The sequence below is a fragment of the Nocardia sp. NPDC046763 genome (assembly GCF_040645495.1).
GTDB lineage: Bacteria > Actinomycetota > Actinomycetes > Mycobacteriales > Mycobacteriaceae > Nocardia.
Map to the genome: position 1 here is coordinate 1 of NZ_JBEYYI010000013.1, position 56860 is coordinate 56860.

The 56860-nt window shown below is 67.2% G+C and carries 55 protein-coding genes and 1 pseudogene (1 of these 56 cut by a window edge); 28 read left to right on the top strand and 28 right to left on the bottom strand.

The genetic code is table 11. From position 1 onward, the window contains the following. Window positions 1-285: 285 nt before the first annotated feature. From ABZ909_RS21525 to ABZ909_RS21535, 3 genes are all read right to left on the bottom strand, one after another. The gene (locus tag ABZ909_RS21525; RefSeq protein WP_357002329.1) at window positions 286-1173 is read right to left on the bottom strand and encodes an alpha/beta hydrolase; all 888 of its coding nucleotides are present in this window, start codon (window positions 1171-1173) and stop codon (window positions 286-288) included. An 886-nt stretch (window positions 1174-2059) separates the two neighbouring features. Then, window positions 2060-2296, bottom strand: coding sequence for a hypothetical protein (locus ABZ909_RS21530; protein WP_357002331.1), 237 nt, complete (start codon window positions 2294-2296; stop codon window positions 2060-2062). A 196-nt stretch (window positions 2297-2492) separates the two neighbouring features. Then, a complete protein-coding gene (locus tag ABZ909_RS21535; RefSeq protein WP_357002333.1) occupies window positions 2493-2993 on the bottom strand; it encodes a MarR family transcriptional regulator in 501 nt (166 codons plus the stop codon). A gap of 71 nt (window positions 2994-3064) precedes the next feature. On the opposite strand from ABZ909_RS21535, the gene ABZ909_RS21540 reads away from it, so the two are divergent. Beyond that, window positions 3065-3562 carry a cupin domain-containing protein gene (locus ABZ909_RS21540; protein WP_357002335.1) on the top strand — a complete coding sequence of 166 codons (498 nt, stop codon included), beginning with the start codon at window positions 3065-3067 and terminating at the stop codon, window positions 3560-3562. A 1463-nt stretch (window positions 3563-5025) separates the two neighbouring features. On the opposite strand, the gene ABZ909_RS21545 is transcribed toward ABZ909_RS21540, so the two are convergent. The 4 genes from ABZ909_RS21545 to ABZ909_RS21560 all read right to left on the bottom strand — a co-directional run bounded on the left by ABZ909_RS21545 (window position 5026) and on the right by ABZ909_RS21560 (window position 8734). Continuing rightward, window positions 5026-5394 carry a YrdB family protein gene (locus tag ABZ909_RS21545; RefSeq protein WP_357002337.1) on the bottom strand — a complete coding sequence of 123 codons (369 nt, stop codon included), beginning with the start codon at window positions 5392-5394 and terminating at the stop codon, window positions 5026-5028. A 373-nt stretch (window positions 5395-5767) separates the two neighbouring features. Continuing rightward, entirely contained in the window at window positions 5768-6952 is a 1185-nt protein-coding gene (locus ABZ909_RS21550) for a lipase family protein (RefSeq protein ID WP_357002339.1), read from the bottom strand. A 595-nt stretch (window positions 6953-7547) separates the two neighbouring features. Next, window positions 7548-7823: a hypothetical protein gene (locus ABZ909_RS21555; RefSeq protein ID WP_357002341.1), complete on the bottom strand. Its 276-nt coding sequence runs from the start codon at window positions 7821-7823 to the stop codon at window positions 7548-7550. A gap of 47 nt (window positions 7824-7870) precedes the next feature. Continuing rightward, the gene (locus ABZ909_RS21560; protein WP_357002343.1) at window positions 7871-8734 is read right to left on the bottom strand and encodes a hypothetical protein; all 864 of its coding nucleotides are present in this window, start codon (window positions 8732-8734) and stop codon (window positions 7871-7873) included. A 281-nt stretch (window positions 8735-9015) separates the two neighbouring features. Here ABZ909_RS21560 and ABZ909_RS21565 point away from each other — a divergent pair, with 281 nt between their 5' ends. Next, entirely contained in the window at window positions 9016-9798 is a 783-nt protein-coding gene (locus tag ABZ909_RS21565; protein ID WP_357002721.1) for an alpha/beta hydrolase, read from the top strand. 445 nt (window positions 9799-10243) lie between these two features. Here the strand turns inward: ABZ909_RS21565 and ABZ909_RS21570 are convergent, their stop codons facing one another. Next, the gene (locus ABZ909_RS21570; RefSeq protein WP_357002345.1) at window positions 10244-11209 is read right to left on the bottom strand and encodes a DMT family transporter; all 966 of its coding nucleotides are present in this window, start codon (window positions 11207-11209) and stop codon (window positions 10244-10246) included. A gap of 136 nt (window positions 11210-11345) precedes the next feature. On the opposite strand from ABZ909_RS21570, the gene ABZ909_RS21575 reads away from it, so the two are divergent. From ABZ909_RS21575 to ABZ909_RS21585, 3 genes are all read left to right on the top strand, one after another. Continuing rightward, window positions 11346-12164, top strand: a complete 819-nt coding sequence (locus ABZ909_RS21575; RefSeq protein WP_357002347.1) for an AraC family transcriptional regulator ligand-binding domain-containing protein — start codon at window positions 11346-11348, stop codon at window positions 12162-12164. After that, window positions 12161-12508, top strand: a complete 348-nt coding sequence (locus ABZ909_RS21580; protein ID WP_357002349.1) for a helix-turn-helix domain-containing protein — start codon at window positions 12161-12163, stop codon at window positions 12506-12508. The genes ABZ909_RS21575 and ABZ909_RS21580 overlap by 4 nt, the downstream gene beginning before the upstream one ends. Window positions 12509-13160: 652 nt before the next feature. Beyond that, window positions 13161-13604, top strand: a complete 444-nt coding sequence (locus ABZ909_RS21585) for a DUF2871 domain-containing protein (protein ID WP_357002351.1) — start codon at window positions 13161-13163, stop codon at window positions 13602-13604. A gap of 161 nt (window positions 13605-13765) precedes the next feature. On the opposite strand, the gene ABZ909_RS21590 is transcribed toward ABZ909_RS21585, so the two are convergent. Next, window positions 13766-14842: an AraC family transcriptional regulator ligand-binding domain-containing protein gene (locus ABZ909_RS21590; RefSeq protein WP_357002352.1), complete on the bottom strand. Its 1077-nt coding sequence runs from the start codon at window positions 14840-14842 to the stop codon at window positions 13766-13768. Window positions 14843-15371: 529 nt separating this feature from the next. Here ABZ909_RS21590 and ABZ909_RS21595 point away from each other — a divergent pair. Together ABZ909_RS21595 and ABZ909_RS21600 are read left to right on the top strand one after the other, a co-directional pair. Beyond that, on the top strand, window positions 15372-16145 hold the full coding sequence (locus ABZ909_RS21595; protein WP_357002354.1) for a phytanoyl-CoA dioxygenase family protein: 774 nt from the start codon (window positions 15372-15374) through the stop codon (window positions 16143-16145). A 212-nt stretch (window positions 16146-16357) separates the two neighbouring features. After that, window positions 16358-16852: a MarR family winged helix-turn-helix transcriptional regulator gene (locus ABZ909_RS21600; protein ID WP_357002356.1), complete on the top strand. Its 495-nt coding sequence runs from the start codon at window positions 16358-16360 to the stop codon at window positions 16850-16852. A gap of 236 nt (window positions 16853-17088) precedes the next feature. On the opposite strand, the gene ABZ909_RS21605 is transcribed toward ABZ909_RS21600, so the two are convergent. Next, the gene (locus tag ABZ909_RS21605) at window positions 17089-17637 is read right to left on the bottom strand and encodes a threonyl-tRNA synthetase editing domain-containing protein (protein WP_357002358.1); all 549 of its coding nucleotides are present in this window, start codon (window positions 17635-17637) and stop codon (window positions 17089-17091) included. Window positions 17638-18452: 815 nt separating this feature from the next. On the opposite strand from ABZ909_RS21605, the gene ABZ909_RS21610 reads away from it, so the two are divergent. The 3 genes from ABZ909_RS21610 (at window position 18453) to ABZ909_RS21620 (ending at window position 20435) form a co-directional block, all read left to right on the top strand. Further along, window positions 18453-18776 (top strand): NIPSNAP family protein, encoded by a 324-nt coding sequence (locus ABZ909_RS21610; RefSeq protein ID WP_357002360.1) that lies wholly within the window; start codon window positions 18453-18455, stop codon window positions 18774-18776. Window positions 18777-18790: 14 nt separating this feature from the next. Beyond that, entirely contained in the window at window positions 18791-19159 is a 369-nt protein-coding gene (locus ABZ909_RS21615; protein ID WP_357002362.1) for a DUF4267 domain-containing protein, read from the top strand. 109 nt (window positions 19160-19268) lie between these two features. Then, window positions 19269-20435, top strand: a complete 1167-nt coding sequence (locus tag ABZ909_RS21620; RefSeq protein ID WP_357002364.1) for an AraC family transcriptional regulator ligand-binding domain-containing protein — start codon at window positions 19269-19271, stop codon at window positions 20433-20435. A 265-nt stretch (window positions 20436-20700) separates the two neighbouring features. On the opposite strand, the gene ABZ909_RS21625 is transcribed toward ABZ909_RS21620, so the two are convergent. Both ABZ909_RS21625 and ABZ909_RS21630 read right to left on the bottom strand, forming a co-directional pair. Continuing rightward, window positions 20701-21222 carry a hypothetical protein gene (locus ABZ909_RS21625; RefSeq protein ID WP_357002366.1) on the bottom strand — a complete coding sequence of 174 codons (522 nt, stop codon included), beginning with the start codon at window positions 21220-21222 and terminating at the stop codon, window positions 20701-20703. A 292-nt stretch (window positions 21223-21514) separates the two neighbouring features. Further along, window positions 21515-22000 (bottom strand): protein kinase, encoded by a 486-nt coding sequence (locus ABZ909_RS21630; RefSeq protein WP_357002367.1) that lies wholly within the window; start codon window positions 21998-22000, stop codon window positions 21515-21517. 135 nt (window positions 22001-22135) lie between these two features. Here ABZ909_RS21630 and ABZ909_RS21635 point away from each other — a divergent pair, with 135 nt between their 5' ends. The 3 genes from ABZ909_RS21635 to ABZ909_RS21645 all read left to right on the top strand — a co-directional run bounded on the left by ABZ909_RS21635 (window position 22136) and on the right by ABZ909_RS21645 (window position 23902). Further along, window positions 22136-22630, top strand: a complete 495-nt coding sequence (locus ABZ909_RS21635) for a hypothetical protein (protein ID WP_357002369.1) — start codon at window positions 22136-22138, stop codon at window positions 22628-22630. 408 nt (window positions 22631-23038) lie between these two features. Continuing rightward, the gene (locus ABZ909_RS21640; RefSeq protein ID WP_357002370.1) at window positions 23039-23758 is read left to right on the top strand and encodes a hypothetical protein; all 720 of its coding nucleotides are present in this window, start codon (window positions 23039-23041) and stop codon (window positions 23756-23758) included. A 15-nt stretch (window positions 23759-23773) separates the two neighbouring features. After that, window positions 23774-23902: a hypothetical protein gene (locus ABZ909_RS21645; RefSeq protein ID WP_357002372.1), complete on the top strand. Its 129-nt coding sequence runs from the start codon at window positions 23774-23776 to the stop codon at window positions 23900-23902. 4 nt (window positions 23903-23906) lie between these two features. Here ABZ909_RS21645 and ABZ909_RS21650 read toward each other — a convergent pair whose 3' ends face one another. Next, window positions 23907-24506 carry a TetR/AcrR family transcriptional regulator gene (locus ABZ909_RS21650; RefSeq protein ID WP_357002373.1) on the bottom strand — a complete coding sequence of 200 codons (600 nt, stop codon included), beginning with the start codon at window positions 24504-24506 and terminating at the stop codon, window positions 23907-23909. 151 nt (window positions 24507-24657) lie between these two features. On the opposite strand from ABZ909_RS21650, the gene ABZ909_RS21655 reads away from it, so the two are divergent. The 5 genes from ABZ909_RS21655 to ABZ909_RS21675 all read left to right on the top strand — a co-directional run bounded on the left by ABZ909_RS21655 (window position 24658) and on the right by ABZ909_RS21675 (window position 30898). Further along, window positions 24658-25503, top strand: a complete 846-nt coding sequence (locus ABZ909_RS21655) for an alpha/beta hydrolase (RefSeq protein ID WP_357002375.1) — start codon at window positions 24658-24660, stop codon at window positions 25501-25503. Next, window positions 25500-27875: a glycoside hydrolase family 3 C-terminal domain-containing protein gene (locus ABZ909_RS21660; protein WP_357002377.1), complete on the top strand. Its 2376-nt coding sequence runs from the start codon at window positions 25500-25502 to the stop codon at window positions 27873-27875. Before ABZ909_RS21655 ends, ABZ909_RS21660 begins: the two co-directional genes overlap by 4 nt. Window positions 27876-27947: 72 nt before the next feature. After that, a complete protein-coding gene (locus ABZ909_RS21665; RefSeq protein WP_357002379.1) occupies window positions 27948-29186 on the top strand; it encodes an MFS transporter in 1239 nt (412 codons plus the stop codon). 348 nt (window positions 29187-29534) lie between these two features. Further along, window positions 29535-30401, top strand: coding sequence for a hypothetical protein (locus ABZ909_RS21670; RefSeq protein WP_357002381.1), 867 nt, complete (start codon window positions 29535-29537; stop codon window positions 30399-30401). A gap of 257 nt (window positions 30402-30658) precedes the next feature. Further along, window positions 30659-30898 (top strand): hypothetical protein, encoded by a 240-nt coding sequence (locus tag ABZ909_RS21675; RefSeq protein ID WP_357002383.1) that lies wholly within the window; start codon window positions 30659-30661, stop codon window positions 30896-30898. Here the strand turns inward: ABZ909_RS21675 and ABZ909_RS21680 are convergent. The 9 genes from ABZ909_RS21680 to ABZ909_RS21720 all read right to left on the bottom strand — a co-directional run bounded on the left by ABZ909_RS21680 (window position 30881) and on the right by ABZ909_RS21720 (window position 41425). Beyond that, on the bottom strand, window positions 30881-31378 hold the full coding sequence (locus ABZ909_RS21680) for a hypothetical protein (RefSeq protein ID WP_357002384.1): 498 nt from the start codon (window positions 31376-31378) through the stop codon (window positions 30881-30883). The genes ABZ909_RS21675 and ABZ909_RS21680 overlap by 18 nt on opposite strands. A 130-nt stretch (window positions 31379-31508) precedes the next feature. Beyond that, window positions 31509-32507, bottom strand: a complete 999-nt coding sequence (locus ABZ909_RS21685) for a phosphatidylinositol-specific phospholipase C (RefSeq protein ID WP_357002386.1) — start codon at window positions 32505-32507, stop codon at window positions 31509-31511. A gap of 60 nt (window positions 32508-32567) precedes the next feature. Beyond that, entirely contained in the window at window positions 32568-33239 is a 672-nt protein-coding gene (locus tag ABZ909_RS21690) for an FHA domain-containing protein (RefSeq protein ID WP_357002388.1), read from the bottom strand. Continuing rightward, on the bottom strand, window positions 33236-34525 hold the full coding sequence (locus ABZ909_RS21695) for a VWA domain-containing protein (RefSeq protein WP_357002390.1): 1290 nt from the start codon (window positions 34523-34525) through the stop codon (window positions 33236-33238). Before ABZ909_RS21695 ends, ABZ909_RS21690 begins: the two co-directional genes overlap by 4 nt. Then, window positions 34522-35628 (bottom strand): protein phosphatase 2C domain-containing protein, encoded by a 1107-nt coding sequence (locus ABZ909_RS21700; RefSeq protein WP_357002392.1) that lies wholly within the window; start codon window positions 35626-35628, stop codon window positions 34522-34524. The genes ABZ909_RS21695 and ABZ909_RS21700 overlap by 4 nt, the downstream gene beginning before the upstream one ends. Beyond that, window positions 35625-38048 carry a tetratricopeptide repeat protein gene (locus ABZ909_RS21705; RefSeq protein WP_357002394.1) on the bottom strand — a complete coding sequence of 808 codons (2424 nt, stop codon included), beginning with the start codon at window positions 38046-38048 and terminating at the stop codon, window positions 35625-35627. Before ABZ909_RS21705 ends, ABZ909_RS21700 begins: the two co-directional genes overlap by 4 nt. Further along, a complete protein-coding gene (locus ABZ909_RS21710; protein ID WP_357002396.1) occupies window positions 38045-39226 on the bottom strand; it encodes a hypothetical protein in 1182 nt (393 codons plus the stop codon). Before ABZ909_RS21710 ends, ABZ909_RS21705 begins: the two co-directional genes overlap by 4 nt. 7 nt (window positions 39227-39233) lie before the next feature. Continuing rightward, window positions 39234-40202, bottom strand: coding sequence for a glutamate ABC transporter substrate-binding protein (locus ABZ909_RS21715; RefSeq protein WP_357002398.1), 969 nt, complete (start codon window positions 40200-40202; stop codon window positions 39234-39236). Continuing rightward, a complete protein-coding gene (locus tag ABZ909_RS21720) occupies window positions 40199-41425 on the bottom strand; it encodes a hypothetical protein (RefSeq protein ID WP_357002400.1) in 1227 nt (408 codons plus the stop codon). The genes ABZ909_RS21715 and ABZ909_RS21720 overlap by 4 nt, the downstream gene beginning before the upstream one ends. A gap of 384 nt (window positions 41426-41809) precedes the next feature. Between ABZ909_RS21720 and ABZ909_RS21725 the strand changes: the two genes are divergently transcribed. The 3 genes from ABZ909_RS21725 (at window position 41810) to ABZ909_RS21735 (ending at window position 46541) form a co-directional block, all read left to right on the top strand. Then, window positions 41810-43231, top strand: a complete 1422-nt coding sequence (locus ABZ909_RS21725) for an ammonium transporter (protein ID WP_357002402.1) — start codon at window positions 41810-41812, stop codon at window positions 43229-43231. Further along, window positions 43231-43599: a P-II family nitrogen regulator gene (locus ABZ909_RS21730; RefSeq protein WP_357002404.1), complete on the top strand. Its 369-nt coding sequence runs from the start codon at window positions 43231-43233 to the stop codon at window positions 43597-43599. Before ABZ909_RS21725 ends, ABZ909_RS21730 begins: the two co-directional genes overlap by 1 nt. Window positions 43600-43709: 110 nt before the next feature. Next, window positions 43710-46541: a hypothetical protein gene (locus ABZ909_RS21735; RefSeq protein WP_357002406.1), complete on the top strand. Its 2832-nt coding sequence runs from the start codon at window positions 43710-43712 to the stop codon at window positions 46539-46541. 33 nt (window positions 46542-46574) lie between these two features. Here the strand turns inward: ABZ909_RS21735 and ABZ909_RS21740 are convergent, their stop codons facing one another. The 6 genes from ABZ909_RS21740 to ABZ909_RS21765 all read right to left on the bottom strand — a co-directional run bounded on the left by ABZ909_RS21740 (window position 46575) and on the right by ABZ909_RS21765 (window position 51229). Beyond that, window positions 46575-46922, bottom strand: a complete 348-nt coding sequence (locus ABZ909_RS21740) for a hypothetical protein (RefSeq protein WP_357002407.1) — start codon at window positions 46920-46922, stop codon at window positions 46575-46577. Further along, window positions 46919-48037, bottom strand: coding sequence for a hypothetical protein (locus ABZ909_RS21745; protein WP_357002409.1), 1119 nt, complete (start codon window positions 48035-48037; stop codon window positions 46919-46921). Before ABZ909_RS21745 ends, ABZ909_RS21740 begins: the two co-directional genes overlap by 4 nt. A gap of 241 nt (window positions 48038-48278) precedes the next feature. Next, window positions 48279-48857 (bottom strand): hydrolase, encoded by a 579-nt coding sequence (locus ABZ909_RS21750; RefSeq protein ID WP_357002411.1) that lies wholly within the window; start codon window positions 48855-48857, stop codon window positions 48279-48281. Between the two features lie 33 nt (window positions 48858-48890). Beyond that, a complete protein-coding gene (locus ABZ909_RS21755; protein ID WP_357002413.1) occupies window positions 48891-49343 on the bottom strand; it encodes a MarR family transcriptional regulator in 453 nt (150 codons plus the stop codon). A gap of 81 nt (window positions 49344-49424) precedes the next feature. Beyond that, the gene (locus ABZ909_RS21760) at window positions 49425-50174 is read right to left on the bottom strand and encodes a class I SAM-dependent methyltransferase (RefSeq protein ID WP_357002723.1); all 750 of its coding nucleotides are present in this window, start codon (window positions 50172-50174) and stop codon (window positions 49425-49427) included. A gap of 17 nt (window positions 50175-50191) precedes the next feature. Continuing rightward, entirely contained in the window at window positions 50192-51229 is a 1038-nt protein-coding gene (locus ABZ909_RS21765; RefSeq protein WP_357002415.1) for an alpha/beta hydrolase, read from the bottom strand. A gap of 323 nt (window positions 51230-51552) precedes the next feature. Between ABZ909_RS21765 and ABZ909_RS21770 the strand changes: the two genes are divergently transcribed. The 7 genes and pseudogenes from ABZ909_RS21770 to ABZ909_RS21800 form a co-directional block, all read left to right on the top strand. Beyond that, a complete protein-coding gene (locus ABZ909_RS21770) occupies window positions 51553-52038 on the top strand; it encodes a methylated-DNA--[protein]-cysteine S-methyltransferase (protein WP_354846282.1) in 486 nt (161 codons plus the stop codon). Next, on the top strand, window positions 52035-52760 hold the full coding sequence (locus ABZ909_RS21775) for a 2OG-Fe(II) oxygenase (protein WP_357002417.1): 726 nt from the start codon (window positions 52035-52037) through the stop codon (window positions 52758-52760). Before ABZ909_RS21770 ends, ABZ909_RS21775 begins: the two co-directional genes overlap by 4 nt. An 11-nt stretch (window positions 52761-52771) precedes the next feature. Further along, window positions 52772-53029: an Ada metal-binding domain-containing protein gene (locus ABZ909_RS21780; RefSeq protein ID WP_357002419.1), complete on the top strand. Its 258-nt coding sequence runs from the start codon at window positions 52772-52774 to the stop codon at window positions 53027-53029. 99 nt (window positions 53030-53128) lie between these two features. Further along, window positions 53129-53203 (top strand): annotated as a pseudogene (locus ABZ909_RS21785) (AAA family ATPase); the annotation flags it as partial. A 169-nt stretch (window positions 53204-53372) separates the two neighbouring features. Next, window positions 53373-54302, top strand: a complete 930-nt coding sequence (locus ABZ909_RS21790) for a TetR family transcriptional regulator (RefSeq protein WP_357002421.1) — start codon at window positions 53373-53375, stop codon at window positions 54300-54302. A 150-nt stretch (window positions 54303-54452) separates the two neighbouring features. Continuing rightward, on the top strand, window positions 54453-55514 hold the full coding sequence (locus tag ABZ909_RS21795) for an alpha/beta fold hydrolase (protein ID WP_357002423.1): 1062 nt from the start codon (window positions 54453-54455) through the stop codon (window positions 55512-55514). A 92-nt stretch (window positions 55515-55606) separates the two neighbouring features. Beyond that, a protein-coding gene (locus ABZ909_RS21800) for a lipase family protein (RefSeq protein WP_357002425.1) crosses the window boundary here: on the top strand, window positions 55607-56860 show its 5' portion. It continues 72 nt past the right edge of the window; only the first 1254 of its 1326 coding nucleotides appear in the window; it begins with the start codon at window positions 55607-55609; its stop codon lies off the right edge, out of view.

A 56860-nucleotide genomic window follows, 5' to 3' on the forward strand; every position in this document is an offset into this window, starting at 1 on the left:
GTCCGAGTGGGATCGAACTTGCCGGCGCTGTCGCCGTAGATCTTGGGGTCCCGGTTGGCGCCGGCGGGGCACGAGAGTATTGGATCGCCTTCGGTAATCGTCACGTCGCCGAGGACGAAATCCTTCACCGCATAGCGCAGCGGGGCATGCGCGATCGGCAGGTTGATCGCCCAAGAGCCCTCGAGGCCCGGCCAGTGACCGACATCATCGTCTGCTGGTCGCGACGCGCCGCTGAACGCGCTTCGCGACCAGGGTGTAGACGCCGCGCTCCGGGCGAGCTGCCGGTCAGTCTGCTGGGAGGCGGTCGAGAAAGTCGGCGATGAGCGGGGCGATTTCGCGAAGGTGAGTCTCCAGCGCGAAGTGGCCGGAATCGAACAGATGCAGTTCGGCATCGGGCAGATCAGCCAGGTAGGCGTGCGCGCCGGGCGCCGGGAAGAATGGGTCGTCGACACCCCAGGCAATCAAAGTCGGGGGAGTGGCTTTGCGCAGCCAGGACTGCCACTCGGGGTAGCTGTTCACGTTCGAGTGGTAGTCGAAGGCGAGCGCCACTTGGGCTTCCTTGCGTCCGGGAAGCTCGAGGTAATGCTGATCGAGCGTCCAGCTGTCGGGGGACAACAGGGAGAGGTCAGGTACGCCGTGTTCGTACTGTCCGCGGGTGCCTTCGAGGGTGAACAGCATCCGGACGGTGTCCTCGGCTCCCTTCTGGTCGGGGCGCAGTGCGATGAAATCCCTTGCACCATCGGATAGCCCAGCTTCATAGGCATTGCCGTTCTGAACGATGAGTCCGGTGATCCATTCCGGATGCCGGAGCGCGAGGCGGAAGCCCACCGGTGCGCCGAAGTCGAAGATGTACATGGCGAAGCGGGCCAGTCCCAGCTGCTGGACGAATCCCTCGGTGATATCGGCGAGCCGGTCGAAGCTGTATTCGAAATCGGTCGGGGCCGTGGTATTTCCAAACCCCGGGTAGTCGGGGGCGATGAGCCGGTACCGGTCGCCGAGCGCGTCGATGAGGCGGCGGAACTGATGCGAGGCGGTCGGGAAGCCGTGCAGCAGGAGCAGTGTCGGCGCGTCCGGCTGGGTGGGCACGGACTCGCGGTAGAACACCTCGACGCCGTCGATTTCGAGGTGGCGGTGGACCACCATGGGCATCTCCCGCATTTCCGGACTGGGCATCAAGATTTCCCTCTGTTGGTTGGGTATTCATCAGCGCGGACCCACCCCTCGTCGGCCCGGCTGAGCAAACATACGTGCGGTATCGCGGACCCCGGCTGTCCAGAACGCGCCAATGCCTGGACTCTTCGCGACAGTCAGCCGACATTCGGCGCGCTGGTTGCCCAGGAATGAAGGATTCCTGACATGTCCGAACGGCTTGCACAACAGCCCCCATCGGGTGCCGTGTTCGCTGTGGTCAGGGCCTTGTCAGGTGGGGGACGGGGCAGGTCGTTCCGTGATGTCCCGCCGCACGGCGGGCTCGGTCCGGCTCACGGTCGGGTTCGGCTGTGGCGTCGGGCTGTACGGCCGCGGTCTTGCGGGCGGCAACCACGAGGCCGATCACTCCGATGGTTGGGGACGGCGAAGAAGAGCTTGCCGACCCGGGCCGGGTGGTGTCCCAGCGCCGCAGCATCGCGGATCCGAATCTCGCTCACGCCAAGGCCGACACACTGTGCCGATGGGGTGGGCCCGGACGCACCCCTCGTCCCTCCAGACCCCTCCCATGGATCCCATCGACACACGTGCTTTCAAATGCGGAACCCGATGGCAATCGCGAGGATGTTGCAGCAGTTCCGGCGAGTCAATCTATGTGCCGCACGAGGGGCATCCGAAGGCAGAACTCGCCTTGTTTGGAACATATGACGCCATGGTCGCCAGTTGAGACGGATAAGCCGACCAGAGGCACGACCCGCAGGGTGTGGATCGCGCGAAATGCACACGCCTGCAATGGATTCCCGGTGCGGACCCCCCGGGCGAACGCAACCCCCGGCCATTCCGAGGGAGGTTTCTCACAATTGGCCGACGGAACCGGTGCTGTGCCCTGAGCGTCCCATGCCTGTGGAGAGCGTCAGCAGAAGGGCACTGCGGCGGATCCGTTGAGGCTGGTGTGGAACAGCGCGCACATCAGCTGGTTTCCCATCGAGTACGAACCGCTCGAGGAGCCGCTGGCGGGTCCGCTGACGTCGACGGGGTGCGTCTGGGTCAGTGGAAGCGGTTCCGCCTGAGCGGGCGCGGCCAGGAAGCCCGCGGGGACGAGCAGGGCCGACGACACGGCGACCGCGCCGACGATCTTCTTCGAATTCATTGATAACCCTTATCTCTTGATCTTGGCGGGAGCCAGTATGGGAGCCGGGTGACAGCAGCCGACAGACCCGACAACTGGGGCTACTGATGTTCGGGCCACCGGCATGAAACACGTTGTCGCTTTCGCGTAGTGGCGCGTCTCACGACGGTTGCCGGCGCAGGCGTAGTCATCATCGACCCGCCGCCAAGCGAGTCCATCAGCGTTCCAGGTCGGCCACCAGGAGGCGGGTGATTCGGTCGAGATCCTTACGGTCCTTCGCGGAAAGAACCGAGAGGATACGGGTTTCGTTCTCGAAGTGCTCGGTGACGACCACGTCGATGAGTTGCAAGCCGCGATCGGTCAGGCCCACCTTCACCGCACGACGATCGCCCGCATCGGCGATACGGCGCACCAGGCCCGCGGATTCCAGGCGATCGAGGCGGCCGGTCATGCCCGCGCGGGACATCATGAGGGTGTCGGCGAGGATCGACGGGTTGAGCTCGTAAGGTTCACCCGAACGACGCAGGGCCGCAAGCACATCGAACTCCCCGCGCTGTAGTCCGTGTGCGAAGAACACCTCTTCGATCCGCTTACCGGCGATCACGGACAACCTTCCCAGCCGTCCGATGATGGCCATGGCTTCCAAGTTCAGGTCCGGCCGTTCCCGGTGCCACTGTGCCGTGATGACGTCGACCGTGTCGAGTTTCGAATCACCCATGGACCTAATTCTATTCGCTCTGATATAGTTCGACAACGAATTATCAACTACCGAACAATCCGGAGTTAGTCATGAACACCACTTCCCGCGCCGCCGCCATCCGCCAGCCTCGGGACGCCGAGACCCTCGGCACGGAGACGGCTTCCATCCGTCTGCTCATCGACTCGAACGAGGCCGGTGGGTCCGTGAGCACCGTCGAGGTCACCATGGCCCGCGGCGCGGACGGCGCACTGCCGCACTACCACACGCTCTCCGACGAGCTGTTCTACGTCGCCGACGGCGAACTCCAGGTCCTGGCCGGAGACCGCATCGTCACCGTCGGCGCCGGCGGCGCGATCGTCGTCCCGAAGCTCATGCCGCATGCCTTCGGCGCGGCACCTGACAGCACGGCTCGCATCCTCATCGCCCTCATGCCCGGGGTCGAGCGGCACGAGTACTTCCGATTCCTGGAGCGGCTCTCGACGGGTGAGGCCTCGCCCCTCGATTTCGCTGCGGCGCAGCAGGATTACGACAACCACTTCATCGACGCGCCGCAGTGGTGGGCCGAGCGCAATGCTCATCGGCAATGAACGCGCAGACGGGGTTGCGGCGACGATGACGATGGGGACCGCGAGCGGTCCCTCGACGCCACCCGCGTGAGGCGCCCACGCGTGGACCGAAACCGTATGGGGTGCTATCGCTTTCGAGCCCGTCGATGGTATTCGACCAATGCCTCGAGATCGACACGACGAACCGATGACCCGTCTATTCCCAGCGATGCGAAATGGCATGGTGGGCAATGAGCCTTCTCCTTCTGGAAGCCGGACCAGCTGCCGCCGTGAAGTGAAACCACGGCTACAGACCGCCAGATCGAGGAGCAACCCGTGACCACAACGCATCAGGCGTTGGACACACCGCCGCTATGACCAGCGATGGCACTATCGTCACCACCGTCCCAGCAGTGTTCACCGGCGACGCAATCGCGACCTTCGCCTGAGAACGCGGGTACTCCCTCGGCCATCGCTCCGCCGTCGAAAATGCTGCAGCAAGCCGCTTCCCGGGCTCTCCCAGGCTGGGAAGCGGCATGCTCGGCACCAGTCCCAAGGCTGCAATGCCATCCATTCGGATTCTTCTTGAAGCTCGGCTACTACATTCAGGATCGCCGCGGCAAACTGGGTGGCCGGGTCGGAAACATGCACGGTCCGAACATGGCGATCCGGCGCGACGCCCGGCTGACGGTCCGCACCGACACCACGATGCGGGCAGACGTGGCCGAGGACCTGGATCTCGCTCTGTGCCTTACGAAGCGCGATCTGCGAATAGATCAGTTGAAAGAGATGCGGGCTGCGACGTCGGCACGTCGGCGCCGGACAAACCCGCGGGACTGGTGGCGATTTCAGCTGTGCGGCCTGGCTACCATAACCATCCCCGCCGGCCGCTGGGAACCGAAAACGCTACGCGTGCATCTTTTTGGATCCCTGCCCGGATCGCCCGCCACGCCCGACGCACCCGGCTACTGCTATCCCGCACAGCCCCCGCCACCAGTCTCGCGCTCACCGCGCTCGACCGACTGCACGCCACCTGACCAGGCGAAAATCGCCCCGACAACCAACGGAAGGACCACCACTCGGGCCCGTGGAACCCGGCAGCCAGCCCGCTACACGGGCCGACCCTCCACATCGTTGTGCAGTCCACACGACCGCAGACGGGCCACCGAACCCGGTCAGGCCGACCCATCAGACACATGAAAATCGACGGTAATCTTCGTGGACTGATCGGCGCAGATACTCGTATCGCTGCGAGTCCGGGGGGAGTATGCCAAGTGCTCTGTGTGCGCCTTCGAGCGGCGGATTCAGCGAACTCTGGCCACTGCGGCAGCGCCGATCGGTGTCGACGGCACCAGCTCGGCCGGGACCGGATCCGCCGGCCCCGGATCGATCCTCTGCTGGCTACTGCATCCCGGCACCACCTGCCAGCTCTGAACCTGTCAGCTCTGAATTCGGCGGTCTGAGAACGGGATCCCGCTGGTGCCATCCAGCGGGATCCCGTTCGTTCAATGGGCGAGCAGCCAGCTCACCCGGTCGTAGGCGAGGGCGTGATACGTCACGAGTACAGCCGTTGACAGCAACGCCGTCATCGGAAGCCCGGCAGCCCACAATGCGGCCGCACCACCGCCCAGGACAGCGATCTCGATCAGGAGCCGTACCATGCCCGCAACCGGAACTGTCGCCGCTCCGTTCCGGCTCGGATCCCCAGGTACCGCGAATATCCCCCACACGGCCGCAACCACAATCGGCAGCGTCAAGACCAGCAGATAACGCCACGGCGCATCGAAATCCCGCCAGCCGAGAATCCCGAAGGAGGCGACCGCGGTCAACTCGAGCAGAAACCGTACGCCCAACATGACTGGATTCAAAGACATCGGCCGACCCTATCGGCATCGAATGCAGCCAGCGACCAGCATATTTCAAGGCTCAGCTCGAACCGACCGTCAAACGCACTGCATAGAGCGGTCATACGCTGGGTCGGCGCTCCGCAACATTCGGTCCAACCTATTCCCAATTCTGGGGATGCCGCTCGAGAAACGCGTCGTGATCGATGTGCGCCAGTCGCAGAGTGCGGCGAGACGACACTGCCTGTGCCCGTGCTTGTCTCGTTGCCTCGGCTCCGCACCGACTCTGCTAAACCACCGGCCAGTGCGAAGTCGACTGCTGTGGACGTCGCTCCGCTACTGGCCGGTGGCAAACAAATTGGTGCGCAACTGAAGCCGGGCGAATCAGTTTGGCAGTGAGCTCCTACTCGGGGGTGACTGGTTTCTCGAGGAGCTGTGTGAGGAAGCCGTCGATGGCGGTCCACATCTGCGGATTGATTTGGGTGTGCGTGCCGGCTCCAGTGATGGTCTGGACGTCGGCGCCGCCGGCAATGAGTTCCGCGGCGATGGCAGCGTGCAGTGGAGAAGGCACGACCATGTCGGTTGCGTTGACCAGCAACAGGATTGGCGTATGGTAGCCGTTCGTCGGCACCGCCAGATAGTCGTTGAGGACGGTCCTGATGTTGTCATCGGACAGCGGACGGGACAACAGGTCACCGACCTTCAACCCGGCGACTCGGGCGCGGATGGCGTCATCGCACAGGGTCGCGATGCTGTCGACCACGTCTCGCCCCGTGGGACTGAGGTAGCTGTCGATGTTGGCCTCGGGGTGGGTTGCGCGGATCCCGGCGAAGATCATGGCGGCGAACCCGGTGGCTCCAGGGAGATCGAACCCGGGACCTGCCACCGACAGGACCTTCTCGGTGTCGGAGGCCGGGTCGAGCGCGATGGTGCCGCGGTAGTCGAGATCGGGCGCCAGGGTCTGCTGGCGATATGCCGTACCCAGGGCCGCCTGTCCGCCCTGGGAGCCGCCGACGGCCGCCCAGGTCCGCGACAGCTGCGGATAGGTGGCCCGCGCCGCGCGGACCAGATCAATCGTGGCCGTGGCTTCTGAGTTCAGCTCGAGGAAGGGGTGCGGACCGGTGACGAAGCGGCCGAGTCCGACATAGTCGGGGGCGACCACAGCGAAACCGCGGGACACGAAGTGCTGCATGAGGTGGTCCTCGTTCTGGCGATAGTCCGGGGACATCCATGGCAGCGGATCGGCCTGGCTGCCGCAGCCTGCGCCGAGGCCGGTGGTGCCGTGGTCGAGAGCCATGATCGGCCAGCCACCAGCAGGAGCGGGACCGGGCGGGATCAGCACGGCCCCGCTGGCCGGCAGTGCGGAGCCGTCCGAACCGGTTGTCCAGTACTCGAGGACCGAACCGCCGCTCAGTCCATGAAAACCATTCGCCTGCGCGGTGACCGAGATGGTCTCCCCGGGCGTCGACGCCGACGCGGATCCTGCCGACACGCCCAGCGCCACCGCGGCCGCCACCGCACCCGTAGCGATCGCCCGCTTCCGACCACTGCGCGAACGCTCTCGGCTGCTTGTCTTTCCTGCCGACATCACAACTTCCTTCACTGTCCGAATCAGATCCTCATATAGTTCGGTAGCGAACTATATGTGTGCGAACTATCTCCTGTCGAATGTGTTGTTGTCAAGCGCCTCTCAACTCCCACCGATGGGAAGTTCCCCCGCCGCCTGCTACCGTCCAAGCAGCCAATCGAGAGGGTCTGGTGCATCCGGCTGTGGCGCATGGGAGTTCGCTGAATGCCAGCCTCCGCCGGTCGTACCCCTACCCCTAGACGGACGAACACCGAACACACCATGGCGCTGGTGCTGAATCGCCTGTCGCCGAGACGATTCCGCCATCACCACCGCTCGCCGCGCAGCTTCAATAGCCCGACCGGGCGTGCCGTCATGCCTTGATGAATTCGAGCAGGTCGGCGTTCAGCTGGTCGGCATGGGTGACGTAGAGGCCGTGGCCGGTCGCGGGGTATCAGCGCCGATGTGCCGCGGCCGGTGATGTCGATCGGCGCGGAGAAGTCGGCGTCGCCGTGCACGACCAGTGTGCGAACGGTGTTGCCGCGCAAGGCATCCCGGCCATCGCAATGTCCGCCCAGGGTGACCCCTGTCAGCTCCAGGTGCTCGAGCAGAGCCGTCAGATCATCGGCGGTGGTGTCGAGGTCGTAGCCGCCGCGCGGCCGCTCCGAGCGGCGTTGATCAACATGACCGCGGCGGTGGGGTGTCCCGAGCCGAAGCCCTGTGCGCGTCGCCGACATGGCATGAACGCCGACCCGCCCAACGCAGTCTTCGGCGCTGCCGCGCTGGCCATCTCGATAGCGGCGTGGATGGTGGCGGCGTCTACCTCGATTTCGGTGCTCGGCTCCAGGACCTGTCCGCAGTCCTCGAGCAGCTCGGCGAGGCGGTCCGACATGAGCCGGTCCGCAAGGCCTGTGTTGTATTGAGGTGCCTCCGGGTAGGTCAGTCGAAACTCTGACCGTCCAGCACCCAGGTAAGTCCCTGCAGGGGATCCTCGAGGGCGAGGTGTAGATACCAGATTTCGTCGCATGGATCTTGCCACGCCACGCAACGGGTCCTATCGACGAGATCATTGATCTCCGCCACACTCGTCGAACCGATCATCACGCTCAGTAGGCGCCAAACCCGCAACCGACCCAGCGATTCTGACACCGTTCCGTACGCGCCGGCGCCACCGAAAACTCTGACCAGTGACGGGTAGGCATTCGCGAACTCGACGACAGCGGCAGGGACCGTGGATTTCGAGTGACCGCAACCGCCGACCTCGAGGTGGTGGGCGATGGCCTGTTCCGCGGTGCCCAGCACGATCGGCACCGACCGAATCCAGCCGGATAACTCGTAGTCGCCGAGGCTTTCGACGGTTCCGACTAAGCCATCGAAGACATTGGCGGACAGAGGGATCGGGAGTGGATGGTCGTTGAGCGGAAAGCAGCTCGAGGGACCTTGGCTTCCCCAATCGTGGTGGCGAGTAAGCCAGACTGCATCCCAGTGCCGAGATTCCCAAGGCTGCAGCTGCAATGGGACCGACCAATGCCCAGCTTCTTCCGGTTCACGATCCGATGGCTCCTCGGACCGCAGATCTACTCGTGTGAGGTCTTCTCCGCGTAGCGCCCTCGCGTGCGCTACGCGGAGGCGCAGCCGGGGGTCGATCAGGTATGAGCGTGCATCGGCCCAGGAGTGGTTCTGAGCAAAAATGTCGCAGAGTGGCTGCCGGTAGGTCCAGGCCCGACCGTGCAGGGTCGCTCGGTCCAACGCTTCTGCGGCGAGTTCAGTTTGACCATCGAGGATCGAGCTCTGGTCGACCAATTATCACCGACTTTCTACAGTGCCGCAGCAATGAGCGCGGCCACCGCTGCCCCTGATCCCGAAGGGAGGTGTCCGTCGTCGAGGGACCGATCAGTTCTACACCCGTTCGCTGTTCGCGCGGAGTTGGGGACGTGGTGGCTGGCGCGAAGTGTGTTCTGGCTGGCATGAACAGCTACCGCCATAGCTGTGCGAAGACTCGTAGCGTCTGACTCGTGACGGAGTACTTACACATCGACGGCGGGTCCATCGCCTATGACGTCGCAGGTTCTGGCCCGCTCGTCGTGTTGGCGCACGGCATCGGTGATCACCGGAAGGTCTACCGATTGGTGGCGCCGCGACTGGTCGAGGCCGGGTACCGGGTGGCCACGATGGATATTCGTGGGCACGGCGAATCCAGTATGAACTGGACGTCTTACGATGGCGGCGAGGCGATTTCGCGTACCGACGTGGCGGGCGACATCCTCGATGTGATCCGGGATCTGGGCGGTCCGGCGGTGATCGTTGGACACTCCATCTCCGGTGGCGCGGCCACGATTGCCGCCGCGCGGTCGCCAAAGTTGGTGCGTGGCATCGTCGAGTTGAACCCGTTCACGCGGGTCCAATCCTTTTCGATGGGAGCATTGTTCACCCTCGGCCGGTACCGCAGCGGGCAACTGTCGTTGATCGGGGCGGCGATCTTCCGAAGCCTTCGGCTGTGGATGCGTTACCTGGATGTCGCCCATCCGATCAAGCCCGCCGACTACACCGTGTACATGGCCGAGCTGGCGGCGAAGTTGCGTGAGCCAGGGCGGTTCGCGGAATTCTTGAAAACCACGAAATCCACGCCTGCTGATGCGGAGGCGCAGCTTCCGAACATCCGGTGTCCCGCCCTGGTGGTTATGGGCACCGAGGATCCGGATTTCGTGGATCCGGAGGCCGAAGGCAACGCGATCGTCGCGCTGATGCCTCCGGGCCTCGGATCGGTCGCGCTGGCACCGGGCACCGGCCACTACCCACACGCCGAGACGCCGGACCGCGTTGTAGAGCTGATCTTGAAGTTCCTGGCGGAGAACTCTTCCGAATAGCCGCTGCGCAATCCAGACGCTGGCCGTGCTCGAGGTCTTGCTGGACCTGCCGACCACCGTGGTGATCGACCTCGACCACACTGCGGCCTGGACACAGGTCGGTGCGCTACTCGCCGCGGCTCCACAGATGCCCGACGGGCTTTCGGCCGCCCACATTGTCCGTCGCGGGCGTGGGTCGTGGCCATCCCGTGGTCACGAACCGCGGACCCGTGCTGCAGAGCCTCGACCCCCGCGTCACCATCGACGAACTGACCTGACCAGCAGAGTGACCGGCGCGCAACCCTGACAGAGTGGTCGCGGGATCGGTGACGTCGGCGAGCCGGACGACACCGTCACCACGACGGTCCAGACCCGGGCACGCATGCAGCCGCGGGCAAGCCCGACCCCGGTCTCGTGGGTCGGTAAGGGGCGGCATCGCGGTCTCGGGTGTCGCACCCGGTTGAGATCAGGCTCGTGTCAGATCGGGCGACGTGGCGGCTGCGGGAAGTGCGGGCTGGGCCGTGAGGTCCTGCGGCACGGCGGGTGTCGGCTCCACCCCCGGTGCGGGTCTAGCGGCCGAGGTCTTGCGGGAGGCGAGCACCATGCCGATCATGCCGATGGCGAGTCCCGCGATGGTCAAGGCGTGCAGTGGCTGTGCGATGAACAGCCAAGCCAGGATGGCGGTGGTGACAGGGATGGCGAAGAAAAGCTTGCCGACCCGGGTAGCGTCCCAGCGCCGCAGCATGGCGTTGAACAGCAGGAACACGCCGATGGAGTTGACGATGATCATCCAGCTCAGCGATATCGCGAATCGTCCGTAGTCGCTGATGTGGAAGTTACCGCTGATCAGTACCAACAGTGCGGCGACGGGCGCGCTGACCAACTGGTGCACTGCGGTGGCAGCGCGGCTGTCCACGGCGGGGCTGAACTTCTTCTGATAGACGGTGCCCAGGCTCAGACCGAGCAGGCCGACGACACACAACAGCAGTCCCAGCCAGGAAAATCGCGACTGATCGGCGACAGCGAGGGCGATACCGATGCCGCCGATGCCGAATCCGACCCACTGTCGCCGGCTGATGTGCTCGCCCAGCACGCCCGAGAAGAGGGCGATGACAACGGGATTCAGGCCCTGAACCAGAGAGATCACCGCGGCCGAGACATGCTCGCCCATGGCGGAGTAAAAGGCCGCGAACTGCACGATCTGTACCAGCAGTCCGGCGATCATCACGTGCCGCAACTGGCGGCCGCGCGGCCAGACTGCGTGCACCGCAAGTCCGTACAGCAGCAGCAATGGTCCGGCGATGGCGTACCGGCCCAGCAGCACCACCATCGGTGGGGCCGCACCCACGCCGATGATGCCGACAATGAACGCGCTGCTCCACATGAGGACGAAGGCGGGCTGCGCGATCCCGTCCATGAGCCGGTTCTTCATAGTGCTCTCTCGGGTGCCCGCCTGGAGCGGAAGGTCTTCTGTTGGAACGACCGCGTCGACCCGGTCACTCCGTGGTCTCGGCGGCACGCTGGCTGCTGAATCATCTACTGCCCTTTCGGACTCGGCCCTACGGCACATGTTCGAAGTAACCGTATGTGCGGCGGCGGGGACTTCCGGGGGCAGATCGTGCCGGTATCGGGACTTGACACGCCAAACCGAACACTTGGGTCTGTTTATGGACAGACAACCTGCTGGCTATGCTCTGCCGATGTTCGAAGGCACCGTCCCGGCGCGTACCGCCGCGCCGATTTACGCCAGTGCGTTGCGGGCAGGGGTTCCCTTTGCTCTGCTCGGGGATATCCCCGGACTGAATGTGGCCTTGTTCGGTGAGGAGCTCATCCGGATACCCTCCGACTCGGTGTGGCTGGCATGGCAGTTGATCGACGCGATCGGGGGGACAGGGGTCGGGCTGGCGATATCGGCCGCTGCCGAGCGCGGATGCTTCAGTGTGTGGGACTACTTGTTCTCGAATGCGCCGACCCTCGCCGAAAGCCTGCGCACCGTGCACGAGTTCCGGCCCGTGGTATCCAGTCCGACCGTGGGCGGCGCGATCATCGAGGACGGCGGGCTGCTCACGATTCGTGAGACCGCAGCTCTGCTGCCGGAGACCATCATTCCGGCTCACGAAGAGTTCGCACTCGCACTCATGCTGCGCAGGGTCCGGGAGGCTACCGGTCAGCATCTGGTGCCCATTCGCGTCAGGCTCACTCAGCGCGCGCCGCACAAACACGGACATCTGGTCGACGAATTCGGCACCGGAAGAATCGAGTTCGGCGCGCCCTACTCCGAGATCACCTTTCTCGATGCCAGCGATCTTCCGACAGACAGCGATCCGCACCAAGCTCGCATGCACCGGCACTACGCCGAGATGCTGATGTCATCTTTCCGGTGGTGAAGGACTGGAACAGTCTGTTGCGCAACATGATTCATGAATCGATGATGCAGGGCGAGACGGACCTGCGCTGGGTTGCTGATCGGCTGGCCTGCAGTCCGCGCACGATCCAACGGCGGTTGCGCGACCGGGGCACCACATGGCGAGAGGAAGTCGACGCGGTGCGTTGTCAGCATGCCGTAAATCTGTTGCGCGACACCGATATCCCACTCGGCGAGGTGGCCACGAAACTCGGATACACTGACGCCAGGACGCTGCGTCGAGCCTTCCGTCGTTGGAAGGGACTGCCTCTGAGCAGTTTCCGCCGCGATATCTGCTGCGATGACGACCCCGCCGATCCAACCTGAGTAGCCGCTATGGCCTGGCCCAATCACGGGGGATCGGGCAATGGTCATGCGTCGGCGTCGCAGTCGGACGGTTCCGGGCGATGACTGCCGCGTCACGTGACAGAGTCGGGGCGTGTCCACCCCCCGAGCGCGGCATACACACGCGGTGGAGTGCGCCGCGCGGTATGGGTGGCGCAGTCGCCCGCGATGTACCGAATTGGTTGCGGCACAACACATCATCCGTGCGGTGCAAACGGGCACCGGGGCCTTAGTGGTGATGATCGGGTGTGCCGGCAGGCGTCCGATTTCCCTGATTGAAAGTGGGATGAGTTCGCGGCCGGCACCCCGGGAGTGGGAAGCCGATGCTCCGCCGATCGCTGGTGTCGCTGCGTTCGCGTAGCACCGGCCGCCGAATTTGGCATCAAATGCTCCGCCTTCGGCATGAATCGGCAAATTCTTCCGGGGGTGAGTCTCCTACTGTCGGACTGTCGAGTCATCGGTGGCAACGCCGGTTCCGACGTCACCTGACCTGTGGTGGTCGAGGTGTGATCTGGAAGGAATTCATGAGATCCGAGTCGGCGCAGTGCGCCTCGTTGGTAGTCGGTGTTGCGAGGACCAACGGTGATATTGACAGTGGCAACTTCCCCTTCGAGTGCGAAAACCGGTGTGGACGATGAGGACCCTGCTCAATACCGCACACGCGTACATGATCGTCGGGCTGGGCGCCGGCTTGTTCTACCGTGAGATCACCAAGGCCAAGCACTTCACCGGGCAGAGTCAGCTCGGGGTTGTGCATACCCATGTGCTGGCGCTGGGGATGCTGTTCTTCCTCATCGTGCTGGCGTTGGAGAAGTTGTTCACATTGACCGCGCATCGGCTGTTCCGGTGGTTCTTCGGGTTCTACAACCTCGGCCTGGTGCTTACCGTCGCCGTGATGACGATCCACGGAACCCTGACCGTGCTGGGCAAATCCAGCGGCGAGGCTATCGCGCTCGGCGCCGGGATCGGGCATGTGCTGTTGACCGTGGGGCTGATCCTGTTCTTCGTCATGCTCGGCAAGATCTTGAGCACACACGAAACCGCCCGGCCTATAGCGGCATTCGCCGAACACGCCTGAACGAAGGCCATGACCGACCTGGGCCACGTCGTGAGAATGTATGCGGCTGTAGGACAACGCCGTTCGGCCGTTGGGGGCGGATGCTCGGCGTGGTCGCGGTGACCATGGGCGTTGTACTCGGGGTGATGGTTCCCGTGAAGCCATGAACCGCTCGCACTCGTTCACAAGGATCGGCGATAGGTCGAGGGTGATTGTCCGGTCCATTGATGGAAGGCCCGTGACAGTGTCTGCTGGTCGCGGTAACCGAGCTGGTGGGCGATCGATTTCACCGGCAGCGCGGGGTTGTGCAAGAGCGCGACGGCCAGTTCGCGCCGGGCGGTTTCGAGTTCGACACGCCAGGTGGTGTCGTGTGCTGTCAAACGTCGTTGCAGGGTTCGGGTGCTCAGCACGAGCCGGTGGGCGACCGCGTCGAGGGTGACCGCGATCTCGTTACTGCTGGAGAGCGTCTCGCGGAGCGCGGACCGGAACGTGTCCAGCCAGGTGTGCTCGGGGCGGGCGTTGTCGATCAGCCCTTGCGCGTAGTAGTGCAGTATTTCGCGCAGCTGTGGGTCGTGCTCGTGTTCGAGTGAGCCGCTCGCTGATCCGCAGGTGAGGAAGGTAATCGTGTCCGATCTCTGGTCGAAGTGGATGTTGTCGGTGCCCAGGGACTTCACGAGGTACTCGCGATGTGTGGGCGCGTGATGGGCGAAGTCCACGCGCACCGGTGTCGCCGCCGGTCCGAAACCTTCCCGGGCTCGCCGTACAGCCACGGCCAGGGCGAACTCCCGATGGACTATGTCGACGGGCTCGTTGGTGGGGGTGTCGACATAGGTCACCTGCAGTTGGTCGCCGTTCTCTTTGACGTGAAATTCGGCGATCGGGTCGCAGAGGACCGCGCTGAACCGAGCCGCGTCGCGGAAACCGTCTGCCAGTGTCGGTGCACTTCGAATCAGATAGTCCCACACATGAAGTCGTCCGAATTCCGCCGTCGCGGCGGCCCGCACGCCCATTTCGCGGCCGGCTGTTCGGGCCAGGACTTCCCAGAGCCGGTACAGATCCGCGGTGGGGATCCGGGTTCGGTTGTAGGGCAGCAGCGATCGATCCAAGCCGCCGATGTGAGCAAGGTGCGGGCCCTGCACTCCGGCCAGCTTTGCCGTATCCAGTACCAGCCGGACCATATGGGACGACACGGTATTTGCCAGCGCGGGCCGCTGCAGGCTCGCCCCGCGGTGGGCCGAGGCAAGCTCTCGTGACTCCATCTTTCCTTTGACCTTTCCGCTGGCATCGCTCGATGTAATGGGGCGCAATGGATTCGATCGGCGGCTGACCCTTCCGTCGATCCGAGGAGCACCGTCCATGATCTGAGTAGCAAAAATAGACTCAGATCAGGTAGCGTACTGTGCTGGGTAGTGAAAATCAACCCAGCTAGGCTGGCTCCGTCAGTCACGGAGCGCGCTCGTGCCGCGGGTGCAGATCGACCCTCCCACCCCGGATTGGTTGCTGACGGTCGGGGGAACGGGCATTGGACTGGCCATCTTCGCTGGGGTGTGGTTCGGATATGTCTTCCTTCGGCGCCGCCGATACAGGTGGCAGGCGGTCCGGGCCAGAGCCGCCCTCGCGGGTGACGCCCCGGCCGCTGCTTCGGGTGAGTAGCCGAAGGCTCGGCTAGACGACGGAAGCCCCGTTTCTCCTTCGGGAGGGAGGGGCTTTCGCCATGTCTGGGAAGGAAATTCGGTGGCGGCGCGATCCGCTTTCGTCGATGCTCCGATGGTCGACCGAAAGGATTGCATGCTTACCGACGCTGAGGTCACCGCTTTTGTCGCCGATGGATTCGTCAGGGTCGACGGAGCCTTCTCGGCCGAGACGGCCGCCGAGGGCCGCGAGATTCTCTGGCGCGCAACCGGTTGTGGCCCGGATGATCCGTCGACCTGGACCAAGCCGGTCGTCCGGCTCTGGGATCATGCCGACGAGCCTTTCGCCCGCGCCGTCACCGCGCCCGCCCTGCTCGAAGCTTTCGACCAGCTGGTGGGTCCAGGTCGTTGGCTCCCTCGGAACAGCCTGGGTAGCTGGCCGATTCGTTTCCCGAGCCCGGAACCGCCCGGTGACGACGGTTGGCACGTGGATGCGAGTTTCCCGGGAGATGCCGCGATCGATGACTATGCGCGCTGGCGGGTGAACGTCCATTCCAAGGGCCGTGCCTTGCTCATGCTGTTCCTGTTCTCCGACGTCGGGCCCGATGATGCCCCCACCCGCGTTCGTGTCGGTTCGCACCGGCGTCTCGCCCCGATACTGCGTCCGTTCGGTGAGCAGGGCACCGGGATGTTCGACCTTCTCGACTTCTATGCCTCCACCGCCGACCTCCCCGAGGTCGCGGCGACCGGCCACGCGGGTGATGTCTACCTCTGCCACCCCTTCCTGGTCCACGCCGCCCAGGCCCACCGCGGTCGGACCCCCAGGTTCATGGCCCAGCCGCCCCTGTTGCTTCGTGAGCCGTGTGTTCTGGACCGCCCTGATGGCGCGTATTCCCCTCTGGAACAGGCCATTCGGCAGGGCTTGGCGTAGGCGGACGCAAGGAATATCTACGGTCGGCGATAGGGGCGTGCGGTGGACCCGTTCCTTTGGGTCGCCTGTCGATCCTCAAGTGTCACAACGGATACCGCAGGAACGGAACCATCGGGGCTTCCTGTCGTGGAGCGTCGGGGAGGGCCAGCAGCCGCCGCGAGTAGGGCGTCCCCGCCGGCGAAAACCGGTACCGCGCAGAAATGGTCAATCGCTTGACTAATCCGTTGGCGGATCGCCTACCGCCGCTGGGGAACCTGCTGGCCGCTGCGGCGCGCCGCCTCGCGGCCGAGTTGGACGCGGGGATCGCGGCTGCGGGGTTCGAGCATTTGCGGGCTGCGCATGCGCCGGTGTTCCAGGTGATCGATCCGCAAGGCTCGCGTCAGACCGAACTGGCGGCGCGGACGGGAATGACGAAACAGGCTGTCGGGGAGCTGATCCGGCACTTGGAGGCGCACGGTTATGTCACCGTCGCCCCCGATCCCTCCGATGGCAGGGCGCGCATGGTGACCTTGACGGCACTGGGCTGGCGGGTGGTCGAAGCTGGATCGGAGGTGATCGCGCGCTTCGACGCTGCGCTCGACGAAACGATCGGCCACGCGGAGGTCACCAGGCTGCGCGCGACGCTGACAACCATCATCGGCGGTGCGGGATCGACGTATTCCGCCGGGCACACCGAGCCCACGACGGTTTTGAAGGCGTCGCTGTAATCGCTTCCGGCGGTAGCTCAGGGACTCTTCCCACTGGTGATCACAGCGATAGGGTCCGGTCGTGAGGCGTACCCGACCACAGGCATGGGTCGGCGTCGCCGCCGTGGCGATGCTCACGCTCGGACTGGCTGCCGCCTGCTCGTCGAGCTCGGACCAGGATCAGGCATCCTGCACCGCCGTCCCCAATGGCGTTCTGGCTACATCCGGGATTCCCGGGGGCTCCAGGTCGACCTGGATCAGGCACCCATCGAAGCGGCCGACGGCACCGGCTTCTCCCGAAACCGCTGAGAGGTAGCCACATCCAGGGCTGCCACTACCCGGCCTGCAGCCGACACGTGATCACCGCCGAGATGAATCGAACGCCGTCCGCAGGCACCGCTCGTCAGTTCCGCCTCGGCGTTCCTGTACCAGCCGAAAGGCATGACGTGGATGCGTTCGTATTCGCCCGCGAGGCGCGAAGTAATTTCCGCCAGCAGGTCCAGTGAGTCGGCGAGCTCGAGGAGCAGGTCGGAACCGAGACGGGTGCGGCGGCTCCCGGTGGGTGGTTTCAGGTACCCATCGACGACGATTCCCGCAGCGCCCGTCTGCGTCATGACGCGCCGGATGACCTTCACTGCGGCGTTACTCAGCACATGATCGCCGTGCTCCACTTCGATCGTCACCACAAGGCAATCCGAGAAGCGATGCGCCACGCCGATTTCTGTGGTGCTGAGTCCGACTGCGCACGGGCTCGGCGTTGTCACGGTGTATTCGAAGGTGTGGCAGCTGCTGGTGATGATCCGCATTGCGGTCGAGCTTCCTTCCGGGTGTCATTGCACCACTGAGCTCGACGTGGGGGAAATCCCGGTGATTGTTCGCCGTGCTACAGGTGTCATGGAGTCTCCGAGCCGTCCAGTCCCGCACCGCCTCCCGCGGACGGTGCGCCCGCTCTCCAGGGGCTCTGCCTGGGAAAAGCGGTCCACTGACGCTAGGGCATCACGTAGGAGAAAACGTGTATCCACTTGCGCCAACGTGAACACGATTCGCGACATCACGGACATCGGTCAGGCACTCGCCTGGCTGGTATGAAGCGCAATGCGGGGGGCACAAGCTCGCGTATCGTCGCCGAATCACCTTCTCGCCGTTGGGAATAGTTCGAGCCGCGAAGGGCTCCAATGACCGACGATGCCCGTTGGCCTTGCACTGGTATCGACGAAGACGGAAGAAGCCGATCCTGCTTCGCCCAGAGGCGAGAGCTACCCCACGGCCGTCGAGTAGCCCATCCGGCGGGCATGAGCCCTGCTCAGGGTTCTTTTGCGGCCCACGCTCCGTCCTTCATCGCAGGTGCAGTACCCCATCCGCCAGCGAGTCTTCCCAGATCTGGGAAGCCGATACGGTCTGAATTCCAAGACACGACATCGGTTCCGCCGACACCAACGCCCGCACTGCGATCCGCTGCGCCACCTCTGCCGCTAACGCCACCCAGACCGAACCCCCGACGCGCCGCCGCGGTTGACGTTCATGCGTACGGGCCGTCCCTTGACCCACATAATTAGTTTCAATATAGTTCGGTCTCGAATTATTCGGTACCGAACTGGATGATCGTGAGATGGAGAGATCGATGTCAAGAAGCTACGAACTCCGGGTGTACACCCTGGCCAGCGTCGAGGCGCTCGAGACGTATCGGCGGGTCCACTACCCCAGGCACCTGGTCAGTTTCCTCGAGTACGGGATCGCCGCGCACGGGTTGTGGACCAACACCGATGACCAGCCCCGGTTGTATGCGCTGCTGTCCTTCGCTGAGGGCGCGGATCCGGCCGACGTGGCTCAGCGCTATCTGCACAGCCCCGAATTGCGCGCCGACATGGCCGGTTTCGACGTGTCAGCCATCCTCGAGGTCACCTCGACTCCCTTGACTCCCTCCCCCGGTTCGGCCCTGCTCTGATGAAGGACTCCACCATGCTCAGCTCCATCGCCTATGCCCTGGCCGGTTTCACCGGTTTGTTCTGCCTGTTCATCGGCGGCCGTGCGCTGCTGGTACCCAAGGCCGCCGCTACCACTTTCGGAGTGCCCGAGATCAACGGCCTCGAGCCCTACATGGCGATCAAGGCCTCCCGCGACCTCGGCCTCGGCGCGATCACCTTCGCCGTCATGGCCACCGCATCCACCAACGCCCTGGCCTGGTACCTGATCGCGGCCACCGTGACCCCACTCATCGACGGCATCACCGTGATCCGCTCGGGCGGACCCAAGAGCATCGCGTTCGGCGTGCACCACGCCACCGCCGCGGTCATGTTGATCAACGCCGCACTACTACTCACCCTCTGAACCCCGACGCCTGATGCGTGCCAGCGCCGATAGGTGGTCGTCTTCTCGGGTCATCGGATCCCACTGCACCGCAGCATATCCAGCGGCACCGGCGGAAGGTCAAAGACAGATGGAGTTGGAAGTACTTGCCTCGCCCTACCTGAACGCGGGCATCGGTACACGGGGCCCTGCGGCGCCGAGATCGTTGTCCGCCCCACAGAGCACCCTTGCGAATACCGTTTCACCCCAGGTATTTCGACTTGTACTCGATGCTGCGGTACGAGCCGGTGTTCCCATATCGCACCTGGCTCACATCGGGTGCCTGGACCAATCGCTGCAGTCTTACGGCTTGACCCGGCTTCCGACCGCGGACCTGCACGAGTTGTGGGATGTACTGGCCCGAGCAGCCGGTCGCGAAGTCGGTGTGCGGGTCGCGGCGGCAGCCGAATTCGGGCGGTTGCACGTGTGGGACTACCTGATCCGCAGTGCATCGACGCTGGCGCAGGGGTTCCGCGACGCGGGTCGCTTCTGCGCGGTCGTCTGCGATCCGTCCACCGAGTTTCGGGTCGTCGAGGATGGCGCCTTGCTGCACGTGACCTACGTCGAAAGCGATACGTGTGGACCCGCCGATATCGCTCGGCGGGAGTTCGTTCTGGCCTTGGCGATTCGGCGGGCCCGGGAAGGTTTCGGAGAGGCAGCGGCGCCGCTCCGGGTGGACTTCGCCCACCCTGCGCCCGCGCACCGCGAGTACCTCGTACATGCCTTGGGCACCGACAACATCCACTTCGATCGGGGCGCGGACATGATCAACTTTCTCAACTGTGAGCAACCGAGCGGACCGCGCGGGTACGACCCGCAACTGCGGGAAATATTGCACTTTTACGCCCAATCGGTGATCGACAGGGCCATGCTCACGCCCGCGCTCACGTGGCTGGATGCCTTCCGCGCTGCTGTCCGCGAAACGATTTTCTACAGCACCGACTACGAAATCAGTCTCGACGCGGCCGCGCACCGGCTCGCGGTGAGTACCCGGACCTTGCAGCGACACTTGACCAGACATGGCACAACCTGGCGCATCGAACTGGAAACAGCCCGGCGGGAGCTGGCCGTCGCACTACTGAGTGATGCCACGCTACCGATTCAGTCGATTGCCCGCCGATTGGGTTACCGTGACCACACGACCCTGGCGCGCGCCTTTCACCGGTGGACGGGCCAATCGCCGACAACCTACCGGCGATCGCTGCAGCCCGCTTCGGTCGCAAACATGGGCATTGAGGCGACGAAGATAAGTCCGTGAGCGAGAAATTCTCGCGCGGGAGGGCTCGGACGCACCCTCGTCCATCCGGTCCTTCCCATCGATCCCATCTTCCGATGCCCCGCGCTGGCCGGTTCGGTCAGCGCGGTATGCGGCAATTGACTGCGTTCGGGCCGTGACTGGAGGTCGACTCCTGGCGGATGCGCGCCCCCGATCCGCGCGGACAATTGCCGTTGGCCTGTGTCGGAATCAGGCCAAGGCGGTTACCGCGGCGTCACACGAAAGCTCCCGAAACACGGCCACCAACTTATGGATACACCTTGAGCAGTGCGGCGTTCATGTCGTAGTAGGCGGTTTTGTCCCTGTTGTTTTGATTGACGACCACGGCGATGCCCGGTTGAGGGTCGGTGGGATGCACCCGCATGAACATCACGTTGGTGAGGCGGGCGTCGGCCCAGCCGGTGTCTGCTCTCGCGGAATTCATGGCCTTGGCCAGCACCTGCGCCGACACCGAATCGCCGGTGAATCCGCCGTCGAGGTGAAAGTCGTTTTTGGTCTCGGTGCCGGGTTCCACCGATCCGTCATCACCGTTGTAGACGTATTCCTCTACGGTCGTGGGGGCGTTGGGGTCCACGGCCGCGATGAACATCGTCCGCCTGAGCGCACTGATCTTGACTTCGAGGTAGTCGGCGGTGGCGGGACCGAGTTCGGCGTTGATCGCGTCGAACGCTTTGCGCAGCGATTCGGCGGTCCACCAGATCTCCGGGGGCTGTGCGGTGGCCGAGGTTGTCGCCGAACCTTGCTGCGCGACTTGTGCGCTGGTGGTCACCGCGGGCGAGCTCGCCGGCGGCGCGGTATCCGCGACGGACGTCGTGGTCGAGCCAGCCTGTGTCGCAGTATCTTTCGAGCATCCGGTCGCAGCGAGCGCCAACGTTCCGACTGCGACGGCGGCCACCAGCATTCGCCCGTATTCGATCTTGTTCACTTGCAGCGCAACATAACCCGCGCAGCGTCGATCGGCACAGCGGCAGGAACCTGTGGCTTGCTCGATCGACGCTACGTCACGTTTCCCGACGCCGTGATCGGCCAGCTGCCATAGGTAGTGACCGCGGCTGCGCCAACTATGCCATCTGGGTGCAGGTGCCGAAGCGGCGTCCGGGATCCTTGGCCATCGCGCGTGCGATGAGCTCGTCGAAATCCCGTGGCAGACCGGGGGTTCGCTCCGACGGTGCCGGCACCGGCTCGTAGGCGTGCCCATAGATGATCTGGCCGACGTTCTGTCCCGGGTACGGCGGCTGCCCGGTCAGCATGTGATAGAGCGTGCAGCTCAGTGAATAGACGTCGGCCCGCCGATCTGCCTCACCCGGCCGGGTCAACCGCTCGGGGACGGCGTATTGGAAGCTGGCCCACCCAGCGCGGCGAGATCCTGTCAGCTGCCTGCTCCCGTCGAGCGCCTTGGCGATGCCGAAGTCGCGTGCTCCCCACGCAGTGAATATCGCGCCACGTGTCCACACCGAAACGTCCAGCGTGTCGGGCGTGGGCGGGCGGCTCGGAACGATCGGGCGGGACCGCGGTATACGGCGCTCCTCACCGGGTGAACCCGGCATTCCGGTCACGCGAAACGCCGTTGGGGGCGCGCGGACGGCAATGACCTTGTAGTCTTTCACAATTCGGCCACCACGCTTGGCTACTGTCAGGCGAGCCGTGCATCTGTCGATCAACAGAGAAGGGGATTGTCGGACGTGGACGTGGGAGCAGTGGCGGCGGCCGCGCAGTCGGGTCGCAGCAGCGAAGCCATCGTCGCCGACACCGAGCAGCAAGCTATCGATCTGCTGACCAATATCGGTCGCTACTACCAGGCCATGTACAACCTCGGTGACATCCGTTCGCCCGGTGCCGAATTGCGTGCGGCCTGCTCGAAGCTGCTCACCGTCGCGAATTGGCTGGACACCGCCCGCGATGAGCAGCTGACGGACATGCCGGAGCCCGCCGATTCGGCCGGGCCGTCGCAGGGACGCTCGCTGCCCCGGGTGGTGGCCGATTTCCTCGCCGAACACCCCGAACAGACCTGGACCCCGGCGGAAGTGATTGCCGCGCTGCAGCGTCGCGGCGTGGAACTGCCGATCAGCGCCCGCCACCACGTCGCGGTCGCGCTGGGGCGAATGGCGCAACGCGACAACAGCAATGTCCGCAAACTTGATCGCGGGAAGTATCAGTACGCGGCGGACTCCGCGTAGTCCGGCGGCGGTGGGCCCACCCACCGCCGGTCAGGGATACGGTCCCTACGCCACCCGGACATCAGCAGCCGGAAACGTCTCGGACAGCTGGGAAACCGACCACTCGAATACGGCCGTTACCGGTACCGGATTGGTTCAGGTGGTAGTGCCATTCCCGGCACCGTCCCGACGTGAGCATCACACCACGTTCATTACCCTGCCTAGCACTATCGTCTCGCTCCACTCGCAGGAGTCAAAGCACCAGCTTCGGCGTCCTTCCACGTCCTTTTACACAGTGCCGACAGCATCAACCCGGTCTGTGGCTGGTGCCGCGCAACCCAGTTCGGGGCGGGCACCGCGTCACCCACCGGGTGATGGACGCCGTGTCGACGCGAAAATTGCATTGCGCCAGGTTCATACACTGACGGCGTGCTGAGGCTGATCTTCTTCGCGCCGGTCGTGTGCTGGTTGCTCATGGCCCGCAGCGCAGCTCTGCGAATCCGGTTGGGCCTGTTGCTGTTCGCCATCGCGGCGGTTCAGGTCGCGGTGACCCACGGATTGGTCATGGCCGCCGAACCGATCACGGTGCTCGCCGGCCTGGCGATCACCGTGATCGTTGTCCTGTTGTGCGGGTGGATCTTCGACGAGCCGGGCCGTTCGGGACGGGCGATGATCGGGATCGCTCTGAGCTTGGCGTGGAGCCTTTTCACCATGCTGGTGGTGTTGGTGACGGCGGTGGCCTCCACACTGGGCTTGTTCGGGTCCGGCCACCCGAAGGATGACGTGCTGTTGCCACTGCCGTCGGGTCTCGTGGTGCTGAAGGACGACGACTCCTATTGCGGCGGCACAGCGGTGACCTACTGCTATCGCGAGTTCTGGATCGGCGGCTCGGCGATGATCCCCGACGCGGACGTCTTCACCCATGTGCTCGACCACATCCGCAGCCGGGGTTGGTCTCTCGACTACGACGAGAACTATCAGGAATGGCACGGTTGCCGTGTGACCGGCTGGTGGCTCGATCGGCTCCACAGCTGTGTCGAGGTGTACAGCCCCTGGACCGGTGCGTCGCAAACGAATCGGGTGCTCACCCGTGGGACCCGTTCCGAACCGCCCGCCAGAATCGTGTTCGACAACCACGACCGAGACTGACGCGCGGTTCGCTCAGTGCGCGAAAACGGCAGTGGCGCGGTGATTCTCAACCCGGACGAACACGACGACCAGGCCTGGGTCACGCCGGAGCAGGCCGCCGGGCTCGATCTCGCCGAGCACTTCCGCGATGCTGTCGCCGGATGAGGCCTCAGGAGATGTAAGCGATGAGTTCGTCGACATAGGCGCGGAAGAGGGCGGCCATGTCGACGGTGTCGGGATCCATCAGCCATTGCAGCTGCAGGCCGTCCATCATGGCGAAGACCTGGCGGGCTATGGCCGCGGGGTCGATGTCCTTGCGGATGGTGCCGTCGTCGATGCCCGCCTGCAGCGCCCCGGCGAGATAGTCCGGCAGCAGGCGGTAGCGGTTCAGTGCCCACCTGTGGGCCGGATGGTCGGCGGTGACCGCCTCGCTGGTGAGCACCGTGAACAGCCGGACCAAGCCGGGCACGTGCATATTGTGGTCGACCAGCTGGGCCAGGCGGACGAGGGCGTCCTTCCCCCGCAGCTGCTGGTCGAACCCGAGGCGGTCGTGGTCGAGGCGATCGCGGTAGTCGAGGACCGCCGACAGCAGCGCGGCCTTGTTCGGGAAGTAGTGCAGCAGCCCGGGCTGGGACAGTCCGCAGCGGTCGGCGATCTCGGCGATGGAGGTACTGCGATAGCCGTTGTCGGCGAAGGCTTTCAGTGCCTCGTCGATGATCTGCTCGCGGCGGTCGTCGCCCCGTCTGCGGCGTCGGGGGTGGGGCGTCATGAGGTGGGACACTAGTCAAGCGGGTTGATCAGGCAAAACCGGACCATGGTTACGAAACGATAACAGTACCTAATGACCATTCGGTAAACTGGATTTCCACTGGCACACTCGTGCCAGCCGTACAGGGCAGTACGAGGGAAAGGGATTGCCGATGAGTCAGGCCCCGATCATCACGCCGATCACGCTGCGCGGAGCGGCCGGGAAGCTGGCCGCATGGGAGGTCGAGCCGCCCGCCGGGACCGAGCGTCGCGGCACCGCGCTGCTGGTGCCGGGCTTCACCGGCTCCAAGGAGGACTTCGAGGAGATGCTGCCGCTGCTCGCGGCGGCCGGTTACCGAGCGGTGGCCTACGACCAGCGCGGGCAGTGGGAGTCCGACGGGCCCGACGAGGTATCGGGGTACACCCTCGTCGATTTCGTCGGCGACCTGCTGGGCGTGGTCGACCAGATCTCGCCGACCGAGCCCATCCACCTGGTCGGACATTCCTTCGGCGGCTACGTCTCCCGTGTCGCGGTGATCGAGCGGCCGCAGCGGTTCCGCAGTTTCACCCTGCTCGCCTCGGGCCCGTCCTCGGTGGCCGACATCAATTTCCCGCCGCCGCTGCTGGTCGCGCAGGCGGTGGAAGCCGGTGGGCAGGAGGTCATCTGGGAGCAGATGGACGCGGTCATGGCCCAGGCCGACCAGCAGCCCGCACCGCAGCGCCGGGAGTTCCTGCGGGAGCGGATCCTGCGCACCAAGAAGGCCAATATCATCGGCATCCTGACCTGCATGGCCGAGCCGCCGGTGAAAGATCCGGCGGTGCTGCGGGATTCGGGTGTGCCGCTGTTGGTCGCCTACGGCGACACCGCTGACCTGTGGGCGCCCGAGGTGCACGAAAGGTTCGCGAAGCAGCTGAATGCGAAGACCGCCGTCTATCACGGCTCCGGCCATGTGCCGAACGAAGATGTGCCCGCCCAGGTGAGCGCGGACCTGGTGGCCTTCTGGAAGGAGCAGGCATGACCGACGTCATCGACGACCTCCTCGGGAAGCTGGACCTTCCCGCCAAGATTCGCCTGATCTCGGGCGCGGGCTTCTTCCGCTTCGCGGGCGAACCGGGCATCGGGCTGGCCGCGATGCCGGTCTCCGACGGGCCGTCCGGGGTCCGCGGTGAGCAGTGGGACGAGCGTGATCCCTCGGTCAGCCTGCCCTCGGGCACCGCCCTGGCCGCCACCTGGGATCGCGACCTGCTCACCGGGATCGGCGCTCTCATTGCCGCCGAGGCCCGCCGCAAGGATGTGTACGCGGTGCTCGGGCCGACCATCAACCTGCACCGATCCCCGCTCGGCGGACGGCATTTCGAATGCTTCTCCGAGGACCCGATGCTGACCGCCGAGATCGCCGACGCCTACGTGCGGGCGGTGCAGGCACACGGGGTGAGCGCGTGCCCGAAGCACTACGTCGCCAATGACTCCGAGACCGAGCGGTTCACCGCGAATGTGGTCGCCGACGAGCGGACCCTGCGGGAGCTGTACCTGTATCCCTTCGAGCGGTCCGTCGAGGCGGGCGCGTGGATGATCATGGCCGCCTACAACTCGGTCAATGGCGTCACCATGACCGAGAACGACCTGCTCGACGAACCGTTGAAGGGGGAGTGGGGTTTCGACGGCGTGGTGGTGTCGGACTGGACCGCCGTGCGCTCCACCCTCGGCGCGGCCAAGGGCAACGACCTGGCCATGCCCGGTCCGTGGGAGCTGTGGGGCGCGCCGCTGGAAGCGGCCGTGCGCAAGGGCGAGGTGCCCGAATCCGCGATCGACGAGAAGGTGCGGCGCATCCTGCGATTCGCTGTCCGCGTCGGCGCGTTGAACGGAACGCCCAAGCCCGCTCCGACCTTCAGTGACGAGGCGTCACAGCGCCTGGTGCGCGAGGCCGCCGCCAAGGCCATGGTGCTCGCCGCCAACGACGGCATCCTGCCGCTCGGTAAGCCCGCGCAGGTCGCGCTGCTCGGATCCGCCGCCGCCGAACCGCGTTTCATGGGCGGTGGCAGTGCGACCGTGATTCCGGCGCACACCACCTCCCCGCTGCAGGGGCTGTCGGAGGTGCTGCCGGTGGTCTACACACCGGGTGTGCACCTGAGCGAGAACATGATTCCGGTTCCGCTGGACCTGGTCACCGATCCGGAGACCGGCGAGCCGGGGCTGTCGCTGCGGTACCTCGACGGCGACACCGTGCTGGACACCGAGCATCGGATGGCGGGCAGTCTCATGCTATTCGGCAATCCGAATGCCATGCAGGCCAAGGCCATCGAGTTGCGCGGACGACTGCGGGCCGATGTGGCGGGGGAGTGGCGCATCGGGTTCGCCGGTGTGGGCATGCTGACCCTGACACTGAACGGTGAGCAGGTGCTCGCTGAGACCGTGGTGCCCGCGGGCGCCGATCCGGTCGAGATGCTGCTGAATCCGCCGCAGCGGTTCGTGACCCGCACCCTCGGCGAGGGGCAGGAGGTCGACGTGCTGGTGCGCATGATGCCGGACAACGGCTTCCCTGCCATGGGCATCACCTGCGCGGTCGGCCGTCCGCGCCGATCGGATGACGAAGAGTTCGCTGCCGCAGTCGAATTGGCGCGGGCCTCCGAGGTGGCGGTGGTGGTCGTCGGCACGACCGAGCTGATCGAATCCGAAGGTTTCGACCGCGCCACGCTGCGGCTGCCCGGCCGGCAGGACGATCTGGTCTCCGCCGTGGCCGCGGTGAATCCGCGCACCATCGTGGTGGTGAATTCCGGTTCGCCGGTGGAGATGCCGTGGCGCGACGACGTCGCGGCCGTGCTGCTCGCCTGGTTCCCCGGGCAGGAATTCGGCGCGGCGCTCGGCGACGTGCTCACCGGCGCCGCCGAACCCGGCGGCCGCCTGCCCACCACCTGGCCCAAGACGATGGCCGACGTGCCCGTGCTGAACACCAAGCCCGCACCCGGCAATGCGCTGCCCTACGGCGAGGGCATTCACATCGGCTACCGCGCCTGGCTGAAATCGGGTGTGGCCCCGGCCTATCCGTTCGGCCACGGTCTCGGCTACACCACCTGGCAGCTCGACCAACTGGCGGTTTCCGGCCGGACCGCGACCGTCACCGTCCGCAATACCGGTGACCGCCGGGGCCGTCAGGTCGTGCAGGCGTATCTGTCGCGCGAGCACAGCAACGTCGACCGGCCGGTGCGCTGGCTGGCCGGATTCGCGGTGGTCGAAGCGAACCCGGGTGAATCCGTCACCGCCACCATCGATGTGCCCAAGCGCTCCTTCGAGCACTGGACCGAACAGGGCTGGGCCATCGAACCGGGGACCTTTACCATGCATGTCGGCACCTCCGTGACCGCCCTCCCCCTCACCGCCGATATCGGCTGATCGCCTCGACCGCAACGGGTTCAGGCCGCACCACGGCCGGAACCCGTGCTCTTCGCACGCTCTGGACAACCTGTGGCCCATTCCGAAGCCGATGCTGTCGGCACCATCCCTTCCACCCGGACGACGCCCACCCGCGGCCTGCTACCGCTGCTGTTCGCCGCGAATGCCGCGATGTACGCGCTGTACATCGGTGTCGGCGGTGTCCTGTTGCCGCTGCAGATCGAGCACATCGATGCCGCGTCGAAGATAGCCAATCTCGGTCTCGTGGGCGGCGTGGCCGCGATCTTCGCGACCGTGTTCAATCCGGTGGCCGGGGCGCTCTCGGACCGCTCGGGGCGGCGCAATCCATGGATCCTGGGTGGTGGTCTGGCCGCGGTGGCGGCCATGGCGCTGCTCGGCAGCGTGCGGACCGTGCTGCTGGTCGCGATGGCCTGGTGCCTGGGACAGGCGGTCATGAACATCTATCAGGCGGCCCTCACCTCCGTTGTCCCCGATCGGATTCCACGGGAGCGGCGCGGGCGCGCCTCGGCGGCGGTGGGACTCGGGTTGCCGGTCGGGTCGACCGTCGGTGTGCTGCTGGCCTCCGCCTTCTCCGATCACTACCGGACCGGATATCTGGCGCTCGGCGCACTGGTGGCCGGAGCGGCAGTGCTGTTCGCCTCGGCCGCCAGGGATGACCGGCTCGCGCCGAAACGGCCGATCCCGCTGCGTGATCAGGTGGCGACCTTCCTGAATGTGCTGCGCGAGCACGACTTCCGATGGGCGTTCATCGGCAGGGCGCTGCTCGTGCTCGGGTACTTCGCGGTCACGGGGTATCAGCTGTATATCCTGCAGGACCACATCAGACTGCCCGGCGGGCTGGAGCCGTCGACCGCGGTCGCGATCCTCACGCCCATTTCCGCTGTCGCCATGGCGGTTTCCACGGTGGCGGGCGGCGTGCTCTCGGACCGGCTCGACCGGCGCAAGCTGTTCGTCGGCCTGTCGGCGGCGCTGGCGGCCGGGGCCCAGCTCATTCCACTCTGCACCCCGACCTGGCCCGGCATGCTGGCCTTCGCCGCGGTGAACGGACTGGCCTTCGGGTGCTTCATGGCCGTGGACACCGCGCTGGTCACCATGGTGCTGCCCAAGGCCGAAGACGCCGCCCGCGATATGGGGGTCCTCAATATCGCCAATGCCGGTCCCCAAATCATCGGGCCTTTCGTGGCGTCGGCGGTGGTGAGCTTCGGCGGGTACCCGCCACTATTCCTGGTCGGGGGTCTGCTTTCGGTGCTGGGGGCGGTCGCGGTTGTGCCGATTCGGGCGGTGCGCTGACATTCAGTGCCGGAGTTTCGGCGGGGCTATGGACATCGCTGCTGACACGACAAGATCGGGTAATATCTGGCCACATTGAAAGGGGCTGCACGGCAACCCCTTTGCACTCTTGATCGGCAGCTAGTCGGGTAGGGGGTATCCGGGGGACAGAACTCGAGGCTTCAGCGAAGTTGTCGAGGCGCAGGGGCCGCTCGTCGACGCGGTGTGGGTGTTGACGGCGAAATGACAGGGGCCGGCTGCGCCACCGATCGTGCACGCGATGGATGACGCCGGCGTTGCCGTCCTCCGCGACGTGGTGACCAGAAGATTCCGCAGCATCGTCTGCCGCTCGCATCAAAGGAATCTGGAGTGTCCGAAAATTTCCCGGAACATCCCGCCGCTCTTTCTTCCACTCCCACAGACCTTTCCCTGCTGTTGCGCCCGGCCCCGCCCGGAGCGCCCACCGACATGGTGCGCATGCACCCGCGCAACGGCTATCTGCTGTGGGCCGACCTGCCACCCGTTCTCGTCCTGGGCAGCTCCGGCGGCTCCGGCGCGACCACCACCGCCCTGGGCATCGCGGGCGCGGCCGCCTACGACTACGGCGAACACTCACCGATCGTCGTCGACGCCACCACCACCGGTGGCGACCTGTCCGCCCGCGGCTGCGACACCATCGACGCCGCGGGCACCGTCCAGTCCTGGCTGAGCATGACCCACCGCAGCCTGCCGTCGACGGTGATCGACAGTTGCGGCGAAAACAGCTCCGGCGTAGGCGTTCTGCCCCGTGGCCCCGAGGCGCTGCCCCGCCGCGAGACCTATTCCTCGGTGCATCGCGACCTGGTCGAAGCCGGCTGTCTGCCCGTCTACGACGGCGGCGCGCCCGTCACCAACCGCATGGTCGCCCCGCTGCTGTCGGATTCCCGGATCTCGCTGGTGATCACCCTGGCCGCCCGCCCCGACGCCGTGAATCGGCTCAAACCCGCCCTGATCTGGCTCGACGACAACTACAGCCAGTACCACCTGGCCGAAGCGGTCATCGTCGTCACCCGCCAGCACCCGAAGGACGGGCCTCTGGTCACCGAACACGTCCGCAAATATCTCGGCGACGTGGTCCGGGCGGTCGCCGAAATCCCCTACGATGCTCACCTGGGTTCCGGCGGCCCCATCAGCTGGCGCCGCCTGGCGCCGCCCACCCGCGCCGCCTACCGCCAACTCGTGAACCTGCTCCGCTAGTACCCGACATTTCGAAATGCCTGGGCGGCTTGATCCGTCGGCGCGGCTCTTGCTGGCAGGATTACGCCATGAACGCATTCGAGGTGGCGGTGACCGTTCGATTGCGGTGCAGCCGCTGAGAAGTTCACGGTGTTGGCGTAATTCCCTGTTCGAATGCATCTCACGAGACATGGATTCGAGGGCATATGACGAATGCTCGGCAGTTACAGCGGCAGGTTGATGACGGGCGACATGCGAATTCGGCAGCACAAACACGATTGCAGGCGGGGCAGCTGACATACGTCGCGTTCCTGCTGACGGCCCTCGGCCTGGTGCTCATCGGACCGGTAGCCGCAGGTTTCCTGATCGAGGCGAGCGGGGGTGGTGCCACCGGGCCGGGAGCAATCGCGGCGCTGATCGGAATGGCGACCTTCATCGCACTCACGCTGGGGGCCGGATCCTGGATGTTCTGGACGGCCAGGCGCAACCCGGCCCGGGGATCAGACTCCGGTACGTGATCGGCGCAGCAGAACGACTACCCCGACGACGATGACGGCGCCGACCGCGAGGAGGACCGAACCGAACACGGCGAGGAACCAGGTCTGGCCGGAGAACGCGGCAATGGTGCCCGGGAGCGCCAGCCAGATGACCGTGCCGAGGATGGCGGAGAGCCATTCCGCGGGGCTGCGGCCGAGTTGCCATCCCATCGTGGCCAGTTCCGACTTGATGGATTCGCCGATCCGGTCGGGATCGCGGTTCCAGCGGTGCGGGGCCTCGCCCTCACTGTTGGGCCAGTAGTACCGGAAGAACTGTGCGCGGCTGTGCTTTTCGTTGAGCCGCAGGGAATAGCTGTAGGGGGTCCGGGTGCGGTCCTTGTCATAGGGCCGTTCGACCCGCAAGCCGCCGTGGACCGAGCGCACAGTGTAGGGGCTGCCGTCGAGCACCATCCGCAGGCGGCTCTCCAACATCACCTTCGCCGACGGAATCGGATAACTCACAAAGATCATCGTAATCGATTCGAGACCATTTGCGTGGCAATCGAACTGGCGGGCGCGAAGCCATGGGCGGAATTTTCGAATGCGATTGTCTCTCGACGCGATACGGCGGTCCAGCCTGCCGTCGCGAGCCCTAGCCGGCGTTCTTGGCGAGCAGCAGGTCGAGCACCCTGGTGTATTGGTCGGGGAAGTCCATGGGAACGATTCCGTAGTGGGCGGACTGGGTGCTGTGGGTGGTGAGGTAGTCGGCGAGCTTGGGCATGATTGCTGCCGCGTTGTCCTTGGGCCAGGCATTGTCGGCGAAGCTGGTGAAGTTGATGTATTCGAGGGTGTTGGCGGGATCGGCGGCCGCCTTGTCGAGACAGGCTTTGACGTAGTCGAATTTATCGCCGCCGGAGGAGCCGAAGTTCGAGGACCCGGAGTCGAGGCCGGCCAGGCCGTGGTCCTTGTAGTGGTCCTGGAGATAGATCCGATCGGTGGTGAAGACGCCGTTGTCGCCACCGGGCCATTGCAGGCAGCCCAGGGAATTCGCGAACTGGGCGATGAGGACGATGCGGCCGCGGGCCTCACCCAGCGCGGGGAAGCGATTGTCCAGCCAGAACAGCGAGCGGTAGCCCTTGGTGTCCAGGTAGCCGTCGAAGATTCGCTCGAAATCGGCGCCCACGTCGTTATTGGTGCCGTCCTCCTTCTTGACCCGCATGACGAGGACTTCGCCGGGATTGCGGGCCAGGAAGGCCCGGCACTGGTCGAGCACCGTGTCGAAGGTGATGCCCTGGTAGAAGGCGCTGTGATACACGCCGAAGGAGTCGGCGGTGTGGTCCTGTAGACCATTGCAGCGGATGTCCAGGAAACGGATGCCGTGCGCGAATTGGTCCGGGAGCGACCAGTTCTGGGTGTGCGCCCACTCGGTGCCGTCGGCGGCGCTGGTGCAGCAGGAGTCGTGGGTGCCGGGGATGGTGAGGCGCAGCAGGGAGGTGGCGTCGGGGAGTACGGACATCCACGCCTGCGGCGGTGCGCCGACGGTTCGCGCGTGCGGGATCGCCTGCGCCACAGGGCTGCTCAGGCCGGTGGCGAGCGCGCCTGCGGCGGCGGCCAGGGTGGTGCGGGCGAAGTCTCGGCGGGTCAAGCTCATAGAGCGGGGAGCCTAACCTGGACAATGGACCAAGATCGCCGTTTTGCCAGAATTGGGTGATCAGCCCGATTCGGTGGTCAGGGTGATGGTGGTCCAGCCGCCCACGTGGATGCGGTCGCCCTCCTGCAGTGGCACAGGTGTTCTCGGCGGGATGGGGTGGGGGCTGTCGTTGAGACAGGTGCCGTTTGTGGAGCCCAGGTCGGTGACCGTGAGCGTCGCGCCCTCGATGTGCAGGATGGCGTGCGAGCGCGAGACCGCGATATCGGCGGGCGCGACCGCGAGGTCGATATCGGGGTGCACGCCCTGGGAGACGCTGCGCTTGCCGATCAGGATATCGGGCCCCTGCAAGGGGATTCGGCGGTCCGGGTAGTAGCCGGGGAAGTCGACCCGCTCCAGATCGGGTCCCTGCTGAGCCTGCATGCGCGCGTAGTGCGCCCGGTCGGCGGAAATGGTGGCGACCCAGACCAGCGCTGCGGCACCGTTCTCGGCCGCTCCGGACTCGTCGGCGGTCGTCGCCGGCTCCGCGCTCACCGGTGGCGCGGGCGGAGGCGGCGGCAGCGCCGAGTCGTGTCCGCAGTTCTCGCAGAACCGTCCCTCCGAGGGCGCCCCGCAGGACGGGCACAGCACGAGTTGCGGTGCGGCACCACCGAATTGCGCGCCCATCGGCGCACCACAGAAATCACAGTAGTCGGTGGCGGTGGTTTCGTGCCCCTCGATGCAGAGCGCCATCATGGCTCCTTGCGGACTCGGGCGGTCTTGGTGGAGCGGACGTCGAGGGCCATCTCGTCGGCGGGATCGATCTTGTTGCGCAGGCGAATGGTTCCCGTCCGCTCGTCCACCACGTCGACGACGCTGAGCAGCAGCTTGGCGGTGTTCTCATTGCCCGACTCGCTGGCCAGGTGGTACGCGCGCTGGAGTTTGGCGGTGGCCGTGGCGAAGTCGCCCTGCTTGCGCGCGGTCAGGCCCTCCTGGACGGTCTGGGCCAGCTCGGCCTGTCCGGTGTAGTGCGCGACCCGGCGGCTGATGACCGCCGACTTGTCGGTATCGGTGGTCCAGGCCGCCTTGACCAGACCCTGCCCGAGCACGTCGCCCTCGGCCAGTACGCTCACTCGCGCTGCCAGCTTCTCCCGATCCGGCGCGGCCGGCTCGAGCTCCAGCTGGATGTGATAGTCGCGATCCTCGGCGCCCCAGGAGCCCAGCGGGTATTCGCCCACCTGCGGCCCGACCTCGCTGCGCCGCGCGGTGAGATCCTCGATGAACGGCGCGACCTGCTTGAGGAACACGATCTTCGCGCCCACGGGTGTCCACACCCGCATGGTCAGGTCCGGAATCGCCTTCTCCATCGACGATTCCATCGTGGCCGCGAAATCCTGGGCCAGCAGGTCCGCGGTCGCCACCGTGTCGATCGTCCCGTGTAGCGCGGAGGCGATGGGGCGCACCTCGTTCGGCTCCCAGTCCACCCCGACGCCGCGGCAGTCGCAGGTGAAGACACCGATGGACTGGCGGATCTCCTCCGCCAGCCGCTCGGGCGCCTCGTGCTCGTTCTTGCCGTCGGTGAGCAGGATCGCGTGCACCATCGCGCCCGGGTGCTGCTGGGCGATCAGGCGTGACAGTCCCAGCCAGGTGCCGATCGCGGTGCCGCCGTGCGGAACCAGCTTGTCCAGCGCTCGCCGTGCGTTGGCGCGCTCCTGCGGGCTGGCCACCGCCGAGGACCCGCGGTGCGGAAACACCACCTGCGCCTTGTCGGTGCCCTCCACGATCGCGAACCGGGTGCCGTCGGGCATGACGTCCAGCGCCGCCAGCGTGGCCCGCCGGGCGCCCGCGAACTTGTCGGCCGCGCCCATGGACCCGGAGGTGTCGATGATCAGGATCTCGACCCGCGGCGGCGGTGCCACCGACACCACCAGATCGCCGGTGGCCTCGACGGTCACGATGGCGTCGACCGTGCGCACCCCCTCGGCGAGGAATGCGTTCTGGTCGATGGCGACCGAAATACCTTTGTTCTCAGCGGAAGTCACGGTGTGTCTCCTGACGGTGCGAGGGACGGGACGGGCACGAGGGCGACGGTGATGTTGTCCTTGCCGCCCGCGCCGAGCGCGTGCTCCACCAGGGCGCGCGCCGCGGGCAACGGCGCAAGCGAGCTGGTGAAGCGGGCCAGGGCCGCTGCCTCCGGGAGGTAGTTCCACAACCCGTCGGTGCATACCAGCAGCACCCCGGGCGCGTCTGTATGCAGGGTGCGCACGCAGGTGGGCGACCACTGCTGTTCGCTGTCGGCCCCCAGCCAGCGGGTGAGCACGTGCGCGTGCGGGCCGTCCATGGCGGTGGCCACGTCCAGCAGGCCGTTGTCGACCATGGCCTGGGCGAGGGAATCGTCTACGGTGAGCCGGTCGGAGTCGTCGCCGGGGCGCAGCCAATAGGCGCGGCTGTCACCGACATTCGCGACGGTGATGTCCGCGCCGCCCTCGGCGTCGAACTGCACGATCGCCGAGACATAGGTGCACGACGGTGCCTTCCCGTCCGGCGAGCCGACCGCCTTGACCGCGTCGGCGGCGGCGGTCAGCCCGGCCATGACGCAGTCCTCGGCGGGCTGCTCCGCCGCGAGGGCGGCCAGGCAGGCGTCCAGACCCGCCCGGGCCGCGGCACCCGAGGCGGCCTGCGGATCCTCGGAGGTCGACACCCCGTCACAGACCGTGATGACCGCGGCGGCCGGGCGATCCGGCACCGCCCCCTCCAGCACCGCCGCCGCGACCGCGTCCTCGTTGCGGGCGTGCAGCAGGCCGCGGTCGGTGATCAGGCACGCGGTGCCCAGGTCGAATTCGAAGCGATCCCGCTCGGGCCCGAGCTCACCGCAGGTGGCGCAGTAGCCGTCCGGGTCGAATTCGGTGCCGCCGCAGCCGGTGCAGTCGGGCGGCGGACCGGATTCGACGGTGACCGTGGTGCCGGTGGGTTCGAGCCGGGCATTGCGCGCCGCCTCGGCCACCGGCACGGTCGAGCCGGAGCCGGGCCGGAATTCCTTGGGCGGCAGGGCGATCACCCGGATACCGAGCTTGCGGCCGCAGGCCTCGCAGAATCGGTCGGTATCGGCGGCGAAGGTGCCGCAGTGCGGGCAGCGGGCCGTCACAGCAGCGTCCTCGGGCGCACCGCATTGGCCTGCTCCACCAGGGCGATCCGTTCCCACATGTCCTCGGTCTCGTGCGCCAGGTCGCGATAACAGCGTTCCAATCCGGTGCGTACCCCTTGTTGATCGAGCGCCACCCCCAGCAGCGGGGAGTGGTCGGTGGGCACCCTGCCCAGGCGCAGCCAGCGCAGCGCCGCGTCCAGGACTCGCAGACGGGCCTGCGCGGCACGGCGTTTCGAGTCGAGGGTCAGACTATCGATGCGTTTGCCGGCATCGCGAACCAATTGTTCGGTCAGCTCGGCGGGCTCGGCGACGGCCAGCAGCGTCTCGACGGCGGTGACCCCGGCCTCGGTGTGCACCGCCGACGCGGCGTCGACCTGATCGAGCACCGTGACCGCGCCCGCCCGGTCGTCGGCCGCGCGCCGCAGCCGGGCCGCGCCGAACGCGGCGCTGGTGAATGAGCGGTCGCTGCGCCAGACCAGGTCGTAGTAGCGGGCGGCCCGCTCGCGCGCGGTCTCGGGATCCAGTCCGTCCGCGGCCATGAGCTCGGCGGTGACGGCCAGCGCCAGCTTCGGTGCGGCCTCACCCGGCAGCGCGCTGTAGAGGGCGTCGAATTCGGCTGCGGCGGCGGGCCAATCGCGCTGCAGCAGGCGGGCCAGGCCCGCGAACCAGGTCAGCCGCCAGTCGCCGGACAGCGTCTCGCCCACCGCGTCCAGCCGGCGCAGCGCGTCGTCCGCATCACCGAATTCCAGTGCGGCGCGGATCAGCCGGAGCGGGATCTCCACCGACTCCTCGCGGCCGGTGACCACCGACTGCAGGCCCGCGGTGATCTCGCGCTCCAGGTCCTCGGGCGTGACCGCGCTGGTGGAGGCCAGCAGTGCCGCGCCGCTGTCGCTCGGGTCGACCAGCGGAACCGGCAGCGCCGCAATGAGAGCGCGGGGATCGTCGGGCAGCTGGTCACCGACGCCGAACACCCCGCGCGGCGGGCCGAACCGGGTGGACAGCCCCGGCCGGGGCCGCCCGTCCTCGGTGGCCAGCACCTCGCGCAGAATGCCGGTGAGCTGATCGCCCATCTCGGCCATGGAGGTGAAGCGCGCGTCGGGCTCGATATCGGTGGCGCGCAACAGGAATCGGTACAGCGATTCGTGGCGGGCCATGAGCGGCTCGAGCTCGGGACCGGGCAGCGGGCCGAGCTCGTTGTTCACCGGCGGGATCCGCATGATGAGCGCCGCCAGCGTGCGGCCCACCGTGTACACCTCCGACGCGACGGTCGGCCCGGTCTGCGCGATCTCCTTGGCCTGGTAACCCGGCGTGCCGTAGATGGTTTCGTTCTGATCGTGCAAGCCGACGACCGCGCCGAGGTCGATGAGTTTGAGCTGCTCCTCGGTCTGCATCACATTGTCGGGTTTGAAGTCGCAGTAGGCGAGCCCGCGCTCGTGCAGGTACTCGAGGGCGGGCAGCATCTCCAGGATGTAGGCGATGGCCCGCGCGGGCGGCAGATACCGCTGATCGGCCGTGCGCTGTTCGCGCAGCAGCTGTTTGAGCGATTTACCGCCCACGTACTCCATCACGATGTACCCGACCGGTTTGCCGTCCGGCCCGGTGTCCTCGGCGAAGTTGTAGATCCGCACGATATTCGGGTGATCGACCTGCGCGAGGAACCGTTTCTCCGCCACTGCCGCCCGCATGGCGTCCGCGTCGCCGGTATTGAGCAGGCCCTTGAGGACCACCGCCCGGTCGTCGACCTTGTGGTCCACCGCGAGATAGATCCAGCCCAGGCCGCCGTGCGCCAGCGGGCCGAGCACCTCGTACTGGCCGCCCACCACATCCCGGCCGGACAGCTTGGGGGTGAAGGAGAATCGCGTCCCGCAGTGGGCGCAGAAGCCCTCGGCGCGACCGGGCTGGCCATTGCGGCTGCGCCCGACGGGCCGATTGCACCTGCCGCATTCGCGGTGATTCTCCGGTACTTCCGGATCGACCAGCACGGCCTCGGCCGGATCCCGGCGCGGCACCGACGGCACCTTGACCATGCCCGCGCCCAGCCGGCCGCGGCTGGCCCCGGAAGCTCCCGACCGCCCGGTGCGGACCGAGCGCCCGCTGCCGGAGGACCGGCCGCTGACGGTCGATCCGGTGCTCATCGCCGACGCGTGCCCGGTATCGCGCGCAGTGGTCGCCGGCGCCGAGGGCGATACGGGCGCGCTGCCGCACATATCGCAGTAACCGTCGACAATCGTTCCGGTGCAACCGAGTTCGGCACAGCGGTGGGAGCCGACGGCTGCGCTCGCAGCGTCGGGAGAGCTCGTCGCGGTCGACGTGGTCGACCCGCCCGTGGTGGCCGCGGGCGCCGCGCTCGGGGCGGTGCCGCAGACGGTGCAGTAGCCGTCCTCGATGGTCCCGGTGCAGCCGGGCTCGGTGCAGTTCATGATCGCCTCCCCGATTTCTGGTCGATGAGCTGGCGGTAGTCCGTGATGGCGCGGGTGACCGCGGCCAGATCGCAGGGCCGGCGCGAGAGCAGCCCCGCAGCGATGCGGGCGGCCGCGAGCACATCCTGATCCTCGGCCACCCCCAGCCGGGCGGCCTTGGCGCGGTAGGAACTGAACCGCCCCTTCAGTTCCGCCCGCCGATCGAGCAGCCCCTGCGCGAGTTGTTCGTTGCGGGTCGCCGCGTCGAGCGCCCCGGTAATGCGTTGCCGCAGCTCCCACAGCTCCGTGGGCACGGACGGATTGGCTTCCAGCGCGGTCAGTTCCGCGCTGTACACGGCACTGTCGTCCGGATGCCGGGGGAGCGGCGCGGCCAGAATGGTGTGCTCCACCTCGGCGCGTGCGCGATCGGCCCGCTCATAGGTCTTGTGCAGCGCCTCGACCCGGGACCGGGCCCGCCCGATCGCCGCGTCCCAGTCCGTCGAGATGGCCCGCAGTTCGGCCAGTACCGCCGCGGCCTCGCGCATGCGCCGGGACAGCTCGCCCAGGCGACGGTCGAGCACATCGGGTGCCAGGGCCAGGGGATCGGTGGCGACCTGCATGGCCAGGGCGTCGATATCGCTTGTCAGCGACTGCAATTCGGGAATCGACATGCCGGTGCGGGTCAGTTCCGCCTGCAGCGGCGCGATATCGGTCATCACCCGGGTGTGCACCGCCTCCACCGCGTCGAGCACCCGCACCACGGTCGGGAAGGCCGCGCGCATGCGGTCCAGCATCTCGGTGATGCCGATCAGTTCGATCTGCTCGCGCGGCCCGCTCAGCGAACGCTGGGACATGGGAATCGTGCTGCGCGACACCTCGACCGGCTGTCCGCGCAGCAGGCGCGTGAGCTCCTCCCGGTCCAGCGAGTCCAGGCGGCGCCGCCCGCGCGCGGCGCGGGCCTGGTCCAGCACGGTGCTCAGCCGCCCGAAGTCCTCCCACATGAGTTCCAGCGCCGCCCGGGCCGGCGCCCAGCGCTGCTCGGTGACACCGGTAGGTGGGAAGCGGCGCAGCAGCATCAGCCCGGGATGCTTGTCCAGCTCCACCAGGGTCGCGGCGATGGTCTCGATTTCGCGTGCCCGCTCGGCGATTTCACGATCTATCTCGGCGACGCTGAGAATGTGCCCAGGATTCTCGTGCATCCCCGGCTCAATCGCTGTACCGGGCGGGCGGGGGACCGGGGGAGGGGCCGACCCCGCTCAACCATCGGTCGTAGAGACGCTGCCAGGTGCCGTCGGTGCGCAGCCGCTGCAGCACGCCGTTGACGAAGCGTACGAAATCGGTGGCCTGCTGCTGGATTCCGACGGCGAACGCGTCGGTGTCCATGGCGTCGCCGACCAGCTCCAGATTGGGGTCCTGCAATTTCAGGCCGACGAGAATCGGCGCGTCGGTGCTGGCGGCGTCCACCTCGCCCTGCTGCAGCGCGGTCAAACAGTCGAGCCAGTTCACCATGCCGATCACGGTCGGATGCTGGGGCAGCGCGAAGACGGCGTCCAGCGTGGTCGAGCGATAGACCCCGCACACCTTCTTCCCGGCCAGATCTGCGGCCGAGTGGATGCCCGAGGTCTTGGTGACCAGCAGCCGTTGGTCGGCCAGCAGATATGTCGTCGAGAACTGGATCTGCTTGCGCCGTGCGCAGGTGGCCGAGAAGGTCTGCGTCACCATGTCGACTTTGTTGTCGATCAGCACCTGCGAGCGGTCGGCGGATTCGGTGGGATGCAACTCGATCCGGTCGGGATCGCCGAACAGGTCGCGCGCGATCTCGCGGGCGATGTCGATGTCGAAGCCCTCGATCTGCCCGGTCGCCGGATTGCGATAGCCGAACTGGGTCTGGTTCTGGTCCACACCCACCCGCAGCTTCCCGTCCGCCACGATGGTCGCCATGGTCGAACCGGCGGGCATGGCTCCGGGTTGCGGTTGCGCGCCCGGCCGCAGGCTCGCGGTCGGATTACAGGATTGGTCACCGCGCTCGCTGGGCCCAGGCGTGAGGACCGCCGCGCCCGGGGGCAGGCGGTTGTCGGCGGGCAGTTGGAAAGGGATGGCCTGCGGCGTCGATCCGCACGCGGCGGCCAGCAGCGCCACGGCCCCCAGCAGCAGCATCCGCATGCGCGTCCTCACAGGAACTCCTTCAACCGCGGCCACACCCCGACCACGACGGCGCCCGCCGCCGCCAGCAGTAGTGCCAGCGTGCCCAGCGGGCTCAGAGCGAGGGCATTTCCGGCCGTGTTCACATCGTCGCGCACTTCCTGGCGGGTGCGCTCGAGTTCGGTCTGCAAAGCGGTGTCGAGGGCGGTGAACTGCGCGGCGGAACCCGTGCCGTCCGCCTTGATGGACTGGTCGACCGCGCCGCGATAGTTGTTGCTCAGATACGCGGCCACTTCCTTCTGGTGGCCGTCCTGCCACCCCGAGAACGCCTTCGCCGCCGCCGAATCCGTGCTCATCAGCCGGGCCAGATCCGCGCGCAGCTCGGTGGTGCTGTCGGCGAAGCGCTTCTCGCTGGCGGTGAGATCGCCGCGGGTGATCAGTTGCAGCGTCTCCTCGGTGCGGGCCTGCTGGGCCAGAATCCGTGCCTGCGCGAGCTTTTCGAAGCGGGCGGTGGCCCCGGTGTCGATGGCCGCCGTGGTAGCGGCCGTGGTGGCGCCGATCCACAGCAGCGCGAGCACCGCCAGCCCGCCGGCGGCGACCACTCCCGGATTGATCCAGCGGTTGGTGTGCCGCAGCAGAATCCACGAACCGTAGCCGCACGCCGCGAGCAGCAGGACCAGCACGCCGACGCTCCACCAGGGCAGCCCGGTGATCGCGCCCTGATCGCGGTGCAGCTGTGCGAGGCGAATCTGCTCCAGTTCGCCCGCGTCCTTCAGGATCGAGCCCTGCATGAGCGCCGACGCCTGCCGCAGATACGCGGAGCCGACCGGCAGGCCCTGCCGGTTGTTGGCCCGCGCCGCCTCGACATAGCCGGTGTAACTGGGTAATTCGGCCGAGATGCGGCCCAGGATGGTGCGGGTCTCGGCGTCCGCGGCGCCGGTGGTGGCCTCCGCGAGCGCGGCGGCCGCGTCGGTCAGCGCGTTCTCGTAGCGGATGCGGACCTCGGGCGACTCGATGCCGCCGGAGAGGTAGGCGGTGGACGCCGCCGCGTCGGCGGTGGACAGGGCCACGTACAGCCGTTGCGCGGCATTGGCCAGTGGTTCGGTGTGCGCCAGGACGGTGTCGTGGCGCGTGATCTTGGTGCTCTGCTGATTCGCGGTCACCAGGCCGCCGAGCAGGGCCAGCAGTGCGAGGGCCGCGCCCACCGCACCGATGACGCCGGGCGCGGTGCGGGCGAAGCGTTGCGTCCACTGCATGGCCCCGCGAGTGATCGCTGCTGAGCGACTGCGAATGGTCGCTGCTGAGCGACTGCGAATGGTCGCCGGTAAGCGACTCCTCAACTCCGTTTCCCCCGTTCGACCGGCCGGTGCTCCCCGTAGCCAGATCGTACGGTAGCGATCGCACCCTGTCGATCGAGTTCCAACCGGTCGGAATTCGCTGAGCGGGTCCATCATTTCGAATGCACGTGCATTCACGACCGGACCATGAAATCCAGATTTAACCGCGTGTAATCGCCGGGAAATGTTCCGGCACAACACTTGGTTCACCCGATGTGACCTTAGACACCTTATGTCACAACGTAATTTAGTGCTGGAGTGGGTCTGGTGCCTGCCCGCTCCGCGGTGAGGTAGCGCTGAACCATGTCACCGTATCCCGACTGGCTGAATCCCGGCGACAACGCCTGGCAGTTGGTAGCTGCGACTCTCGTCGGCCTGATGAGCATTCCCGGTATCGCGATCTTGTATGGCGGTCTGGTGCAACGCAAATGGGCCGTCAATACCATGCTCATGGCGTTCACCGGATTCTCGCTGGTCCTGGTGGTGTGGGTGCTGTGGGGCTTCAAGATGGGGTTCGGCGAGCCCGTCAAACTGGGCCCAGGAATACTGCGGGCCGCAATCGGCAAGCCACACACAATTCTGAGTTCCAATAATCAAGAGCAGGCCGTGATTCCGTTGCTCGACGGACTCATGCCCAAGTTCCGATTCTCCCAGACCACGCTGGCCTACTTCCAGTTCGTGTTCGCCGCCATCACACCCCTGCTGTTCCTGGGCAGCGTGATCGGGCGCATCAATTTCAAGGTGTGGCTGATCTTCGTCCCGCTCTGGTCGACGCTGGCGTATTCGGTCAATGCATTCCTGATCTGGGGCGGCGGCTGGTGGTCGCAAATGGGTGCGCTCGACTACTCGGGTGGATATGTCATTCACCTCGCCGCGGGCACCACGGGCTTCGTGGCCGCGGCGGTCATCGGCCCGCGGCTGGCCCGCGACCGGGAACGAGCGGTGCCCAACAACCTGCCCATGGCCGCGGCCGGGGCGGGCATCCTGTGGCTGGGCTGGAACGGCTTCAACGGCGGTGACCCGTACTTCTCGGGTGCGGATGCGTCGCTCGCGGTGATCAATACGAATCTCGCCACCGCGGTCGCGGTGCTGACCTGGGTGATCTGGGACATGGTGGCCGGTCCGTCGCGGCGGCCCAACTTCCTCGGCGCGGTCAACGGCATGATCGCCGGCCTGGTCGCCATCACGCCGGCCGCCGGTTTCGTGAACAGTTTCGGGGCCATGGTGATCGGGCTGATCGCCTCCACCCTGGTGTGGCTGTCCTGGAACAAGCTCGGACGCACCCGGCTGTTCCGCAAGGTCGACGACACCCTCGGCGTGGTGCACACCCACGGCGTGGCCGGGCTGGCGGGCGGCATGCTGGTCGGCGTACTGGCCGACCCGAACATCCGGGTGTACCTGGGGACCGGCGGCGCGGCCGACGCCACCTACGGCGGCTGGCTCTACGGGCACAATCCGAAACTGCTGCTCTGGCAGGCGGGTGCGGCCGCGACGGTGATCGTCTGGGATGCGTTGGTCACCTTCGTCATTCTGAAGGTGCTGAGCCTGTTCATGAGCCTGCGCATGCCCGACGAAGTGCTCGAGACCGGCGACGTCGGAGCACACGAGGAAGAGGCGTATCCGGACGACACACTCGTCCACGCGCAACCGTCCGTGCGGAAAGCGGCGCGAACGGAAGCAGCGGTGCGGCAGGACGGAGCGGAGATTCCGGCCAAGGAATCCTGATGTCGGCGCCGCTGCACCTCGGCGGCATGATCGGTTACCACAATATGGACCCGGGCGGCGGTGCGGACGCGAAACTCCTCACGCTGGTGGTGCCGCCCGGCCTGTTCGATCAGATCAAACAGGCCCTCGCCGCCTTCGGTGTGCGGCGCATGGTGGTCACCCAGGTCTATCGCGTGGACGACCGTGACAACCGCGTCGAAAGCTATCGCGGACAGCGTTTCGAAACCGATGTCTCTGCCGGCCTGCGAGTCGAATTACTCGCCCGGACCGAGGATGTCACCGATCTGGTGCGCATGATCGGCCGGATCGGCTCCAACCACGAAGCCTCCAATATAGAGATCTGGATGATCGACGCCCGCCGGTTGTGAACGGCCGGAAAACTCGATTGCCGCGCTCCCGCCCCGATCGTATGGTCGGGGCGGGAGTGTGCCGTGTTGGATTCGAGGCGGCGCGGCAATTCATCGGTGGGAGTTCGGGTTTGGCAGTGCTGTTGGCCTTCGGCGTGGTCGCGGAACGCGATCGGCGCGCCTGGCTGGTCGAGACCGGGGAGGCGATCGACCATGACGGGCCCGAGGGTGCCGCGGTGGTCCTGGGCGCACGGGACAGCGATCCCGCGCATGTGGCCATCGCCTGCGCCGACCTGGCCGGGCTCGTCGAGCTCGGCGGCACCGTAATCGCCGGGGCCGGAATCGATCTCGGTGACGGCTTCGTATCCGCGCGGCTGGCGGGCGCCGGCGGCGACCGGCGGGACGCGGTGCTGGCGGCCCTGCGGGTGCTGAAGGTCGGGGGCGGGTGGCGGCTGGGGGAGCGGACGGCGACCCTGGTCGCGCTGTTCGGGGTGACGGCCACCAAACCCGTGGGCGCGGCCGCCGAGCAGGCCATCGGCGAAGGGCGCTGGGCCGCAGTGGTATTGGCGTCCGCGGCGGCGGATCTGCTCGGACCCGAGCAACTGGTGCGGGTGCTCGAGCTGCGCGCGCCCGACGGCATCGATCCGGTGCCCGACGGCGCGGCATCGGTGCTGGCGGCGAATCTGCGCCGGGTCCTCGAACCCTGTTCGCGCCCACGGCGGCTGGAGCTGGTGCTGGATCTGTGGGAGCAGGTCTGCGCTCGGCAGCGGGCCGTGCTCGAGCGCGAACGGCTGGTGGCGAGCCACGATCTGAGCGGATTGGAGTCGCTGCGCGAACGCTCGGACCGGTTCTCCGAGCAGCAGCTGATCGAACTCGTCCAGGGATCGACCCCGGGGGCGCTCACGCTGCCGACGGCCATTCGATTTCGGCCGACCTGGCGCAATCTCTGGAAACATTGCGTCGAACGGATGATCCAGGACGCGCTGGCGGCCACCGTGCTGCTGCGGGCCGCTGTCGCGGTGCACGAACTCGGGGCGGTCGCGGGCATCGACCGGGTGCGCGAGGAGATCGCCGTGGTCTCCGCGATGCTCAGCTCGCGAGACATCAAGGCGGCCAAGGCTGCGGCCGGAGAGCCGAACGCCCTGCCCGTGCGGCCCGCTGTCCATGTTCGCGAGATCGACGCGTGGCTGCGGCAGCAGCAGCCGCGCAACGCCGCCTACGAACGGTTCGTGCGTGCTCGGATGCGGACCGCGCTGGCGTACGCGATCGTGGTCGACGAACGATGCCGGATGCTGCTCGGCATCGACATCCCCGCCCGCTCGTTCCCGGTGGAGCACTGGGATTCGAGCTCGCTGCGGGCCTGGCGCGCGGTCGCCGGTTACACCGCGCAGCGCCCGCCCCGGGACTGGCCCGTCGACCCGATGGTGCGCACCCACGGTCAGCCCAGCCTCGCGGTCCGGCTGGCCGGGGATCCCGCCGCGGTCGAGCATGCCTCCGATCTGCTGTGGCTGGCCGACCTCGCCGACGCCATCGCCCGGGCGCGCGGGCATGAGGCCGCCGTGCCCGCGCACTACTACCGGGTGCCCGAATTCGAGACGAATCCGGCGGCGCCGCAACCGGATCCGCTGACACCGCGCTCGGACTCCGTACCGCTCGCGGTCGCCGGGGCGGCCCAGCTGGTCGACCTCGGGGCAACGGCCCCCGCGCGGTGCCGGGACTGGGCGCGCCTGTGCGCCGGATTGGTGGGCAGCGGTGTCGTGGCCGCCGCGCTCACCAGCGAATTCGAGGTCGCCGAACCGGTCCTCGCCCACGATGGTGCCGTGTTGCCCGGGACGTCGCTGCGGATTCAGCTCGCCCGCACCGCCACCCGGCTCGCGGAGTGGTCGGACCAGATGGGCAATTGCATTGCGGGACAGTGGTATCAAAGTCGGGCCGTGCGCGGGCGCAGCATCCTGCTCGGCCTGCGTGACGAGCACGACCACCTACAGGTCAATGCCGAACTGCGCCGCGCCGGCCGCGGGTGGGCGGTCAGCGAGATCGCCGGACGGTTCAACCAGGAAGCCGATCCCGCGGTGCGGCAGGCGGTCCGGGCTTGGGCCGCGACCCTCCGCGTCGAGGAGCCGGAACCCGATCCGGCGGACTTGGTGGCTGCCGAGCCGCCCGCCCGGGCCCGGCGCTCGGCACCTGATCCGGTCCGCGAGGTCGGTCCCGCACTGCACGAAGCGGTCCGCAAGGCGATGGTCGAATCGGAAGCCGCCCTGCGCGTGCTCGCCGCCCTGGCCGGAGACACCGACGGCGATCCCAGAACGCTGACCGCCCTGCGCCGTTCGGGCACCGACCGGCTCACCGCCCTGTGCGTGACCTTCCTCGACGCCAACCCCGCCGCTCTGCCCGCGCTCTGGACCGCCGGCGGCAGCCGGCCCCTCGCCGCCGCGATCGAATCCCTGGACGCCGCCCTCCTGACCCGCTACCCCCGCCTGCCCACCGTCACGGCCGATGCACCCGTACCGTCGAAACGGTTGCGCGCCTTGCTGAAAGAACCCGACATCGCCACCGCCCGCAGCATGGACCTGATCGCCCAGCGCGTCCGCGCCGCCCTCGGCCGCCTCGCCCACCATGGCGACCCCGCGCTCACCCATGCCATCACCCGCCACCCCACCCCAGACCTCCTCTGCCCCCTGATCCTGGCCACCACCTGCACCCCCACCCACCACACCCCGGTGACCGCGATCAGCGCCCCCCGAGCCACCACCGTCCCCGGCTACCCCACCACCTCCCTCTCCGCCCCCGACGGCCCCTGGCTCACCGCCTGGCCTGCCGCCTTGGAACTCGGCACCCCCGACCCAGGCCCCGATCACGAAGCCTTCTGGTCCCACATAGCCGACCACGGCCTCCTCATCCCCACCGCCTGGCTGGCCTCGGGCGGCTGGCCGACTCTCTGGTCCCGAGCCCACCGGGAATAGCGTCGCCCCCGCTCGACGGTATTCGTATCGCGGTCACTGTTGCTGGTTGCTGTTGTCCGCCGTGATCGGATCCGGTGACCGGTCGGAGGCTTCGGACTGGTTCTGCGAATCGCGTCGGCGCAGGAAGCGCGTAACCGCGTATGCCACAACGCGGTACGTGAGGTAGGCGGGCACGATCACCAGCAGCACGATGCGCAACGCCATCAGGGTGGCGGCGACTGCCAGATAGCCCAGGCTCATGCTGTCGGGGGAGCCGAATCCGTGTCGCTCCGACAGTGCTGCCAGGACGAGGCGCAGGGCGAGGTACACGACGATCGGGATCAGCGGGAGCCGGATGAGCCGCCATCCCGCGCGCAGCCGCTCGGTGGCGGGAATTCTCATGGGGCGAGCTCCGGGCCGGAGGTGAGGAAGGCGAGCAGCAGGGCGTTGCCGATCACGCCGCCGTTGGCGAAGCGCAGGCGGTTGCCGCTGCGCAGGGGGAGGCCGGCGAGGTCGGTGGTGCGGAACAGGCGGGTGAAGATATCGCGGTGGCCGAAGGCGTGGGCCGGGGCGAGCGCGAAGCCGGTGGCCGAGACCGAGATTCCGAGTATGACCGGACCGCTGTCGATGTCTCCGGTGCCGTCGGAACCCTTGCCGTACTCGTGGATGGCGCTGAAGCCCAGGATATTCCGTTCCTGGTGGAACAGTCCGGTCGCCAATTCCTCGGCGAGCGCGTGGTTCGCGAAACCGGCGAAGTAGGCGCCCAATCCGGTTCCCGACGCGCGCGGGGCGTCGTGCGAATGCGCGTCGACTCCCATGCGCTGCACCAGCAGTCCGGTGCCTCGATCGATCTGGACCGCGCGGACCTGTTGCGCCCAATGGGCGAGGACCGCCGTGTGGTCGACGCCGGTCGCGCGGCCGTGTACCGCGATGGCCGCGGCGACCGCCGCCACATCGGTGGGATAGGCCTCGCCCGGAAAGGTTTCCAGCAATGCGGTCGGCGAGGCGAGCAGGCGGCGCTCGTAGGAGGCGACCAGCGCGTCATCCTGGGCCGCGAGGCCGGGCGGGAACGCCGGATCGACCAGCCGCGCCATCCCGAGCGCGAGAGCGGGATACGAGAGATACGCGTGCCCGTGCGGACTATCCGGAACAGCCAGCCCATCCTCGCCGTTCCAGGTCGCGGTGAACACGTCCCGCATCTCCGGTCGCAGGCTCTTCGCTGCCGCACGAGTCGCGATGGGCGCGAACCGTTCCCGCCATTCCGGGTGCGCCAGACACACCTGAGCCAATCCCAGCGCGGTCATCTGATGCGCAAGCAACCCCCACATCCCGGTGATCTCCCCACCCGCGCCGCCCGCCCGCAAATGATCATCGGCATCCTCGAACGCCACCAACTCCTCCGCAAGCCCACGCACCCGCCCCGAATCCCCATCGAACCACGCATCGGCATCCCGCCCACACCACCAGCCCGGCACCAACGCCGCGACCGACAACGCAGCCAGCAGCCCGGCGAACATCGCAACCCAACGCCGATGCTTATGTTCTCGACACACCCGACGGGTCGAACTCCCCATGACCCGAAACTACATCCCCACCCCATCCACCCACTACGACAACCGTTTTCGCCCCGATCGACCGGCAGGCCGGGATCGCCGTGCGCAGTCGGCAACAAGATCAGGGAGCTTCCAGCGCGGGAAATCGGACAGATCTCCGCGGTGGGAGCTCCCTGATCTTGGTTGCTGCATGATCGTGATTCGGTCAGAGCTTGGTGACGGCGTCCAGGATTTCCTCGGTGGTGGCGGTGACGCCGAGACGGGGGAAGATCTTTTCGACGGAGTGGGTGTGGGCGGCGGGGTCGCGGTCGGCGGCGGCGTCGGTGGCGACGATGACGTGGTAGCCGTGTTCGTGGGCGGAGCGGGCGGTGGATTCGACGCCGATGCTGGTGGCGATGCCGCCCAGGACGATGGCGGTGATTCCGCGGCGGCGCAGGTGCAGGTCGAGGTCGGTGCCGTGGAAGGCGCCCCACTGGCGCTTGGTGATCCGGATGTCCGTGGGCTGGATGTCGAGTTCGTCGAGGAGTTCGTCCCAGCCGGGCGGCGGGGTGAACGCGCCGGTGGGCTGCATGGTGCGGCCGGGCGGCATATCGCTGCCGTCCGGGGCGAAGGTGACGCGCACCAGGACGACCGGCAGGCCCTTGTCGCGGAAGGCCTTGGCCAGCTCGGTTCCCCGGCGCACCACCTCGTTCGCGGGGTAGGGCTGGGTGGGGGCGGCGACCACACCGCGCTGCAGGTCGATGAGGACCAGAGCGGTGTTGGGATCGAGCAGGGTGTCGGTCAAGGTGCAATCCTTCTCTGGGAGTGGTGATTCCGGTCAGTCTTCGGTGAGCCGGGCGAGTAGCGGGATCGCGGCGATGAGCGAATCCTGTTCGCCGGGCGAGAGTTTGGTCGTGATGGCGGTGGCCAGCCAGTCTTCCTTGGCGTCGTGCGCCAGCCGCAGCAACTGCTGCCCCGCCTCGGACAGTGACAGCAGCACCTGGCGCTGATCGGTCGGATGCGGCGCCCGCGCCACCAGCCCGCGCTCCTCCAGCACGGCGAGCGTGGTGCGCATGGACTGCGGCCGCACCCGCTCGGCCCGCGCCAGGTCGGCGACCGACATCGGCCCCTCGTGTCCGAGCCGGCTCAGCGCCACGGCCTGGGAGGGCGTCATCTCGATTCCGGCCCGGGCCGTCCGCAACTGCCGCAACAGCCGGCTCGCCGCCACCCGCAGCTCGCTCGCGGCGGCGGCCACCTCTGCGGCCGACCTGTTCTCTCCGTTCGCGCTCACCGGCCCAGAATGTCACAAACAAAGTCAAACTTGCAAGTTTGCCTGTTGAGTTTTCGGGTTGTTCGAAGCCTTCGCGATGGCTCAGATCGGCTTGGTCGCCGTGACGAGCCGGGTCGGGAAGAAGGGCCCGCCCCACCACATGCGCCACCCGAGATTGCGACGCCGCACCTCGGTCAACCCGAGTTCGAGCAGGCGGGCACGGTATCGGTGTGTGGCCAGGAGATCGGCGATGACGAGCCGTCCGCCGGGCCGCAGTACACGTACGGCCTCGTCGATGGCGGCCATCCGCCCGGCGGCGACCGGGATGTTGTGGATCACCAGATTGCTGAACACCAGGTCGAAGGTGTTGTCGGCGAACGGCAATCGCGTGATGTCACCGGTTTTCACCTCGACCCGATCCGCCACCCCTTCACACTCGGCATTGCGGCGCGTGGCCTCGGGGCTGTTGCCGGTCTGATCCGCGTGCCACAGGTCGATACCGACCGACCGCCCGCGCGGCAGCAGTTCCGCGGCCATCAGCAGCACCGCCCCACGACCGCAACCCAGATCCAGCGCGCGCTCGTCGCCGCGCAGTCCGAGGTCGCCGAAAATCCCGGCCCACACCTGAAACTTGCCGGCCAGCGTCGTGTACAGGTAGGAGCCCACGAACAGTGCAGACCCGAGCGCGAGGAGGCCGGTGGCGACAGCGCCGACGGGAGCGCTGCTCACAGCTTCGCGCACGGCCGAGGCGGTCAGCGCGGTGATGATCGCGGCGGCGATCACCGCCTGCCAGCGCGCCGGGACCACGGCGAAATCCCCGTCGACGCCATAATCGCCCCGACGACGGCGCAGCTCCGGCGCCCTGGTGGTCATCGTGCGTCCGCCCGTACCGAATCCGCGGCCCGCGATCCGATCAGCCGGTCGCGGAGGAAGCCGGTGATCTCCGCGCGCGCCGCTCTGGCCTGTGGCGCCAGGCCGGGCAGCGTGATGAACGCGTGTGGCGCGCCAGGGTACTCGGAAAGCTGTGCGGGCGTACCGGACTCGCGCAGCCGCTCGGCATAGCGGCGGCCCTGGTCTGCCAGCGGGTCGAGGGTCGGCACCACCACCAGCGCCGGGGCCAGCCCACCGAGGTCGTCGGCATACATCGGCGACACCGCACGCGGATCGGAGCCGGGCGGTACGGCCAACTGCCGGAACAGGTTCAGCTTCGGCAGGTTGAGCGTCGGACTGTCCGCGTACCGGGAGACCGACGCATAGTCATCGAACGACGTAGTCACATCGCACGCGGGGTTGACCAATACCTGTGCCCGCAGGGTCAGGCCGGATGCCTTGGCGCGGATCGCGGACAGTGCGGTGACCAATGCGCCGGTGCTCTCCCCGGCAACAGCCACCCGTGCGGGGTCGACTCCCCATTCTCCGGCGTGATTCACGATGTGCCACAGCACATCCCAGCCGTCGTCGGCGGCCGCCGACAGCGGAATCCCCGGCGCGAGCAGGCGATGCTCGACCGACACGACGACCGCGGGCAGCCGCGCGGCGAGATGACTGTTCCCCCAATCACATTGCGCCGCGGTCCCCGCGAACCCGCCACCGTGGACGTGCACCACCAGTGGCAGCGTGCGGGCGCGTTCGCCCGACGGCCGGTACACCCGGACCGGGATCACGCGATCACCCAGCGCCACCTCCTCCCAATCAATAGTGGTGCCGCGCACCGGAAGCCCGGTGATCACCCGCCCTACCAGCGACCCGGTGAGACGATTGGCCGCCTCACTGTGGGCGGCCAACTCCGCCGCCGTCAACGTCTCCCAATCCGGGTCCTTGCGCAGGGCGTGCAGCAGCCGAATACCGAATGGCGGCCGCTCGACGCCACCCGCCCGGTTCGTGTCATTCCTGTCGTGTCTGAACATGCCCCTCAGCATCGGCGCCACCCCACCGGAAATATTGAAGAAATGTTCCCGGCGCTTCCGGCGGCCGTGCTGCCGCCCTCGGCGAGAGAGAACATCACGCATCTCGGCTCGGCGGCGGCGCCGCATCTGCTTCCGCGGCCAGGGCGCGGCCGGGCGAAGCCGGCCTCCGGCTCGACGGCCCGACCGAGGCTCCTGCACGGGCCCCGGGCTCGACTGTCGTCTGTCCGAATGCCGCCAAACGCGATGGCTGATTCCCGCCGGTTATCGGGGATCGGCTGGGTCAGAGTAGGTGAAGAAGAGAGAAGATGATGAAGGAGGAAGCGATGCGCGTGTACACCACGATGGCCAGTCCGGTCGGGGAACTGCTGCTGGTGGGGGAGCTGCGGGGCGACTCGGTGGAACTGACCGCGGTGTCGATGGCCGGGAGCAAGAGCATTCTGGTGGAGGGGGAGTGGACTGCGGACGCCGAAGCCTTTGCCGAGGTGGTGGGGCAGCTGACCGCCTACTTCGCCGGGGAGCGGAGCGAGTTCGATCTCCGATTCGGCAGCGCCGGAACCGATTTCCAGCGGCGCGTGTGGAGTGCGCTGGAAGAGATCCCCTACGGGACCACCACCACCTATGGGGAGATCGCGGCGCGCATCGGCGCGCCGAGAGCAGCCGTGCGTGCGGTGGGTTCGGCCATCGGCGCGAATCCGCTGCTGATCGTGCGACCCTGCCATCGCGTGATCGGGTCCGACGGCTCGCTCACCGGCTACGCCGGGGGAGTGGAGCGCAAGCAGCAACTGCTGGACCTCGAGCGGGCCGCATGACCACCGCTGCCATCGGCTCGGTGTGGGCCGGCCGGGTCGCCCAGCAGGAATGGGCGGCCCTGGCCGGCGAGCTCGACGACCACGGCCACGCGCTCACCGGTCCGCTGCTCACCGCCGCCGACTGCCGGACCCTCGCAGGGCTTTACGACGAAGAGGAGCACTTCCGCTCGACGGTCGACATGGCCCGCCACCGTTTCGGCTCGGGCGAATACCGCTACTTCACCCACGACCTCCCCGAGATCGTGGCCGAACTGCGATCGGCGCTCTATCCGAAACTGCTTCCCATTGCCCGGGATTGGGCCGCCCGGCTGGGCCGGCCCGGCACCTGGCCGGAACGCTTGGACGAGTGGATCGCCCAGTGTCATCGAGCCGGCCAGGTGAAGGGCGCACAGATCCTGCTGCGCTACGGTCCCGGCGACTGGAATGCCCTGCACCGGGACCTGTTCGGCGACATGGTGTTTCCGCTCCAGGTCGTGATCGGCCTGGACGCACCGGGTGCGGACTACACCGGTGGTGAATTCCTCATGGTCGAGCAGCGCCCGCGCGCGCAATCCCGCGGCGCGGCCATGGCGCTCCCGCAAGGCCATGGCTTGATCTTCACCACCCGGGATCGCCCGGTGCGCGGCACGCGCGGCTGGTCGGCCGCGCCCATGCGGCACGGGGTGAGCCTGGTGCGGTCCGGTCGGCGCCACACCCTGGGCCTGGTCTTCCACGACGCCTGAGAGGGAGGGTGATGGCGTATACCCTGCTCGGCGCGGACGGCCGCCCGTATGCCAGCCGGACACCCGGCGTCCTCGGCGGCCATCGCCGCCTGAAGATCTACGGCCGCCTGGACTGTCCGGCCGCGCTGCGTGCCCTCGCCCGCGGCGGCTACACCGCCCACCGCGTCTTCTTCGCGGACGAGGCCACCGCCGTCGCGGCCGGCTATCGTCCCTGCGCGGTGTGCTCACGGTCGGCCTATCGGGAGTGGCGGGCCGGACTCACCAACTGATGAGACCGGTTGGTATCTAATACGCTGGACCCCATGCTGACCACGTTGGCCGTGGAGAACTACCGGTCCCTGCGCAAACTGCGGGTGCCCCTCGGTCGCATGAACGTGATCACCGGTGCCAATGGCGGTGGCAAATCTAGCCTCTACCGCATCCTGCGTCTGCTCGCCGACTTCGCCCGCAACAGCGCGGTCGCCGGCCTGGCCCGCGAGGGCGGGCTCGAATCGACCATCTTCGCCGGACCCGGCCGCTCCGGCCAGAACATCCCGCTCTTACTCCGGGTCGGCTTCGCGGGCGAGGACTTCGGGTACGCCGCCGCCGTCGCCGCGCCCGCCGCAGCTGCTGGTGCTCGACGAGCCCGAGACCAGCCTGCATCCGGACCTGCTCGCCCCGCTGGGCCGGCTCATCGCCCGCGCCGCGAACGCCCAGCTCGTGGCGGTGAGCCATGCGGACGAATTGATCGGCGTCATCGGCGAGTACGCCGACGACGCGACCATGATCGAATTGCTCGAACAGGAAGGCGTGACGACGGTGGCCGGACAGGAATCAGCGGATGAACCGCCCTGGTATTGGCCGGACCGTTGGTCGCTCGGTGACGTGGAAACCTATTCTGGGGACGTGAGTGTGGAAACCATCGGTGAACCGGGACCGCTGCCGCGTGGCCGGCACGGGCTGACCCGCGAACAGGTGGAGGCCTCGCAGTACCGGCGCCTGTGCACCGCCGTGCTGGAGGCGGTGGGGGAGCTCGGCTTCGCGGCCACCACGGTCGCCGATATCGTGACCCGGGCGCAGGTGGCGCGCCGCACCTTCTATGCGGTATTCGGCGGGAAGGACGAATGTTTCGCCGCCGCATACGATCTCGCGGTCGGTGCCGCCCTGGAACAGTTGCAGGAAACAGTCACCGGTCTCGAAGGCGTGAATTTCGCCGACCGGGTGCGGATTTCCTTCGAGATCTATCTCGGCGTGCTGTCCGTGCAGCCCGGTGCGGCCCGCGCGCTGTATGTCGAAACTCTCGCGGCCGGACCTGGATTGGTGGAACACCGGCTGCGCGTCCACGAGCGATTCGCGGACTACATCATGGCGGTGGCCCGGGTCGGCGTGCGCGACGGCGATCTGACCGCCGAACCCGATCGACAGCTGGTCGACATGCTGCTCGGCGGCATCGACGACCGGGTGCGCGCCTGCCTGCACACCAAGGGCGCCCAGGCGCTGCCCGAACTGGCGCCGTTGTTCACCCGCACGGCCATGGCCATCGTGAGCACACCCGCCCCCTGACGGCTGTTGGTCGCCACAATCGCCCGGCATCCACGCCGGGCCGCGCTGTCACCTGGCACAGCGCCCGTGACACGGGCCACAGCACGCTCCTACGGTCGCAATCGGATTCGACGCGTTCGGTCGGATTCGCCGGACGCAGTAGGAGATTTCATGAGGCCGACCATCCGTACCCTCGGCAGCGCCGTATTCGCCAGTGCCACCGCCTTCGCGGTCGCGTTCTCGACCGGCGTGGCGCGCTCCGAGTCGGATTCCATCGCCGACTCCGGCAGCAGTTCCGGCTCGGCGACGGTCAGCGCCGCCTCCGACACCGTCGGCGTGGGCCCGGAGATGTCGTCCTTCCTGGCCGCTTTCGGCTACGGCCTGACCCACCCGGATGCCGCGCCGCCCGGATCCAATGACTGGGACTGCAAACCGAGCCCGGAGCACCCCAACCCCGTGGTGCTGGTGCACGGCACCTGGCTCAATACCTACGACAGCTTCTCGTTCCTGGCCCCGCAGGTCGCCGGCGCCGGATTCTGTGTCTTCGCCTTCAATTTCGGCCGTGAGACGCCGCTGGGCGGCGGCGGTGTCGGGCCGATCCTGCCGGGCCGCTACGGTGTCGGGCCGCTGGAGGACTCCGCCCGGCAACTCGGTCAGTTCGTCGATCGGGTGCTGGCCGCCACCGGCGCGCCCGCGGTCGATGTGATCGCCCACTCCCAGGGCGGGCCGGTCACCACCCAGTACCTGAAATTCGAAGGCGGCAGCGGGAAAGTGGGCAAGGTCATCAGCTTCGGTGCGACCACCCACGGCACCTCGCTGCTCGGCATCGCCACCCTCGGGCGCATCATCACCGATCTCGGCCTGAACATCCTCGGCTTCTACGAGCCGCTGATCGGCCAGGCCAATACCGAGCAGGTCCTCGGCTCGCCGTTCTATGCCAAGCTGAATGCCGACGGCGACACCGTGCCCGGCGTGGCCTACACCGCCGTCGGCACCACCCACGACGAGATCTCCAACCCCTACGAGTGGACCTTCCTCACCCCGGGCCCCGACGCCTCCGTGGAAAACATCACGCTGCAACAGGATTGCCCCGAGGACCTCTCCGATCACCTCACCATCATGTACTCGCCCCGGGCGGCCTCCATCGCGCTGCACGCCCTGGACCCGGCCGCCCACCCCGACCTCGTCTGCACGTTCAACCCCTGGATGATCGGCGGCAGCGGGCACATCTGAGCGACGTCCGGGGGCTCTCGCTCCCGAATCACCAGCACGAGGGAGGCCGGGGAGTTGCCCCGGCCCCCTGGCTTCTCTCCGAAAGGACCACGATGACGATCGGCGATGCTGTCGAAACCGGGAGTTTCGCAGTGGAATCCGACCCGCCGCGCGGACATCCCCTGCTACCCGGGGAGGATCCGTTCTACCGTTCGCCGATCGACCCGGGATCGGTTGCGCCGGGCACGATCCTGCGGTCGCGACCGGTGCGGCTCGGCCTGTTCGGGCGCATTCCGCAGCGCGTCCGAGCCTGGCAATTGCTGTACCGCAGCACCGATCTCAACGGCCGGCCGGAGGCGACGGTCACCACCGTCCTGCTGCCCTGGGACGCGGAACCGTCCGCGGATCGCCCGCTGGTGTCGTTCCAGTGCGCGATCGACGCGGTCGCGCCGAAATGCTTCCCCTCCTACGCTTTACAGCACCGCGCCCGCGCGCTGGGCGCCATCCCGCAGGTGGAGTTCCCGCTCATCGCCGCCGCACTGGCCCGCGGCTGGGCGGTCTCGGTGCCCGATCACGAGGGCATCAACGGCCACTTCGGCGCGGCCCGTGAGCCCGGCCACCGTACCCTCGACGGCCTGCGCGCCGCCTTGCGTTTCGAACCGCTGGGCCTGCATTCGCGCACCCGAATCGGCCTGTGGGGCTACTCCGGTGGCGGTCTGGCCACGGTGTGGGCGGCCGAACTCGCCGCGAGCTACTCCCCCGAACTCGACATCGTGGGCGCGGTCGCGGGCTCACCCGTGGGCGATCCGGCCTCGGCCTTCGTGCGCCTGAACGGTTCTCCCTTCGCGGGATTCGCGATGGTGTTCACTTCCGGGCTGCGCCGCGCCTATCCGGAACTGGACGGCTGCGTGCAGGGCCTGGTGTCGGCGGAGTACCTCGAACTGCTCGACCGCGCCGAATCGATCGCGACCTTCCCGCTGCTGGCCCGCTATGCGGGACGAAATGCCAACCGGCACATCAAAGGTGGCCTCGGCGCCCTGCTGACCCGGCCCGAGATGCGGGCGGTGCTCGACGACATCCAGCCGGGCGCGCAGGCTCCTGCCATGCCGCTGTTCGTGGTCCAGGGCGTCAATGACGAGGTGATCGCGGTCGCCGATGTCGATGCGCACGTGCGGCGCTATCACGCCCGCGGCGCCCACGTCCACTATCTGCGCGACCGGCTCAGCACGCATCTTCCGTTGCAGTTCATCGCGATTCCGGTGATGGTCGACTGGCTGGCCGACCGCCTGGCCGACCGCCCGCTGCCCCCGTCGGAGGTGCGCACCGTCTGGTCGGTGGCCGCCTCGCGGCGCGCCCTGTCCGAGCAC

Coding starts and splice junctions, on each gene's coding strand:
- ABZ909_RS21525 (WP_357002329.1), bottom strand. CDS start 1,173: ATGCCCAGTCCGGAAATGCGGGAGATGCCCATGGTGGTCCACCGCCAC.
- ABZ909_RS21530 (WP_357002331.1), bottom strand. CDS start 2,296: ATGAATTCGAAGAAGATCGTCGGCGCGGTCGCCGTGTCGTCGGCCCTG.
- ABZ909_RS21535 (WP_357002333.1), bottom strand. CDS start 2,993: ATGGGTGATTCGAAACTCGACACGGTCGACGTCATCACGGCACAGTGG.
- ABZ909_RS21540 (WP_357002335.1), top strand. CDS start 3,065: ATGAACACCACTTCCCGCGCCGCCGCCATCCGCCAGCCTCGGGACGCC.
- ABZ909_RS21545 (WP_357002337.1), bottom strand. CDS start 5,394: ATGTCTTTGAATCCAGTCATGTTGGGCGTACGGTTTCTGCTCGAGTTG.
- ABZ909_RS21550 (WP_357002339.1), bottom strand. CDS start 6,952: ATGTCGGCAGGAAAGACAAGCAGCCGAGAGCGTTCGCGCAGTGGTCGG.
- ABZ909_RS21555 (WP_357002341.1), bottom strand. CDS start 7,823: ATGTCGGACCGCCTCGCCGAGCTGCTCGAGGACTGCGGACAGGTCCTG.
- ABZ909_RS21570 (WP_357002345.1), bottom strand. CDS start 11,209: ATGAAGAACCGGCTCATGGACGGGATCGCGCAGCCCGCCTTCGTCCTC.
- ABZ909_RS21575 (WP_357002347.1), top strand. CDS start 11,346: ATGTTCGAAGTAACCGTATGTGCGGCGGCGGGGACTTCCGGGGGCAGA.
- ABZ909_RS21585 (WP_357002351.1), top strand. CDS start 13,161: ATGAGGACCCTGCTCAATACCGCACACGCGTACATGATCGTCGGGCTG.
- ABZ909_RS21590 (WP_357002352.1), bottom strand. CDS start 14,842: ATGGAGTCACGAGAGCTTGCCTCGGCCCACCGCGGGGCGAGCCTGCAG.
- ABZ909_RS21595 (WP_357002354.1), top strand. CDS start 15,372: ATGCTTACCGACGCTGAGGTCACCGCTTTTGTCGCCGATGGATTCGTC.
- ABZ909_RS21605 (WP_357002358.1), bottom strand. CDS start 17,637: ATGCGGATCATCACCAGCAGCTGCCACACCTTCGAATACACCGTGACA.
- ABZ909_RS21610 (WP_357002360.1), top strand. CDS start 18,453: ATGTCAAGAAGCTACGAACTCCGGGTGTACACCCTGGCCAGCGTCGAG.
- ABZ909_RS21615 (WP_357002362.1), top strand. CDS start 18,791: ATGCTCAGCTCCATCGCCTATGCCCTGGCCGGTTTCACCGGTTTGTTC.
- ABZ909_RS21620 (WP_357002364.1), top strand. CDS start 19,269: ATGGAGTTGGAAGTACTTGCCTCGCCCTACCTGAACGCGGGCATCGGT.
- ABZ909_RS21630 (WP_357002367.1), bottom strand. CDS start 22,000: ATGCCGGGTTCACCCGGTGAGGAGCGCCGTATACCGCGGTCCCGCCCG.
- ABZ909_RS21650 (WP_357002373.1), bottom strand. CDS start 24,506: ATGACGCCCCACCCCCGACGCCGCAGACGGGGCGACGACCGCCGCGAG.
- ABZ909_RS21655 (WP_357002375.1), top strand. CDS start 24,658: ATGAGTCAGGCCCCGATCATCACGCCGATCACGCTGCGCGGAGCGGCC.
- ABZ909_RS21660 (WP_357002377.1), top strand. CDS start 25,500: ATGACCGACGTCATCGACGACCTCCTCGGGAAGCTGGACCTTCCCGCC.
- ABZ909_RS21685 (WP_357002386.1), bottom strand. CDS start 32,507: ATGAGCTTGACCCGCCGAGACTTCGCCCGCACCACCCTGGCCGCCGCC.
- ABZ909_RS21690 (WP_357002388.1), bottom strand. CDS start 33,239: ATGATGGCGCTCTGCATCGAGGGGCACGAAACCACCGCCACCGACTAC.
- ABZ909_RS21705 (WP_357002394.1), bottom strand. CDS start 38,048: ATGAACTGCACCGAGCCCGGCTGCACCGGGACCATCGAGGACGGCTAC.
- ABZ909_RS21710 (WP_357002396.1), bottom strand. CDS start 39,226: ATGCACGAGAATCCTGGGCACATTCTCAGCGTCGCCGAGATAGATCGT.
- ABZ909_RS21720 (WP_357002400.1), bottom strand. CDS start 41,425: ATGCAGTGGACGCAACGCTTCGCCCGCACCGCGCCCGGCGTCATCGGT.
- ABZ909_RS21725 (WP_357002402.1), top strand. CDS start 41,810: ATGTCACCGTATCCCGACTGGCTGAATCCCGGCGACAACGCCTGGCAG.
- ABZ909_RS21730 (WP_357002404.1), top strand. CDS start 43,231: ATGTCGGCGCCGCTGCACCTCGGCGGCATGATCGGTTACCACAATATG.
- ABZ909_RS21740 (WP_357002407.1), bottom strand. CDS start 46,922: ATGAGAATTCCCGCCACCGAGCGGCTGCGCGCGGGATGGCGGCTCATC.
- ABZ909_RS21745 (WP_357002409.1), bottom strand. CDS start 48,037: ATGTTCGCCGGGCTGCTGGCTGCGTTGTCGGTCGCGGCGTTGGTGCCG.
- ABZ909_RS21765 (WP_357002415.1), bottom strand. CDS start 51,229: ATGTTCAGACACGACAGGAATGACACGAACCGGGCGGGTGGCGTCGAG.
- ABZ909_RS21770 (WP_354846282.1), top strand. CDS start 51,553: ATGCGCGTGTACACCACGATGGCCAGTCCGGTCGGGGAACTGCTGCTG.
- ABZ909_RS21775 (WP_357002417.1), top strand. CDS start 52,035: ATGACCACCGCTGCCATCGGCTCGGTGTGGGCCGGCCGGGTCGCCCAG.
- ABZ909_RS21780 (WP_357002419.1), top strand. CDS start 52,772: ATGGCGTATACCCTGCTCGGCGCGGACGGCCGCCCGTATGCCAGCCGG.
- ABZ909_RS21795 (WP_357002423.1), top strand. CDS start 54,453: ATGAGGCCGACCATCCGTACCCTCGGCAGCGCCGTATTCGCCAGTGCC.